The organism is Bacillus cereus group sp. BfR-BA-01379 (assembly GCF_022663605.1).
Taxonomy (GTDB): Bacteria; Bacillota; Bacilli; order Bacillales; family Bacillaceae_G; genus Bacillus_A; species Bacillus_A mobilis.
This window is the reverse complement of the sequence record NZ_JAKUFT010000032.1, coordinates 1-52,800: the sequence shown is the minus strand read 5'-3', so window position 1 is coordinate 52,800 and position 52,800 is coordinate 1. Positions and strand designations below refer to the sequence as shown.

Genomic DNA, 52,800 nt, shown 5'->3' with positions numbered 1-52,800 from the left:
TCTCTCCTGGGACGCTAAGAAAACCTTGTTATCTTTTGATAACAAGGTTTTTTGTTTGTCTACAAATTGATGTATGTACAAGAGGTATAAAATATAACGTAATATATGATAATTATTATGTATTGCAGATTAAAGTTCATTAAGAAAAGAGCGCTATTTATGCGCCCTATTCCTCTTATTTAATTTAAAGAATCAATAGGTTTATGATGGAACTCGAATCCATATCCAGATTCCCCTAATTAATCACTTAGAATGTTATAAAACTTTTTGCAATTCTAGTACGATGGAGCAGCTGTGATCGAAACTTATCCCCGACAGTGTGTTACAATTAATAGAAGTGGAAAGCGAGAATCTCCAATTGACTGGACGTGTGATGGGTTGGACAGTTTAAGAAGGTTGTATAAAAAAGGGAGATGGCGCAAAGATGGCGAGATCAAATGAGAATGATTTAACGGAGAAATTGGCAGAAGGTCACCGAAAATATGGTGATGGCAACTTTACAGTACAGAACATCGGTGATGAAACTAACCCGGATTGGACTGTCGTAAAAAATGTGAGGAAGGGATCGGCAGGCATTCGCGAAGGCGAAGATATATTAAGACTGCGATCAAAATATATAAAATAGTACGGAAATGGGCGGAGTGGGAGTTCAAATCTCTCCTAGGACGCTAAGAAACCCTTGTTATCAATAGATAATAAGGGTTTCTTGTTTAGTTATTAATAAACTTCTCAAAGACAAAACCATAATCTTTCACGTTATATTGTTTCTTCGTATCAACGAGCCAATTAAAGGCGATTTCGTTCATTTCTTTAAACTGTTCTGCTAAATTTACTTGTGCGTTTGAAATGCGGCTAAAAGCGTTAGATGCCATATCTAGACTTTTGTGTGCATACTGCAATGTAATATCGTTGTCGTATGCGATTTCTTCTATTTTAAGTAAAGCTTTATATAAATCTTTTAATTCTTCAATATGTTTTTTATGAACATCAATTGAATAATGCTCATCTCCCATTTGGAACTTAATTTCTATATCTAAATCAATTGTTCCGGCAGTTTCAAGTGCTACGTTTTTAATTTGATATTTACTATAGCTAAAGCGGCGTAGTGTCCGTTTTTTACTCGTTGCGCTTGTACCATCTAAGTGGAGTAATCCTTTGTTTGTAAAACAATATTCATCTGATTTTGATTTAATTAGAAAATAAATTTTTTCCCCGTCTTCATGCATCACATAATCATCAGCATCAACTTTATCGTAATCTTTCGGTGTGATGACAGATCCTACATCGCTTAGTCCTAATACATCTGCAGCCATTTTTTTAAACATACATAATCCCCCTTTAAAATTAAATTCTTAATTATATAAAAATATATTAACACGATTTCAATAAAGTGTTTTCTTATAAATGAAAACATTTGAAGGTAAGTGAAGGAAAGTAACGAATAATTATTTCAATCCTAAGTTATTTAGTAAATCTATTAGTGTAAGGGTGGATTCTCTGAAAAATAACTACGAGAAAAACAAGTGATTACAGAGAAATTCCGTGATGCCATCTGAAGTAATAGGGGGTGTTGTTCTCTCCCTTTTGAAATCTTACAATTCTGTAAGGTAACTGTAAGGAAGTTCGATGGTAACAAATTGCTAATCCTCTATAATAAAGGTAACAACGATAAAACGAGGAGGAAGAAATGATGAAGGGATTAATCGTAACGGGTTTAACAGTTGCTTTTGGATTTGTAGCGTATGAGAAATTAACGTATGTAGTTGATGTTGTAAAACATTTAATCGCTTAGTCAAAAAACTGCCATGAGAGGGAAAGGGAATGAGTGAATGAATGGAATGGTTATTTGGAATTATAGGTACTTGTAGTGTAGTGTTATTGTTCTTTGTCCCGAGTGGTATACTTAGTTCGACAACGAGTTTGTTCTTCTTAAGTTTGTTTGCTTGTACGATGCTTATTATTATGTTTTTAATGAAGCGAAGTAAACCGATCTTCTATTGTAGCATGATTGTTATGGCAATTATTGTTCTCCAAATTATTACCCTTGTTATATACCCCACTATTATAAAAGCTTTCCATTAAGGATGAATCCTCTGCTTGAATTGCTGAGGATTTTTATTTGCGCATTTTTAATTTTTGGTAAGGATTTGTTTATATTGAAATATAAAAATTAAATATTTCCATATTTCAAACAAATAGTTTTGGGATGTTGTGTTCTCATTACTCATTTGATATATTTACTTTAAAGATAATTAAAATCTAGAAAAAGAGGCGGACGTATGGATAAAAAAGAAAATACGGTCGTATTGTTTCCGCAGCTATCTGAGCGATATATTGATGAAGGTTTTTTAGCACTGAAAGAGCGGAAATTCGAAGATGCATTGCGCTGCTTTGAAATATTACGTCAGTATAATGCAGAAACGGAACAAACGGAACTCGCTTCTGTTATTTGTTTGTTAGAATTAAAGCATATGGAAGAAGCGAAAGACAAATGTGAACAGTTACTTGAAACGGGAGCTGTATTATTTGGTGATATTCTTGAAACATATGTGACGATTTTAGTTCAAACAAATGATTATGAAGGTGTTATTGAAACCGTCGAAAAAGTTTTGCAAACGAAAGATATAATGCCTGAGCAAAAGGAAAAATTAGCGCAGCTCGCTTTATTTGCAGAAGGTATGCTAAATGAAGTGGATACATCACTAGTCGATTCAAATTTTGATTTAGATGAGTTTACTAATGAAATGTTTGGAGAAAACTTTGGACAAAAGCTAAGAGCGATTCAGCAACTTTCGTTAAAAGACTTGGATCTAGCATTACCTATTTTAAAGAAATTTTTAATAGACGAAAAACAGCACCCTTATTTGAAAACTTCTATTTTATATAAAATGATAGAAAATCAAATAGAAGAAGAGATAGAGGTAGAAAAGTTTGGGAATACGATTAAGGTGATTCCGGCATTTACAGGTCATAATGAGGAGCAATCCGATAACATTATACATACATTATCAAACCGATTAGAGCAAAATTATCCCGATATATTTGATGCGATGGTTACATATTGGAAAGAATTGCGAATTAGCGTTTTCCCATTCGCTCTATTAATGGATAAAGTGGAGATTTGGGCTGCTGTTTTAGAGAGAATTGGAAGAAAGCGTTTCGGATTGACTATTGATGAAGAAGAGCTTATGACGGCGTATAATATTGAATTGGAAGAGTTTCATATTGCCTATCAATGGTTATTACGTGTTGAAAGAGAAGGATATTTGCCCGTATAATTATGAAAAAGAATCGTTCGGTTCTTGAAACGAGCATATTCTATGTTATAATGTAAGGGTTGCAAAAGGCAGAAATCTGCCTGTTTGTAAGAGAAGAGAAGTGTAATTCTCTTACTTAATATGTTTCATATTATTCTCGAACAAAATATACCGTAGTTGTCTTTTAGGCAATTAGTAGATTGGAACATTATATCTAAAAGCTTTTGCTAGAGGATTATTTGTACTTTTGTTATTTCAAAAAAGAGATAATGAAGATTTTAATCTATAGAGGTATGTGCATACATTATTATAGTTGGAGGGAAAGAATAAATGGCTACAAAATGGGAAAAATTAGAAGGTAACGTAGGCGTTTTAACAATCGAAGTTGATGCTAAAGAAGTAAACAACTCTATCGACGCTGCGTTCAAAAAAGTAGTACAAACAATCAACGTACCAGGTTTCCGTAAAGGAAAAATGCCTCGTCCGTTATTCGAACAACGCTTTGGTATCGAATCTTTATATCAAGATGCTATAGATATCATCTTACCAAAAGCATACGGTGAAGCGATTGATGAAGCTGGTATCTTCCCAGTTGATCATCCTGAAATCAACATCGAGAAGTTCGAAAAAAATGCTAACCTTATCTTCACTGCAAAAGTTACAGTGAAACCTGAAGTTAAATTAGGTGAGTACAAAGGTTTAGCAGTAGAAAAAGTTGAAACAACTGTAACTGACGAAGATGTAGAGAACGAATTAAAATCTTTACAAGAGCGTCAAGCTGAACTAGTTGTTAAAGAAGAAGGAACTGTTGAAAACGGTGATACAGCTGTAATCGACTTCGAAGGTTTCGTTGATGGCGAAGCATTTGAAGGCGGAAAAGGCGAAAACTACTCTCTTGCAATCGGTTCTGGTACTTTCATCCCTGGTTTCGAAGAGCAAGTAATTGGTCTTAAATCTGGTGATTCTAAAGAAGTTGAAGTTTCATTCCCAGAAGAGTACCACGCTGCTGAATTAGCTGGTAAACCAGCTACATTCAAAGTGACAATTCACGAAATCAAAACAAAAGAACTTCCTGAGTTAAACGACGAGTTCGCTAAAGAAGCAGACGAAGCGGTTGCAACTCTTGATGAATTAAAAACAAAACTTCGTACAAACTTAGAAGAAGGCAAAAAGCACGAAGCTGAGCACAAAGTACGTGACGAAGTAGTAGAATTAGCTGCTGCTAACGCTGAAATCGAAATTCCAGAAGCTATGATCGACACTGAGTTAGATCGTATGGTTCGTGAATTCGAGCAACGTTTAAGCCAACAAGGTATGAACCTTGAGCTTTACTACCAATTCACAGGTACTGACGCTGACAAGTTAAAAGAGCAAATGAAAGAAGACGCTCAAAAACGCGTAAGAATCAACCTTGTTCTTGAAGCTATCATTGAAGCTGAAAACATCGAAGTTACTGAAGAAGAAGTAACTACAGAAGTTGAAAAAATGGCTGAAATGTACGGTATGCCAGTAGACGCTATCAAGCAAGCTCTTGGAAGCGTAGACGCTTTAGCTGAAGATCTTAAAGTGCGTAAAGCTGTAGATTTCTTAGTAGAAAACGCTGCATAATAAAATAACAAGGCACGATTTTAATCGTGCCTTGTTTTATAAATATAGAAATATATTTATAAAACTTTTCGATGAAGAAGGAAAACTTCCTTTACAAGTCGAATATACATATTTCAAAAGTTTTAAAATTTTTTTATTTGTACATAACTAGTCATATTATTTGTATTTCTCGCCACGTAGTGACATAATATGTATTTACATACGATACATTTATCGTGTACATACGAAGGCAAGAGGTTAGCACTTTGTAAGGGGTGTGAAAATATGTTTAAATTTAATGATGAAAAAGGTCAATTAAAATGTTCTTTCTGTGGTAAAACACAAACGCAAGTTCGAAAGTTAGTTGCAGGTCCAGGTGTTTACATTTGTGACGAGTGTATCGAACTTTGTACTGAAATTGTACAAGAGGAGCTTGCGAAGGACGAAGAAGTAGAATTCAAAGATGTACCGAAACCGGTAGAAATTCGTGAAATCTTAGATGAGTATGTCATCGGACAAGATAACGCGAAAAAAGCACTAGCGGTAGCGGTATATAACCATTACAAACGCATTAATTCTAACAGCAAAATTGATGATGTAGAATTAGCGAAGAGTAATATTTCACTTATTGGGCCAACGGGTAGTGGTAAAACATTACTGGCACAAACATTAGCGCGTATTTTAAATGTTCCATTTGCAATCGCGGACGCAACATCTTTAACTGAAGCTGGATACGTTGGGGAAGATGTAGAAAACATCTTACTAAAATTAATCCAAGCAGCTGATTATGATGTAGAGAAAGCGGAAAAAGGAATCATTTATATTGATGAGATTGATAAAGTGGCACGTAAGTCCGAAAATCCATCAATTACACGTGATGTATCTGGTGAAGGTGTGCAGCAGGCACTTCTGAAAATTTTAGAAGGTACTGTAGCAAGCGTTCCACCTCAAGGTGGTCGTAAGCATCCGCACCAAGAGTTTATTCAAATTGATACAACGAATATCTTATTCATCTGTGGTGGAGCGTTTGATGGCATCGAGCCAATTATTAAACGTCGTCTTGGTGAAAAAGTAATTGGATTTGGTGCGGAGAAGAAAAATGCTGATGTAAATGAGAAGCATGTTTTATCTCACGTATTACCAGAGGACCTTTTAAGATTTGGTTTAATTCCAGAGTTTATTGGTCGTCTTCCAGTTATTGCGAACCTAGAGCCGCTTGATGAAGATGCTCTTGTTGATATTTTAACGAAACCGAAAAATGCACTTGTTAAGCAATTCCAAAAATTATTGGAGCTTGACGATGTTGAGTTAGAGTTTGAAGAAGGTGCACTAATTGAAATTGCGAAAAAAGCAATTGAACGTAAAACAGGTGCTCGTGGACTTCGTTCTATTATTGAAGGCTTGATGCTGGATGTAATGTTCGAACTGCCATCTCGCAAAGATATTGAGAAGTGTATTCTTACGAAAGAAACAGTAGCTGATAATGAACCGCCGAAATTGGTTTTACAAGACGGTACTGTACTTGATACAAAAACATCTGCATAGTGAGAAGGAGAAACAGCAATTTTTATAATTGCTGTTTTTCTTTATGTTTAGCTATGTTCCTCCGCGGAAATACTAAGAGATAAAACATTGCGGGAGGAAATAAATGATGAGCTGGACAAATATATTTTTACTTGTTCAACTTGTTTTTGGTGTAATTGTCGGATTGTACTTTTGGCATTTACTTCGAAATCAGCGAACACAAAAAGTTTCAATTGATCGAGAATCGAAAAAAGAATTAGAACAACTTCGTAAAATGCGCGAGATTTCTTTAACAGAGCCGCTTGCGGAAAAGGTGCGTCCTACATCCTTTATAGATATTGTAGGGCAAGAGGACGGGATTAAGTCGTTAAAAGCGGCTCTTTGTGGCCCGAACCCGCAACATGTGATTATATATGGTCCGCCAGGTGTTGGAAAGACAGCGGCAGCACGTCTTGTTTTAGAGGAAGCGAAACGAAATCCAAAATCTCCATTTCGCACGAATGCAACATTTATTGAATTGGATGCGACGACAGCTAGGTTTGATGAACGTGGTATTGCAGACCCTTTAATCGGTTCGGTACATGATCCGATTTATCAAGGTGCTGGTGCAATGGGGCAAGCGGGTATTCCGCAACCGAAAAAAGGTGCGGTAACAGATGCACATGGTGGTATTTTGTTTATTGATGAGATTGGTGAACTACATCCGATTCAAATGAACAAAATGTTAAAGGTGCTAGAAGACCGGAAAGTATTTTTGGAAAGTGCATACTATAGTGAAGAGAATACGATGATTCCAACATATATACATGACATTTTTCAAAAAGGTTTACCAGCCGATTTTCGCTTAGTTGGGGCGACGACACGTTCGCCGGAGGAGATTCCTCCTGCTATTCGGTCACGCTGCTTAGAAGTATTTTTCCGTGAGTTAGATACAGAAGAGATTCAAAAAGTAGCGAAGAATGCAGCTGACAAAGTGGAAATGCAAATAGGTGAAAATGGTATTGAAATGATTGGGATGTATGCAAGAAATGGACGAGAAGCGATTAATCTTGTACAAATTTCTGCTGGTATGGCGATAAATGAAGAACGTTCTTTCATTAAAGATGAAGATATAGAGTGGGTTGTTCACTCTAGTCAACTTACACCAAAATATGAAAAACGTATTTATCCTATTCCAAGAATCGGCCTTGTAAATGGACTGGCTGTATACGGACCAAATACAGGCGCGTTATTAGAAATTGAAGTAACAGCAATCAAAGCGAAAGATAAAGGATCGGTAAATGTTACCGGAATTGTTGAAGAGGAAAGTATTGGTAGTCAAACGAAGTCCATTCGCCGTAAAAGTATGGCGAAAGGTTCTGTAGATAATGTATTAACGGTACTTCGTTCTCTAGATGTGTTGCCAGAAGGATACGATATACATATTAATTTTCCAGGTGGTATCCCAATTGATGGGCCTTCGGCAGGTATTGCTATGGCAACGGGTGTATATTCAGCGGTGCATCGTACGTATGTGAATAATGAAGTAGCGATGACTGGTGAAATAAGTATACACGGTGAAGTGAAACCTATTGGTGGTGTGTACGCAAAAATAAAAGCTGCGAAAAAAGCAGGTGCGAAGAAAGTTATTATTCCTGCTGAAAACATGCAACCGTTTTTGTACACAATAAAAGGAATTGAAATCATTCCTGTTCGTAAGTTAAAAGAAGTATTTGAGTTAACATTTATGCAGGAAAATATGCATCGAGACATTGATATACATACTACTGTAGATGAAACAGATGCACAATCAATGTGAGAATGAACGATAATAAAATTTGCCAGACTTCGTTTAAGTTTGTATGCTTAAGCGGAGTCTTTTTTCCTTTTTAACAGGGAGAAAAACGAGGGATTTACAATTGCGGAAAATCTCTGCAATTGCATCTAGATGTATTGTAATATAAAATAGTTGAACAGGAGTTTAATTTATTATGGAGGTGCTATGTCTAGTATGAATACGAATGAAAGAATCGTACCCCTCCTACCATTAAGAGGCGTTCTCGTATATCCAACGATGGTTCTGCATCTTGATGTAGGACGTGATAAATCGATACAAGCACTAGAGCAGGCGGCAATGGATGAAAATATCATCTTTTTAGCGATGCAAAAAGAAATGAATATCGATGATCCGAAAGAAGATGACATATATAGTGTAGGTACAGTGGCGAAAGTGAAGCAAATGTTAAAATTGCCGAACGGTACGCTTCGTGTCCTTGTAGAAGGTTTACATAGAGCTGAAGTAGTAGAGTTTATCGAAGAAGAAAATATAGTGCAAGTTTCCATCAAAACGGTAACGGAAGAAGTGGAAGATGATCTAGAAGAGAAAGCTCTTATGCGCACATTACTGGAGCATTTCGAACAATATATTAAAGTTTCGAAAAAAGTTTCAAATGAAACATTTGCAACGGTAGCTGATGTAGAAGAGCCAGGAAGATTAGCTGATTTAATTGCTTCTCACTTGCCAATTAAAACGAAACAGAAACAAGAAATCTTAGAGATTGTATCTGTGAAGGAACGATTACATACACTTATTTCAATTATTCAAGATGAACAAGAGTTACTTAGTTTAGAAAAGAAAATTGGACAAAAAGTGAAACGTTCAATGGAGCGCACGCAAAAAGAATATTTCTTACGTGAGCAAATGAAGGCGATTCAAACTGAACTTGGCGATAAAGAAGGCAAGGGCGGGGAAGTTGAAGAACTTCGTGAGAAAATTGAACAGTCGGGAATGCCGGAAGAAACAATGAAGGCTGCACTGAAAGAATTAGACCGTTATGAAAAGTTACCAGCAAGTTCTGCGGAGAGCGGTGTTATTCGCAATTATATGGATTGGTTATTAGCTCTTCCGTGGACAGAAGCGACAGAAGATATGATTGATCTTGCTCATTCGGAAGAGATTTTGAACAAAGATCATTATGGTCTTGAGAAAGTGAAAGAGCGCGTACTTGAATATTTAGCTGTACAGAAGTTAACGAATTCATTAAAAGGACCTATCCTTTGCTTAGTAGGACCTCCTGGAGTCGGGAAAACTTCGTTAGCGCGTTCGATCGCAACATCATTAAATCGTAATTTTGTCCGTGTATCCCTTGGTGGTGTACGAGATGAATCTGAAATTCGTGGTCACCGTCGTACGTACGTTGGAGCGATGCCAGGACGCATTATTCAAGGTATGAAAAAGGCGAAAACAGTTAATCCAGTCTTTTTATTAGATGAGATTGATAAAATGTCTAACGATTTCCGTGGAGATCCATCAGCAGCATTACTTGAAGTGTTAGACCCAGAACAAAACCATAACTTCAGTGATCATTACATTGAAGAACCGTATGATCTATCGAAAGTTATGTTTGTAGCAACTGCAAATACACTTTCAAGTATTCCAGGTCCGTTGCTTGACCGTATGGAAATTATTTCGATTGCCGGTTATACTGAACTTGAAAAAGTGCACATTGCCCGTGAACATTTATTGCCGAAACAATTAAAAGAGCATGGCTTACGAAAAGGTAATTTACAAGTACGTGATGAAGCGCTTCTTGAAATTATTCGTTATTATACACGTGAGGCTGGTGTTCGTACACTAGAGCGCCAAATTGCAAAAGTTTGTCGTAAAGCAGCAAAAATTATCGTTACAGCAGAACGTAAGCGTATTGTAGTAACAGAGAAAAACATTGTTGATTTACTTGGTAAGCACATATTCCGTTATGGGCAAGCCGAAAAAACAGACCAAGTTGGTATGGCGACGGGGTTAGCGTATACAGCAGCAGGCGGCGATACACTAGCGATTGAAGTGTCTGTAGCGCCAGGTAAAGGGAAATTAATTTTAACTGGGAAACTTGGGGATGTTATGAAAGAATCCGCACAAGCAGCGTTTAGCTATATTCGTTCTCGTGCAGAAGAGCTTCAGATTGATCCGAATTTCCATGAGAAAAATGATATTCATATTCATGTTCCAGAAGGAGCAGTTCCAAAAGATGGACCGTCGGCAGGTATTACGATGGCAACGGCACTTATTTCTGCACTAACAGGTATTCCTGTAAGTAAAGAAGTGGGGATGACAGGTGAAATTACACTTCGTGGTCGTGTATTACCAATTGGTGGTTTAAAAGAAAAAACATTAAGTGCTCACCGCGCAGGCTTAACAAAAATTATTTTGCCAGCAGAAAACGAGAAAGATTTAGATGATATTCCAGAAAGCGTAAAAGAAAACCTTACGTTTGTGCTTGCATCTCATTTAGATGAAGTATTGGAGCACGCATTAGTAGGAGTGAAACAATGAAAGTAACAAAAGCAGATATTGTAATTAGTGCTGTTAAACCAGAACAATATCCAGACAGTGATTTACCAGAAATTGCATTAGCAGGTCGTTCAAATGTCGGGAAGTCTTCCTTTATTAATAAAATTTTAAATCGTAAAAAGTTAGTACGTATTTCTTCTAAACCAGGAAAAACGCAAACGTTGAACTTTTTCTTAATCAATGAGATGATGCATTTTGTTGACGTTCCAGGTTATGGATATGCGAAAGTATCTAAATCAGAGCGCGCAGCATGGGGCAAGATGATTGAAACATACTTTACAACGCGTGAGCAATTAGACGCAGCTGTATTAGTAGTTGATTTACGTCACCAACCAACAAACGATGATGTGATGATGTATGATTTCTTAAAGCATTATGAAATCCCAACAATTATTATTGCGACGAAAGCCGATAAAATTCCGAAAGGGAAATGGCAAAAGCATTTAAAAGTTGTAAAAGAAACGCTTGCTGTTGAAATTGGCGATGAAATTGTTCTATTCTCTTCTGAAACAGGACTTGGAAAAGAAGAAGCGTGGAAGGCAATTCATAAAATGACAAAAACAAAAAACGCGTGACGAATGTCGCGCGTTTTTTTATTTACTACATTTTTTTATTTTACGTTTAATGTAACCTCAATATTTCCTCTTGTTGCTTTCGAATAAGGACATACACCGTGAGCAGCTTCTACAAGTTCTTGTGCTTCGGCATGAGAAACGCCAGCAACGTGTACATCAAGTACAGCAGATAGGCCAAAACCACCATCTGTATCTTTTCCGATAGAAACGTGAGCAGTTACTTCTGTACTTTCTACTTTCACACGTTTTGTACGAATGACAAGTTGTAATGCACTATCAAAACAAGCGGCATAACCAGCAGCAAATAGCTGTTCAGGATTTGTTGCCTCTCCGCCTGCACCACCTAGTGCTTTCGGCATTTTTACATCAAGATTTAATATGCCATCATCTGAAACTACTTTTCCGTTTCGTCCACCTGTAGCAGTTACTGAAGCAGTATATAATTTTTCCATGTTTATTCCCCTTTTCTATCATTAATTGTTTTCATTGTTTCAATTAGTTTATTTAATTGAATTAATAAAGAACGATATTCTTGTTCTGTAATTCCTAAATTTGTTGCCATCGTTGTCGGCAATGAACAAGCCTTTTCTTTTAAATCTTTACCTTGTTCTGTTAATTCAATACAAACTTTGCGCTCATCTTCTTTAGAACGAACGCGTTTTACAAGATTTAATGATTCCATTCGTTTTAACATAGGTGTTAACGTACCAGAATCTAAAAATAGACGTTCTCCAATTTCTTTTACTGTTAGTCCATCTTGCTCCCATAGTACGAGTAAAGTAATGTACTGGGGATACGTAATACCCATCCCTTCTAAATATGGTCGATAAAAGCGGGTCACTTCTTTAGAACAGGCGTAAATGGAAAAACAAAGCTGGTTATCTAGATGTAAAGAATTCTCTGTCATACATAACTCCTTTCTAATTAAGTTGTGCACAATTTAATTTTGTAAAATCAATATAACGAAAAAGAAATACAATGTCAAATACATTGTATTGAGAAAGTTTGTGCTACAATTTGGAACAATCATACATATTTTCCTTCATGATGAAAGAAGATAGGAAAGATGATGTTATAATTCATATGGAATAGTTTCCATCACTTGATTATGAGTGCTTTTTTTGGTAACGTACAAATAGAGTTATTAATTTATAATCATTATAAAGTAGAAAGTGTTTATTAATTTTACTGAATCTCCTTTATTACATACGGAGAATAAATAAAAAATAATCGGTTGTTCACACGATTGTCAGATTCATAAGAGGAAAGTTGTATTATGATAGTAGATAAAGTGATAAAACGGGTGAAGGGGGACATGCTGCGTGCATATTCTTGTTGTTAGTGTAAATTATCGAACAGCCCCTGTAGAATTTCGTGAGAAACTCACATTTCAGGCAGCAGAGCTAGAGCAAGCAATGACTACATTACAAAATCAAAAGAGCGTGTTAGAGAATGTCATTGTATCCACTTGTAATCGCACTGAGATTTACGCTGTTGTCGATCAATTACACACGGGACGGTATTATATTAAGAAGTTTTTAGCTGATTGGTTTCAGCTTGAAATAGAAGAAGTCGCACCATACTTAACTATTTTTGAACAAGATGGTGCAATAGATCATTTATTCCGCGTAACGTGCGGTTTAGATTCTATGGTAGTTGGAGAAACGCAGATTTTAGGTCAAATAAAAGATAGCTTTTTAGAAGCGCAACAAGTAAAAGCAACAGGTACAATTTTTAATGAATTGTTTAAGCAAGTGGTGACGTTAGCGAAACGTGCGCACTCAGAAACGACAATTGGTGAAAGTGCGATGTCGGTTAGTTATGCTGCTGTCGAGCTTGGGAAGAAAATATTCGGCGAGCTAACAGATTGTCACGTACTTATTCTTGGTGCTGGAAAAATGGGTGAACTGGCACTGCAAAACTTATATGGAAGCGGTGCTCGAAAAGTAACAGTCATGAATAGGACGTTTACGAAAGCGGAAGTAATGGCTGAGAAATATATGGGACATGCAAAGCCTTTAAGTGAATTGCAATGTGCATTATTAGAAGCAGATATTTTAATTAGTTCAACTGGTGCATCTGAGTATGTCATTACGAAAGAGATGATGGCAAAGGTAGAGAAAATGCGCTCTGGCCGTCCGTTATTTATGGTGGATATTGCAGTGCCGCGTGATATTGATCCAGCGATTGATGAACTAGAAGGTTCTTTCTTATATGACATTGATGATTTGCAAGGAGTAGTGGAAGCAAATCGTGCTGAGCGTTTGAAAGAAGCAGAGAAAATTCAATTTATGATTGAAGAGGAAATTGTTTTATTTAAAACGTGGTTAAGTACACTTGGTGTTGTTCCGTTAATAGCAGCTCTTCGTGATAAGGCACTTGCTATCCAAAGTGAAACGATGGAAAGTTTGGAACGCAAAATACCGAATCTTAGTGATCGTGAGAGAAAAGTAATTAGTAAGCATACGAAAAGTATTATTAATCAATTATTAAAAGACCCAATTTTAGTAGCGAAAGAAATAGCTGCTGAAGAGGGAGCAGACGAAAAATTAGCGTTATTTGCAAAGATTTTCGATCTAGAAATGGAAGACGTAGAGAGTAGTGCGGAAGAAGTAGAACATAAAAGAGCGTGGACACCATCCGTTCCATCTTTATAATTTGGAAGGATGATCGGATGAGTTTTTTAAATAACAGTATTATTTATCATATTGCAATTATTTTATATGCTTGTAGCATTAGTTTATATTTTATAGATTATTTCCAAAGTAACCGAAAGGCGAACCGATTTGCTTTTTGGTTACTTTCGATTGTATGGGTTCTGCAGTCTATCTTCATGTTACTTCGGGCTACAGATTCAGAAACGAACCCTATATTAACTTTACTATCAGGGATTTATTTTTATGTTTGGCTATTGATTACGATGTCGTTAGTCATTAATCGATTTATGAGAATCGACTTTCTAGTCTTTTTTACAAATGTTGTCGCATTTGGCGTAAGTGCTTTTTCTATTTTTACACCGCTCGGAAAGATGTCGCCGGTACTTGCGGAGCAATTAGTTTCGGAACTTGTATATGTACACGTTGGTATGGCTATTATTTCTTATGCAACTTTCACTGTATCGTTCATTTTTTCTATCATGTATTTATTACAATATCGCCTATTAAAAAAGAAAAAATGGAATGCGAGATTAAGAAGGTTAGGGAATTTACCGAAGCTAGAATCGATGTCTTACGGATTAAATTTATTTTCTGTTCCATTTTTCTTACTAGCTATTTTATTAGGATGCATATGGGGATATACGAAATTGGACAATTTCCATTGGTATGATACGAAAGTGATCGGATCTTTTGTCGTTCTATTTGTATATTGTGCTGGCCTATATTTACGAGTGGCAGATGTATTGCAAGGAAAGAAGATCGTACAGTGGAACATCGGGGCATTTCTCGTAATGCTAATCAATATTTTTCTATTAAGCAGTTTATCCAACTTCCACTTTTGGTATTTATAATGAGGAGAGAGAATTATGCGCAAAATTATTGTAGGGTCACGAAAGAGTAAATTAGCATTAACGCAAACAAACTGGTTTATTGATCGGTTAAAGGCGCTAGGTTTACCATATGAATTTGAAGTGAAAGAAATCGTCACAAAAGGTGATGTTATTTTAGATGTTACTCTTTCAAAAGTAGGCGGAAAAGGCTTGTTTGTGAAAGAGATTGAACATGCGTTACTTACGAAAGAAATTGATATGGCTGTACATAGTATGAAAGATATGCCGGCCGTACTTCCAGAAGGATTAATGATTGGTTGTACACCGAAGCGTGTTGATCCTCGCGATGCTTTTATCTCAAAAAGCGGAGCATCGTTTAAAGAGTTAGCAGAAGGCGCTATTTTAGGTACAAGTAGTTTAAGACGCAGTGCACAATTATTAGCTGCAAGACCAGATTTACAAGTGAAGTGGATTCGTGGAAATATCGATACACGTTTACGTAAATTACAAGAAGAAGATTACGATGCAATCATTTTAGCGACAGCTGGATTACAAAGAATGGGCTGGGATAATGAAGTTATTACAGAACATTTAGATGAGACGTTATGTGTACCTGCTGTAGGACAAGGTGCATTAGCGATTGAGTGCCGTGAGGATGATAAGGATTTACTACAGCTGTTAGCGCATATGAATGATGCAGTAACAGAAAAAACAGTGGCAGCAGAGCGAGTATTTCTTCATAAACTTGAAGGTGGATGCCAAGTTCCAATCGCTGGATATGCAACCCTTACAGAAAACGATGCAATCGAATTAACAGCTCTTGTCGGTTCTATGGACGGTTCTGTTTTATTGAAAGAGACAGTAGTAGGAACTAATCCAGCGGAAGTAGGATTAGAGGCTGCGGACCGTTTAATTAAACAAGGCGCAAAAGAACTCATTCTTGCTGCAAATAAGGGGCAACAATAAATATGAACGCTCTCGCTGGCAAAACGGTATTGATTACACGTGCCCAGCATCAAGCAAAACAAATGAGTGTAGTGGTGAAAGAAAAGAGCGGAATTCCATTGGAAATTCCGCTTTTGCGTATGGAAGGTATGTCTCATAGACAGATTCAACATATAGCAGGGCAACTACATTCGTATGACTGGGTTATTTTTACGAGTAAAAATGGGGTAACTTTTTTTCTAGATCGTTTGAGAAAGAGGCTCCCTGTAACGACTAAAATTGCTGCAGTAGGCGTGAAGACAAGGTTAGAATTAGAAAAACGGGGCTATAAAGTGGACTTTGTTCCAACTTCATTTGTTGCAGAAGTATTTGCAGAAGAGTTTGTAAAAAGACTAAGTGGAAACGAATGCATTTTATTTCCGAAAGGGAATTTAGCAAGAGATGTAATTCCAGTTGCACTTCGCCAAATTGGTGTTTCTCTAGATGAGCTAATCGTATATGGTACGAAAGAGAATGTAGAGAAAAAGCGAGAACTGATAGAAACGCTAGAAGTAGGGAAAGTAGACATTATTACATTTACGAGCCCTTCAACTGTTACTAGTTTTGTTCGTTTACTTGAGGGTACAAACTGGAGAGAATGGACAAAAAAATGTACAATTGCTTGTATAGGGCCTATTACGGAAAAAGAGGCGAGCCTTTATTTTCCGCATATTATTATGCCGAAAGAGTACACTGTAGAAGCATTACTACAATGTATTTGTGAATCTATAAAGTGAAACATTAATTAGTAGGGTCTTACTGCCCGCAAATAGCGGGATAAAATAAAAGAATGGGGATAGAAATCTATGAACTCTTTACAATTTAATCGTCATCGTCGCTTAAGACAAAGTGGTAATATGCGTGCGCTTGTGCGTGAAACGTTTTTACATACGGAAGATTTTATTTACCCTATTTTTGTATTAGAAGGAGAAAACGTTCGTAATGAAGTCCCTTCTATGCCAGGCGTATATCAAATGTCTTTAGATTTATTGCAAGCTGAAATGCAAGAGGTTGTTGATTTAGGTATCCGTTCTGTTATTGTATTTGGTTTACCTGCTGAAAAAGATGAAGTTGGATCATCAGCATATTGTGATCATGGAATTGTGCAACGTGCAATTCAGCAAATTAAAGGTGAATTCCCTGAGCTAGTAGTAGTTGCAGATACATGTTTATGTCAATTCACAAGCCATGGTCATTGCGGTGTAATTGAAGATGGTATTATTTTAAATGACGAGTCTCTTGCAGTTCTTGCGAAAACAGCTGTCAGCCAAGCGAAAGCGGGAGCAGACATTATTGCGCCATCAAACATGATGGACGGATTTGTAACAGCGATTCGCCACGCATTAGATGAAAATGGTTTTGGGCATGTGCCAGTAATGTCGTACGCTGTGAAATATTCATCAGCGTTTTACGGGCCGTTCCGTGATGCGGCGCACGGTGCACCACAATTTGGTGACCGTAAAACATATCAAATGGACCCAGCGAACCGTATGGAAGCATTCCGTGAAGCAGAATCAGATGTAATGGAAGGGGCAGATTTCTTAATTGTAAAGCCAGCTCTATCTTACTTAGATATTGTTCGTGATGTGAAAAATAACTTTAATTTACCAGTCGTTGCTTATAACGTAAGTGGTGAATATTCGATGATTAAAGCGGCAGCGCAAAATGGTTGGATTAATGAAAAAGAAGTTGTACTTGAAAAATTAATTAGTATGAAACGTGCAGGAGCAGATTTAATTATTACGTATCATGCGAAAGATGCAGCAAGATGGTTACAAGAAGGAGGCGCTAAATAATGAAAAAGTTTGATAAGTCGATTGCGGCGTTTGAAGAGGCGCAAGATTTAATGCCTGGAGGCGTAAATAGCCCAGTTCGTGCCTTTAAGTCTGTCGGTATGAATCCGTTGTTTATGGAGCGTGGAAAAGGCTCTAAAGTATACGATATCGATGGGAATGAATACATCGATTACGTATTATCATGGGGTCCTTTAATTCATGGTCATGCAAACGACCGTGTTGTGGAAGCTTTAAAATCTGTTGCTGAAAGAGGGACAAGCTTCGGTGCTCCAACGGAAATTGAGAATGAATTAGCGAAACTTGTTATTGAGCGCGTACCATCAATTGAGATTGTACGTATGGTTAACTCAGGAACAGAAGCGACAATGAGTGCGCTACGTTTAGCTCGTGGTTATACAGGCCGTAACAAAATTTTGAAATTCATCGGTTGTTACCATGGTCATGGTGATTCGTTATTAATTAAAGCGGGTTCTGGTGTGGCGACGTTAGGTTTACCAGATAGCCCTGGTGTACCAGAAGGTGTAGCGAAAAATACAATTACAGTAGCGTATAACGATTTAGACAGTGTGAAGTACGCTTTCGAACAATTCGGTGACGATATTGCTTGTGTTATCGTAGAACCAGTAGCAGGGAATATGGGTGTTGTTCCTCCGCAGCCAGGATTTTTAGAAGGTCTTCGTGAAGTAACAGAGCAAAACGGTGCATTACTTATTTTTGATGAAGTCATGACAGGATTCCGAGTTGCTTATAATTGTGGACAAGGTTATTACGGTGTAACACCTGATTTAACTTGTTTAGGTAAAGTAATCGGTGGTGGCTTACCAGTAGGAGCATACGGTGGTAAAGCAGAAATTATGCGACAAGTTGCACCGAGCGGACCGATTTACCAAGCAGGTACTTTATCAGGTAACCCACTTGCGATGGCAGCAGGTTATGAAACGTTAGTACAGTTAACGCCAGAATCATATGTAGAATTCGAGCGTAAAGCTGAAATGTTAGAAGCTGGCTTACGTAAAGCGGCTGAAAAACATGGCATTCCGCATCATATTAACCGTGCGGGTTCTATGATTGGTATCTTCTTTACAGATGAACAAGTTATTAATTACGATGCAGCAAAATCTTCAAACTTAGAATTCTTTGCAGCTTACTATCGTGAAATGGTAGAGCAAGGTGTATTCTTGCCGCCATCTCAATTCGAAGGCTTATTCCTATCGACAGCACATAGTGATGCAGATATTGAAGCGACAATTGCAGCGGCTGAGATTGCCATGTCAAAATTAAAAGCTTAATCGAATAAAGAAAATCGCTCTCTATAAGGGGGGCGATTTTTTTTATTCATAAAGTCAGCTTTCCGTACATAAATCTGTAATGACATATAGTTTGGGAGGGGGAAAAGAAGTGGCAACAGATCATTCATTACGTTTTTCATTAAAAGAATCTGTTTGGTTCCAAAAAGGACAGGAAGTCGAAGAACTTTTGTCAATTTCGTTAGATCCAGACGTTGAGATAGAAGAGCTTGATCATGAAGTTATCGTGAGAGGGCAATTAGATTTAACGGGAGAGTATGTTGCAAGGCAAGATGATTCGGCTTATTCATTGAGAGATCTATCACCAGCGAAGTCAATTGATTATGTAGAAACAAGAGAAGATGGGGTTAATGAACTTGTTCATTCCTTTCCGCTTGAAATATCAATTCCGAGAAACCGTGTGAAAGTAATTGAAGAACTATATGTATCTATCGAGGAATTTGATTATGAATTAAAGGAAAATGGTTGCTTACAATTATTAGCGGATATATCTATTACAGGTTTATGTGATGAAGAAAGAATTGAGGATGAAGAGGAAGAAACGGCGTATGCTGAGTTAGAGGATGATTCAGCACAAGAGTATGAAACTAGACCAACGCCGCACGTAGAAGAACCAGCTTATAAGGAATCAGATGAGTGGGAAGATTACGCATTTGAACCGTTCCAACTAGAAGAAAGAAAAGAGCAGGAAGTAGAGGAAGCGGAAATAGAAGAACATGAATTTGTAGAGCGTGAAGAAGAGAAAGAAACAACGCCGCAATTTGAATTGTTCGGACGAAAAGATTTTAAGAAAGAGAAAGAGAAAAAGAAAAAGCAAGAAGAGCAAGAAGAAGAAGCTTACTCACAGCGAGATGAAAATGCGCTGTATTTAACGAAAATATTTACGAAAGAACCAGAAGAAGAATTTACAAAGTTAAGAATGTATTTCGTGCAAGAAGGAGATACGATCGAATCTGTTGCAGATCGTTATGAAACGTCTGTACAAAACTTATATCGTGTCAATCAAACAGAAGATATATATTTAACGGCAGGACAAATTATTTATATTCCTGTTTCAAGAGCAAAAGCGAAATAAGTGAGTGTTTTTCACTCACTTATTTTTCTAAAGGCTATGTTTTGAATAGAAAGGGTTATTCGTATGGATATGGAATTACGAAATCGCTATGAACCCATTGTAAGGCAATATAGATTGGATACGCAGCATATGGAAGAGCACGGAAGTGTAACGAAAATTTACACGAATCAAGGTCCATATGCGCTCAAGAAAATAGAAGGCAGAAAGTTAGAGCGGAATAACTTTCTGCATCATATTCAATATTTGAAGGAGAAAGGTTTTTCAAATTATGTACCTATATACCATGCGACGGATGGTAATTATATTTTAAGTGACGGAACGTATAATTATTATTTAATGCCTTGGTTAGAACGTGCGGAAGGGAACGGCGAGGATAATGATCAATACCATAAAATGTTCCAGACTCTCGGAGCGTTGCATCAAAAAACGGTAAAAGAAGAAACGTATACAGAAGAAGATTTAGAGAAACATTATACGAATATATCCGATCGTTGGGAAAATGATGGTGAGATGTTAGAAGAGTTTCTTGTAGAATCTGAAGCGAAGTGGTATATGTCTCCGTTTGAATTGCAATATTGTACGTACTATCATCATGTAATGAGGGCACGTGAGTTTGCAACGAAGCAATTAAATGAGTGGAACGATGCGATGAAAGAAAAAGAAAAAACACGTATTACTTTTGTGCATGGTAACGTATCACTTAATCATTTTTTATTTGATTATGAACGGAACGGCTATTTTATTAGTTTAGAAAAATCGAAGTTTGCAACACCGGTGCAAGATATAGTAGGGTTTTATTCTAGGTCGTTAAACACATATCCAATTGCGCGAAGTGATCGGTTTGAATGGTATCAAATGTACCAAAAAAATTTTCCTTTTACGAAAGAAGAGCAACTACTCATGTTTGCGTATATGACGTATCCATCACAATTTATTCGGCAAATCCAGTCTTATAAGAAAAGAAGAGAGAGTCGTAATGAGGAAAATGAACTTCTTGGAGTAAAGAGCTTGCAACAATCGCATTGGCTCGTTAGCAATATAGAATATTTTCTTTCGCAATTACAAGCTGCCCAGCAAGGGAACGGATAAAAAGATAAGTAGCATCCTCTACTTATCTTTTTTGTACGTCACAAAATTCGTAGTCTTAAATTTATCTTGACGAATAGGGTTTCGTTTTTTACACTATTGTATATAATAATTAACAATCATATAAATGCCTTGAAGGGGAAGAGTATAACAAGAAACGTCTTCAGAGAGGAGAATCATTAGCTGGGAGATTCTCTAGATAGTTATGTTAGAAGGTAGCCCTGGAGCATCTTTTCTGAACAGAATAGTTCTCATTAGGAAAAGACGGATTTGTCCGTTATCAAATTAAGAGTATAAGCAAATTCTGAATTTGTTTGTAAATAAAGGTGGTACCGCGATGTCCCTCGTCCTTTTTTGGATGAGGGGCATTTTTTATTTTAAGGAGGGAAAATAATGTCAAACACGGAAAAGAATTTACCAACTAAATATGATCATATGTCCGTTGAAGAAGGCCTTTATCAGTGGTGGTTAGAAGGCAAATATTTTGAAGCAACAGGAGACGAGAAGAAACAGCCGTATACAATTGTAATTCCACCTCCGAACGTAACTGGTAAGTTACACCTAGGTCATGCTTGGGATACAACTCTTCAAGATATTTTAACTCGTACGAAGCGTATGCAAGGATACGATGTATTATGGCTTCCAGGAATGGACCATGCGGGTATCGCAACACAAGCGAAAGTAGAAGGAAAACTTCGTGAAGAAGGTATTTCACGTTACGATCTTGGCCGTGAGAAGTTCCTAGAAAAAGCTTGGGAATGGAAAGAAGAATACGCGTCTCACATTCGTCAACAATGGGGGAAAGTTGGTTTAGGACTAGACTATTCTCGCGAGCGTTTCACATTAGACGAAGGTTTATCTGATGCAGTTAATAAAGTATTCGTTCAATTATATGAAAAAGGCTTAATTTACCGTGGTGAATATATTATCAACTGGGACCCAGCAACACGCACAGCCCTTTCTGATATTGAAGTAATTCATAAAGAAGTTCAAGGTGCATTCTACCATATGAACTATCCGTTAACAGATGGTTCTGGTCATATTCGTCTTGCAACAACTCGTCCAGAAACGATGCTTGGTGATACAGCAGTAGCAGTTCATCCAGAAGACGATCGTTACAAGCATTTAATCGGAAAAACAGTTACACTTCCAATCGTAGGCCGTGAGATTCCGATTATTGCTGATGAGTACGTAGAAAAAGATTTCGGAACAGGCGTTGTAAAAATTACACCAGCTCATGACCCGAATGACTTTGAAGTAGGTAACCGTCATGACTTACCACGTATCTTAGTAATGAACGAAGATGGATCGATGAATGAAAAGGCTGGTAAGTATAACGGCATGGATCGTTTCGAATGTCGTAAAGCGTTAGTAAAAGACTTACAAGAAGCGGGCGTATTAGTAGAAATCGAGCCTCATATGCATTCAGTAGGTCACAGTGAGCGTAGTGGTGCAGTTGTTGAGCCTTACTTATCAACACAATGGTTCGTAAAAATGGCTCCACTTGCTGAGAAGGCAGTAGCGCTTCAACAAAAAGAAGAAGAGAAAGTAACGTTCGTACCAGAGCGTTTCGAAAACACATATTTACGCTGGATGGAAAACATTCACGACTGGTGTATTTCTCGTCAATTATGGTGGGGACACCGCATTCCAGCTTGGTATCATAAAGAAACTGGTGAAGTATACGTAGGTACAGAAGCACCAGCAGACATTGAAAACTGGAATCAAGATAACGACGTACTTGATACATGGTTCAGTTCGGCACTATGGCCATTCTCAACACTTGGTTGGCCAAATGAAGATGCAGCAGACTTCAAACGTTACTATTCAACAGATGCACTAGTAACGGGTTATGACATCATCTTCTTCTGGGTATCTCGTATGATCTTCCAAGGTTTAGAGTTTACAGGAGAGCGTCCATTTAAAGATGTATTAATTCACGGGTTAGTTCGTGATGAGCAAGGACGTAAAATGAGTAAATCTCTTGGTAACGGTATTGATCCAATGGATGTTATCGAGAAGTACGGTGCAGATGCAATGCGCTATTTCTTATCAACAGGAAGTGCACCAGGTCAAGATTTACGTTTCAGCATGGAGAAAGTAGAATCTACTTGGAACTTCATTAATAAAATTTGGAATGCATCACGTTTCGTATTAATGAACATGGATGATATGAAGTATGAAGAAATCGATTTAACTGGCGAAAAATCAGTTGCGGATAAGTGGATTTTAACTCGCTTAAACGAAACAATCGAAAGCGTAACACGTAACATGGATAAATATGAGTTCGGTGAAGCTGGTCGTTCATTATACAACTTCATTTGGGACGATTTCTGTGACTGGTACATTGAGATGGCGAAACTTCCTCTATACGGTGAAGATGAATCAGCTAAGAAAACAACTCGTTCTATTTTAGCTTATGTATTAGACCAAACAATGCGTCTATTACACCCATTCATGCCATTCGTAACAGAGAAAATTTGGCAACATTTACCGCATGAAGGCGAGTCTATTACAGTAGCAGCGTGGCCAACAGTTCGCGAAGATTTACAAGATAAAGAAGCGGCAGCAGAAATGCACCTTCTAGTTGATATCATTCGCTCTGTTCGTAACATCCGTGCAGAAGTTAATACGCCAATGAGCAAAAAAGTTCAAATGCAAATTAAAGCAAAAGATGAGGCTGTACTTGCTCAACTTACGAAAAACAGCTCTTACATTGAGCGTTTCTGTAACCCAAGCGAATTAACAATTCAAACGGATTTACAAGCGCCAGAAAAAGCAATGACTGCAATCGTATCAGGTGCAGAGTTATTCTTACCATTAGCTGATCTTATCAATCTTGATGAAGAAAAAGCGCGTCTTGAGAAAGAACTTGAGAAGTTTGACAAAGAAGTAGAACGTGTACAGAAGAAACTTTCAAACCAAGGTTTCGTAGCGAAAGCTCCTGCAGCAGTTATCGATGGAGAGCGTGCGAAAGAGCAAGACTACCTAGAAAAACGTGAAGCAGTTCGCCAACGTCTAGCAGATCTTGAGAAATAAAATGTTTTTTAGAGACTCACTATATTGGTGAGTCTCTTTTCTTTGCGTATAATAGGAGGATAAAGGTTGTCTTTTGAAAGGGGAAAGCATACGTGATACATACATACGAAGAAGCGATAGGGTGGATTCATAGCCGATTGAAGTTTGGTATTAAACCAGGATTAGAAAGAATGAGATGGATGCTAGAAGAGCTCGGAAATCCAGAACGTCACATAAAATGTGTTCATCTTGCTGGTACAAATGGAAAAGGTTCAACGTTAACATATATGCGCTACATGTTAGAAGATGCAAAATATAAGGTGGGAACATTTACCTCTCCTTATATTGAAACATTTAACGAACGTATTAGTGTGAACGGAGCACCAATTGCAGATGAAGAGATTACTGAACTTGTAAAGATGGTAAAGCCAGTCGTTGAAAAACTAGATGAGACGGATTTAGGGGAAGCAACTGAGTTTGAAATTATTACTGTTATGGCAATTTGTTATTTCGGTAAAGTTAATTTCTGTGATGTTGTTTTATTTGAAACAGGGCTTGGAGGACGCTTTGATTCTACGAATGTTATTCATCCTGTTCTCACGATGATTACAAATATCGGCCACGATCATATGCATATTTTAGGGAATACACTAGGAGAAATTGCATATGAGAAGGCGGGAATTATTAAGTCTGGTGTTCCAGTTATTACTGGTGTACAAAATGAGGAAGCATTGCAAGTCATTCAAAAGGTTGCAAAGGAAAATCATGCAAACTTATACGAGATGGGTAACCATTTTACAGCGTTACATAAACAGTCTAGCAAAGATGGAGAACAGTTCGATTTCACTTGTCCTTTCGCTAATTTTGAAGATGTGCGAATCTCAATGAAAGGTAGTCACCAAGTAGGAAACGCAGCACTTGCACTTATGGCAGTCATGTATGTCAAAACATACTTATCATTTTTAATTGAGGAAGAAGAAATGAGAACTGGATTACAGGAAGCGTATTGGATTGGACGATTTGAAAAACTGCAAAGTAATCCAGATATTATTATAGATGGTGCCCATAATCCAGAAGGTATCGAAAGTCTTGTGAAAACAGTAGACTCACATTACAAAGATAAAAATGTAATAGTTTTATTTACTGCCCTTGGTGATAAACAGTTGCATAATATGGTAGGTCAATTAGAAACAATTGCCGATGAAATTATTTTTACAACATTCGCCTTTGATCGAGCTATTTCTGCTGATAAGCTTGCATCTTATGCAAAGAAAGAGTCAAAACTAGTTTTTGAAAATTGGAAAGAGGCAATTGATACAAAGGTTGAAATGATTGGAGAAAATGATGTTTTTATCATAACAGGTTCTCTTTATTTCATTTCGGAAGTTCGAAAATATATTCGCGAGAAAAACTAGATAGTCTTTGCTATCTAGTTTTTTTGTTCTACAAATGAAGTCAAATGCATACATATAAGATAAATATATAGGGTTATTTGGCGAATTCCTCTGACAAATATCTCGTTTTTTTGTGAAAGGAATATGATATGATGCGGACAACGATAAGAGGTGAGGTGTGAGTGTATGGACAAGCAATCACGAACGATCTCAGTGAAAGTGAATGGAACAGAAGCGAAGTATGAGGAGAAGAAGAAAGATGAATTTGAATGGATGGTAGTAGAAAGTGAAAGACCGAAAAACGTTGTTCCGTTCCAAAAAGCGAAATTAGTGTCTACGGAAAAAAAACGAAAGAAGTGGAGCAATACGTTAATTGCAATCGTTGCAACTGCGATTGTTATTGGTACGGCGTTTGGGATGGGAATGCTACAGTTACTTAAAGGGCAAGGGGCGACGGGGGAAAGTGAAGTAACAGCTTCGAAGCAGATGCAAAATGAAGAATCAAAGATGGGTGGAACGTCAGAACAAACACCAGCACCAAAAGAGGAAAAACAAAAAGCGCAGGCAGGAACGTCATTAGATACAATGAAATTATTTTTTGTTCAAGGAGGGATTTATTCTTCCGAAGAAAAGGGACAGGCCGCTCTTGAAGAGTGGAAAGGTAATGGAGGCGTAGCAGCTTTAAAACCGAGCGGTGATAAGTATGCATTAGTTGTTGGCATTGCTAGTGATGAACAAGATATAAACCAATTAATGACGCAGTATAAAAATGATAATGTCTCTGTATTGAAAAAGAACTGGGATATAACAGATAAAGCATTACTTAAAGATGATAAAGAAGTTGGTGCGTTTTTAACAAAAGTACAGCCATTATATACTCATTTAGCAAAATATGCTTCTAGCGTACAAGCTAGTGGAAAAAGTAATGCAAAAGATGTAGGTGCGATTGAAAAAGAGTGGAAAGCAATTGAAAAAGAAGGGAAAAGTATGAAGCAGGAAGAAGCGAAGAAATTGTATATGTATACGTCAGTAGCTGTGCAAACAGTGAAGGATGGAAAAGGTGATAAGGAATCTTTGACGAAATTAAATCAAGTTATTATTGATGGTATACTTTCATATGAAAAAATTGTTTCACAAAAGGTGAAATAATAGGATAATGAAATGACGAAGGAAGAAGGATAGGTACTTCTTTCTTTTCTTTTGAATTTAGAGCAAAGTGCTTTCTCTACGGCAGGAATATAATCGTATTTTAGTGAAAAAGTATTATTTTGTTTAGAAAAAATAATATTTCTTTCATTTGTGGACAAACTATTCCTTTGATACGATTGATATAAATGATTCTGCTTCATGTGAGAAAGGAAGGAGAAAATATGAGAAAAATTATTTTAGCATCAGGGTCACCTCGCAGGAAGGAACTGCTTGAGTTAGCGGATGTACCATTTGAAATCATTGTAAGTGAAGTAGAAGAAACGATTGGTGCGTACTCATCACCTTCTGATATTGTAATGTCCCTTGCCCTGCAAAAAGCATCTGCGGTAGCGGAAAATAACAGTGATCATATTGTGTTAGGTGCAGACACAATTGTTACATATGAATCGCGTATTCTTGGAAAGCCTTCTAATGAAGCTGAGGCGAAAGAAATGTTGCAATTATTATCAGGGAAAACACATGAAGTGTATACTGGTGTTGCAATTATAACAAAAGACAAAACAGTCACTTTTTACGAGCGTACAGAAGTTACGTTTTGGGAATTAACAGAAGAGGAAATTGACGCATACGTTGCATCAAAAGAGCCTCTTGATAAAGCGGGAAGTTATGGAATTCAAGGTAAAGGATCTATTTTTGTTCAACATATTCAAGGGGACTATTATAGTGTAGTCGGTTTACCAATTTCACGTCTTGTTCGGGAATTAAAACAATTCAATATTGATGTAACCCATGCGTAAAAATGCATGGGATTTTCTTTGAGATAACAAATAAAAGGGGTGGAGAAATGAACGGTATTCGTGATGTTGTCAAAGAAGAACAGCCACGGGAGCGTTTATTGTTAGAAGGAGCAGGAAGTTTATCGAATCGGGAGCTTCTTGCGGTGTTACTCAGAACAGGTTCTAAAGAAGAAACAGTTTTAAAGTTATCAGATAAAATTTTACATCACTTTGATGGTTTACGTATGTTGAAAGATGCAACGTTAGAAGAGCTTGTCAGTATACATGGTGTTGGGATTGCAAAGGCAGCCCAGCTTATAGCTGCTTTTGAACTTGGTAGAAGAATGGTACGTTTAGAATATCAAAATAGATACAGCATTCGAAGCCCAGAAGATTGTGCGAGATATATGATGGAAGAAATGCGCTTCCTGCAGCAGGAGCATTTTGTATGTTTATATTTGAACACAAAGAATCAAGTTATACATAGGCAAACGATTTTCATTGGAAGTTTAAACACATCAATTGTACATCCAAGGGAAGTTTTTAAAGAAGCGTTCCGCCGTGCAGCAGCCTCTATCATATGTCTTCATAACCACCCTTCAGGAGACCCCACGCCGAGCCGAGAGGATATTGAAGTAACAAAACGCTTAGTAGAATGTGGCCAGATTATCGGAATTGAAGTGCTTGACCATATTATAATAGGTGACCATAAATTCGTGAGTTTAAAGGAAAAAGGTCATATTTAAGACTATGCTTTTTACTTATTTTGTTTTATAATGTGATTTATGAGTTTTTTGTAGAAATTTATCTACAAGAAGGATAAAGATATAAAAAACGTACTGTTTTTATAATATAAAGTAAGAAAAATGAGTCCGTGAAAACAAGAAAGGAAGATAAATAATATGTTTGGATTTGGTGGCTTTACTCGCGATCTTGGAATAGATTTAGGAACTGCGAACACGCTTGTATATGTAAAAGGAAAAGGTGTAGTTTTACGTGAACCTTCAGTAGTAGCGTTACAAACTGATACGAAACAAATCGTTGCTGTAGGTAGCGATGCAAAACAAATGATTGGTCGTACACCAGGAAACGTTGTGGCACTTCGCCCGATGAAAGACGGTGTAATTGCTGATTACGAAACGACAGCAACAATGATGAAATATTACATTCAACAAGCTCAAAAATCAAATGGATTCTTCTCACGTAAACCATACGTAATGGTATGTGTACCGTCTGGTATTACAGCTGTAGAAAGACGTGCAGTAATCGATGCGACTCGTCAAGCGGGTGCTCGTGATGCTTATCCAATTGAAGAACCATTTGCAGCAGCAATTGGTGCAAACTTACCTGTTTGGGAACCAACTGGTAGTATGGTTGTTGATATCGGTGGTGGTACAACAGAAGTTGCAATCATTTCTTTAGGTGGTATTGTAACAAGTCAATCAGTTCGTGTTGCTGGTGATGATATGGATGATTCAATCATTCAGTACATTAAGAAAAGCTACAACTTAATGATTGGTGAAAGAACAGCTGAAGCATTAAAATTAGAAATCGGTTCTGCAGGCGAGCCAGAAGGTATCGAGCCTATGGAAATTCGCGGTCGTGATTTAGTAAGTGGTTTACCAAAAACAGTACTAATTCAGCCAGAAGAAATCGCAGATGCATTAAAAGATACAGTAGATGCAATTGTAGAATCTGTTAAAAATACGTTAGAGAAAACTCCACCTGAATTAGCGGCAGACATTATGGACCGTGGTATCGTATTAACAGGTGGCGGAGCATTACTACGTAACTTAGATAAAGTGATTAGTGAAGAGACAAATATGCCAGTTCTTGTTGCAGAAGACCCATTAGATTGCGTAGCAATTGGAACGGGTAAAGCATTAGACAATATCGATCTTTTCAAAACTGCTGCTCGATAATATCGCAAAATAAAAATCAATGAAATTAAGAGGGTGTGAACGTGCCACAGTTTTTCTTAAACAAAAGATTAATTGTTTTGTTAGTTAGTATTATTCTTCTCGTGGCATTGATTGGAATCTCATTGAAAGAACGGAACAGTTTAACATGGCCAGAGCAGTTTGTTAAAGACACTGTCGGTGTTGTAGAACGTGTATTCCAAAAGCCAGCGAAATACGTAGCTGGATTCTTCGAAAATGTAGAGGATGTAAAGCGCACGTATGAAGAGAATAAAGAATTAAAAGCAAAATTAGATAATTATGCAGGTTTATCAGGGAAAGTAAAACAATTAGAAGATGATAACAAGAAGTTACAAGAGTTAACGGGTAAAAAAGAGTTAAATAGCCAATATACTGAAATTCCAGCTACTGTTGTTTCTCGTAATCCAGATAAATGGTACGATTTAATCGGAATTGATAAAGGAGCACAGCAAGGAATTAAAAAAGATATGGCTGTAGTAACTTCACAAGGTCTAGTTGGACGAGTGAAAAGTGTATCTCAGTTTACATCATCAGTAGAATTGCTAAGCTCTATGAGCCGAACAAATCGTGTTTCTGCTATCGTACAAGGTGATGAGAAAATCTTCGGATTGATTGAAGGTTACGACAAAGAAAAGCACTTACTTCTTTTCACAAAGATCGGCTCTGATGCTCAGGTAGCGAAAGATCAATTAGTCGTAACATCTGGACTTGGTGATATTTTCCCGAAAGGTCTTGTAATTGGGACAATTGTTGATGTGCAGCCAGATCCATACGGCTTAACAAAAACAGCTTATGTAAAACCGGCCGCTGACTTGAATGACGTAGAGCATATTATGGTTGCTAAACGTGCAACGCCTTCAGCGCCATTAGAATAGGAGGGGGAGAAGAGATGATGAAGATTTTAAAAAGAGCAGCTCTTCCTCTTTTGCTCCTTTTTGTTTTTCTATTTGAAAATATGTTTGCTACTATTGTTCCAACAGAGGTTTTTTGGAAAGACAGTATAGCAGCACCTCATTTCTTTATAATTGTGTTATGTTTTATTACTGTGTACTATAGTCCGGTCCAAGGGATTTATTACGGGCTCTTATTTGGTTTCTTATTTGATACCGTATACACAGAACTTGTCGGTATATATATTTTTGCGTATCCGATTTTAGCTTATTTAGTTTATAGTGTGATGAAGATATTACAATTGAATTTATTTATTGTTGCTTCTATTGTACTAGCAGGTATTGTAGCACTAGAGTATTATGTGTATGGATTTTTAACTTTGTTAGGACGTACTCATATGTCAGCGTATGTCTTTTTCACAGATCGTCTCCTGTCTACTGTATTGCTAAATGCAATTTTCTTATTGATAGTTTGTTTCCCACTGAGACGATATTTAGTGCGTCTTTCAAAAGCGATGGAAGAAAAAGAAAAAAGGATTTTCTAATTTTATGTCGAATTGAATCGGTGGGGTGAACTTTAGTGGAAGAAAAAAAGCAACAAAATGTAACAATAAAAGGGACAAAAGACGGAATAACGCTTCATTTAGATGATTGTTGTTCATTCTCTGAATTACTAGAGGAATTGGATGAAAAGCTTTCTACACATTACTATGATGGTGATGGGCGCTCTTTAATTGAAGTGCATGTGAAAGTGGGAAATCGTTATTTAACAGAAGTCCAACAAGAAGAGATTCGTACGTTAATTCGTAATAAAAAGAATCTTGTTGTGGATTCAATTGAAAGTGATGTTATAACTAAAGCAGAAGCAATAGCTTGGAAAGAAGAAACAGAAATTGTCCCTATTTCCAAAATTGTTCGCTCTGGACAAGTTTTACATGTAAAAGGAAATTTATTGTTAATTGGAGATGTTAATCCAGGCGGAACGGTTATCGCTGGGGGGAATATTTTTGTCGTAGGATCATTAAGAGGAATTGCACATGCTGGGTATTATGGGGATTCGGATGCTGTAATCGCTGCATCTGATATGAACCCGATGCAACTTCGAATTAGTGATGTGGCAATGCGGGCTCCGGAAGAGAAAGAAGACGGAGCGGAGGCGGCAGAATGTGCGTATATTAATGAGAACAATCACATTGTTGTCGATCGACTGCAACTTCTCACTCATCTTAGACCTAATTTAACAAAGTTAGAAAGGGGAATTGTATAGCTGTGGGAGAGGCAATAGTAATTACATCTGGAAAAGGCGGAGTAGGTAAAACTACAACGTCTGCGAACATTGGTACAGCCCTAGCGTTATCTGGAAAGAAAGTGTGCTTAATTGACACAGATATCGGTCTTCGAAACTTAGACGTAGTAATGGGGCTGGAAAATCGTATTGTATTTGATCTTGTTGATGTCGTTGAAGGGCGTTGTCGTTTACCTCAGGCGCTTATTAAAGATAAGCGTTTTGATGATCTTTATTTATTACCTGCAGCACAAACGAGTGATAAATCAGCGGTAACACCTGAACAAATGGATGAATTAATACAAGTATTACGTCAAGATTATGATTACATATTAATTGATTGTCCTGCGGGGATTGAGCAGGGATTTAAAAACGCGGTAGCTGGTGCGGATAAAGCAATCGTTGTTACGACGCCAGAGGTATCCTCAATGCGCGATGCAGATCGTATTATCGGGCTTTTAGAAAAAGAGGATATTGAACCACCAAAACTTGTTATTAATCGTGTGCGTAGTCATATGCTTCATGAGCAGGATATGTTAGATGTTGATGAAATCGTACGTACATTGTCAATCGAGCTTCTTGGTGTTGTCGAGGATGATGATGAAGTTATTCGTGCTACAAATACAGGTGAACCTGTAGCGTTGCAACCGAGCGGAAAAGCAGCGTTAGCTTATCGTAATATTGCAAGACGCTTGCTGGGTGAGAATGTACCATTGCAAGCATTTGAACAAGAAAAGGTATCGGTATTTACAAAGATGAAAAACTTCTTTGGAATCCGTTAAAAGCACTTCGCGCATATGCGAAGTGCTTTCTTTTTTCTTCACACGAATATCTTTCTTTTTTAGCTCATACATATGTACAAACTGTATACAACTGTTTCTATTTTAATTAGCTTAACGAAAGAAAGGAGACAGTATGAAGAATAAACGTGTAGAAGAAATTAAAAAACGGATTGCGAAAAGGAAGGCAGAGCAAGAAAGGATGGAGGAAGAGCAGTATTTTGCTGGAGGGAATTTTGATAGTGAAACAGTATTTATTGAAGATGGAGAAAAGGAAATTCATCCTTTATTTCGAAAAGAAGTATTTTTTTTCAAAGTTTTGTTATCAGCAATATTAGTTCTTTCTGTCGCTATTTTATATAAGAATGCACCCTCTTCTTTCGAAGGTGCGAAAGCTGTTACAGAGAAAGTGATGAAAGAAGAATTTCAGTTTGCTACTGTAGCGAAATGGTACGAAAAGCAGTTTGGAAAACCGCTCGTATTTTATTCACCTACTGAGAAAAAAGAAGGAACCATTCAGCAAAAAGATTATGCAATTCCTGCGTCTGGAAAGGTAATGCAAGGGTTTCAAAAAAATGGCCAAGGTGTATTTGTTCAAACAGCTACAAATGCAACTGTTGAGTCAGTGAATGAAGGATTAGTTGTTTTTGCAGGGAAGAAAGAGGAACTTGGTAATACAGTTCAAATTCAGCATGCAGATGGAACGGAATCGTGGTATGCGAATTTAAATGACATGTCAGTGAAATTATATGATTACGTTTCAAAGAAACAAAAAATTGGAACGGTGAATAATGATGCAAATAATAAAAATGGTAAGTTTTATTTCGCGATAAAAAAGAATGAAAAATTTATTGACCCGATTCAGGTGATTTCATTTGATTAAATATAGAGAAGTTTTAACGAAGATTTCAGTGCATCCGTTGTTTTGGGTTATTATTGTCATTGGTATTTTTACGGCACGTTTTAAAGAGTTACTCCTGTTATTTTGTATCGTTCTTATCCATGAACTTGGGCACGCCTTTGCGGCGGCACACTACAATTGGCGTATTAAAAAGATTCAACTTTTACCGTTTGGTGGCGTGGCTGAGCTTGAGGAACATGGGAATAAGTCATTGAAAGAGGAACTAGTTGTCGTAATTGCAGGACCTATACAACATATTTGGATGATGGCGGTAGGTTATATAGTGTTTGAAGCTGGTTGGCTTGGTGCGGATTTATATTATTTCTTTATGTGGAATAATATAATTATTTTAGCATTTAATTTACTGCCTATTTGGCCGCTTGATGGCGGGAAAGTATTGTTTAACGTATTATCATATCGTTTTCCTTATTTACAAGCACATGAAAAGATGATGAAATTATCATGTGTTTTTTTTAGTGTAATACTAGTGTGGCAGTTACTTTGGAATAGTAACAATATTATGATGTGGGTACTACTCATATTTTTAGCGGTGTCGTTATATCAAGAGTGGAAACAAAAACAGTATGCCTTTATGCGTTTTTTATTAGAACGTTATTATGGGAACAAAAGAGGAATTGAAAAGATTGCATCTATTGAAGTGCAATCAGAAGATCGTTTATATACGATCTTCACAAAATTTCGTAGAGGGTATAAGCACTCTATTATCGTCCATGGAAAATATAAAGAACATTACACATTGGATGAAAATGAATTACTCTATGCGTATTTTACTGAAAAACGAACAACTTCGTCTGTTGAAGAATTAATCGGTTAGTGTTGACGATAGCACTAACCTTTTATTATTGTAAAAGCAAAGAAGATTATAAAGTGAGGAAAGCATTTTGAAAACGTTATATATAAACTATGCAGGATCGGAAAAACGCGTTGCAATTGAAGAGAAGAAAAAAATTGTTGAGTTTTTATGGAAACGAAATGAAGAACAAGAGATTGTTGGGCATATTTATGCCGGACGTATCGTAAGAACAATCGCTGGAATGAACGCAGCATTTGTAAACATCGGTTTAGAAAAACATGCGTACCTTTCATATGATGATGTACCATCTTCCTATCGTATACATGAAGGGCAAGCGGTACTCGTACAAGTTGTGAAAGAGGCAATTGATACGAAAGGGCCGAAATTGACAGCAAACATAGAATTTACCGGGAAATATGTCGTTTATATGCCATACGATGAAATGCGTGCAGTTTCTCGAAAGATAAAAAATAATAAAAGAAGACAACAGCTACTCCAAATTGAGGTAGAAGGGACAGGAGGGTACATTTTCCGATCTGCTTCTGAGAAAGGAGAAATTGAAGAAATACAAGCTGAAATGCAAAGGTTACAGCAGTTATATGAAGAGTTAAAAAGAAAAGAGGGCCAGGGAAAGGCACCGTTGCTACTTCATCGACCGGCCACCTTTTTAGATCGTGTATTTCAAGAAAATCCAATTGAAACGATTGAAAGAGTAGTTGTAGATACAAGAAGTATAGTGAAAGAATTAGAAGAAAAAGTAGGGAAAGAAAAAGTATCTTTTTATAATGAAAAATCTTCAATGTTTAACCATTTTGGAATAGAGCGTGAGGTTGAGAAAGCACTTCAAAAAATTGTGTGGCTCCCGAATGGTGCTTATTTAATTGTGGAACAAATGGAGACGATGACTGTAATTGATGTGAATACGGGCAAGTTTACTGGAAAACAGAATTTACAAGATACAGTCCTTCGTACAAATGAGGCGGCAGCTGAAGAGATTGCACGTCAATTAAGACTGCGTGATATCGGTGGTATGATATTAATTGATTTTATTAATATGAAAAGAAGAGAAGATAAAGAAAAGGTAAGAGAATGTCTCATGGCTGCTATGCAAAATGATCGCACATATACGAGAGTGCTCGGTTTTACAGAGTTAGGGATTTTGGAGATGACACGTAAACGTAAGAAACATTCTTTACGCGACGTATTGCTAGAAGAGTGTATACCGTGCAAAGCGACAGGGTATGTAATGTCATATGAAAAAATTGCGTATGAGTTAGAGAGAGAGCTAATTACATATGGCGATATAGAGGATGAGGCAGTATTAATCGCTGCACCTAAAGAATTACAAAAACAATTTTTGCAAAAAGAATTACAAAAAAATATTCCATTTGAAATTTATTTCAAAGATGATATGATCGAAAAGTACGCTATTATCCGTTTTGGAAGTAAAAAAGAAATTGCAGAACGGAAAAAATAGTTAGTAGAACTTTCATTGACAATAGTCAATGAATTATGGTAACATCTTTATGTTATAGTTTATAGCACCTAAACGGCTATATGCTACAACCGCACAAAACAGGTTCCCTAAAGACATTTATGTCTACCTCGTTTTTGGCGAGTCTTAGTAATTAAGAGGAGGTGCAAGTATGTACGCAATTATCGAAACAGGTGGAAAACAAATTAAAGTTGAAGCTGGTCAAGCAATCTACATTGAAAAATTAGATGTTGAAGCTGGTGAAACTGTTACTTTTGACAAAGTTCTTTTCGTTGGTGGCGAAAACGTTAAAGTTGGTAGCCCAGTTGTAGAAGGTGCAACAGTTACTGCGAAAGTTGAAAAACAAGGTCGCGCTAAGAAAATCATCGTTTTCAAATACAAAGCGAAAAAGAACAATCGTAAGAAACAAGGTCATCGTCAACCTTACACTAAGCTAGTTGTTGAAGCTATCAACGCTTAATCCAGGTTAACATGATTAAAATTACGATAAGTCGCACGAAATTAGGAAGTATCCAATCATTTAAAATGACTGGACATGCCAATTATGCGCCACATGGACAAGACCTTGTCTGTGCTGGAACTACAGCGGTTGTGTTTGGTTCTATAAATGCAGTGGAAGAACTTTGTAATGTGCAGGCAACTATTGAACTCGGAAGTGATGGCGGATTCTTAACGTATGAATTGCCTAATGATTTAGACGTTCATGCAGCAGAAAAAGCACAAACGCTTTTAGAAGGATTGGTTGTTTCGCTTAAGACGATCGAACTTGATTACGGAAAGTATATCCGTTTAATAGAAAAAGTGCAGGAGGTGTAACGTATGTTAAGATTAGATCTTCAGTTTTTCGCATCTAAGAAAGGTGTAGGTAGTACAAAGAACGGTCGTGACTCTCAGTCAAAACGTCTTGGTGCTAAACGCGCAGATGGTCAAACGGTTTCAGGTGGTTCAATTCTTTACCGTCAACGCGGTACAAAAATTTATCCAGGTGTTAACGTTGGTCGTGGTGGCGATGACACTTTATACGCGAAAGTTGACGGCGTAGTACGCTTTGAGCGTCTTGGCCGTGACCGCAAACAAGTGAGCGTATATCCTGTTGCTCAAGAAGCATAAGAACTCACGGAAAACTCTAACCTGAGTGCAGGTTAGAGTTTTTCTATATTAAGGGGTATCTAAATGAATGAAAAATGGACAATTATAGATGCATTGCGTCATTCAAGACATGATTGGCTCAATCGTATGCAGATGGTGAAAGGAAACCTTTCCCTTGGAAAAGTGGAAGAGATTCATAGTCTCATCGATCGTTTTGTCCAAGAAGCGAGACAAGAATCCAATCTGATAGGGCTATCAATGCCTTTATTTTCAGAGTGGATTTTAACATATAATTGGAAACAGCAGCCGTGCTTATTGGAGTACGAAGTATTAGGGAAATTACATAACTTATCTCACTTAGATGAGACTGTATGTACATGGACGAATCAATTTTTCTCAATGCTTCAGCATAGTTTAGACGTATATGTTGAAAATTATGTTTGTATCACAATTGAATGTGACGCGGAGAATGCTCGTTTCTTTTTTGATTTTCGTGGTAAGCTAACGAGTGTAGAAGAACTACAGAATTGGCTTGCGACCCAAAACAATAAATGGTATTCCATTTCTTATACAGTACGAGACGAAGAAGTCTCAGTTATATTACAACCAATTGAAAAAAGTGTGGTGAAATAATGTTTGTAGATCAGGTCAAGATATATGTAAAAGGCGGCGACGGTGGTAACGGAATGGTTGCGTATCGTCGTGAGAAGTATGTACCTAAAGGTGGCCCAGCAGGTGGCGACGGTGGTAAAGGTGCAGATGTTGTTTTCGTTGTTGAGGAAGGCTTACGTACATTAATGGACTTCCGCTACCAACGTCATTTCAAAGCTGATCGTGGTCAGCACGGAATGAGTAAAGGTCAGCACGGTCGTAAATCTGAAGATTTAATCGTAAAGGTTCCACCAGGAACAATAGTAAAAGATGAAAAAACAGGACAAATTCTTGCCGATTTAGTAACGCATGAGCAAACAGCTGTAATCGCAAGAGGTGGTCGTGGTGGCCGTGGTAACTCACGTTTCGCAACAGCAACGAATCCAGCGCCAGAAATCGCTGAGAACGGGGAACCAGGTCAAGAACGTGATGTCATTCTAGAACTTAAAGTGCTAGCAGATGTTGGACTTGTTGGATTCCCAAGTGTAGGTAAATCTACATTATTATCTGTTGTATCATCAGCGCGTCCGAAAATTGCAGAGTATCACTTTACAACAATCGTTCCAAATCTTGGTGTTGTTGAAACGGGTGATAACCGCAGCTTCGTTATGGCTGACCTTCCTGGACTAATAGAAGGCGCACATGCCGGCGTCGGACTTGGACACCAATTCTTACGTCATATTGAGCGTACACGTGTAATCGTACACGTTATTGATATGTCTGGTTTAGAAGGCCGTGAACCATATGAAGATTACGTAACAATCAATAATGAATTAAAAGAATACAATATGCGTTTAACAGAGCGTCCACAAGTTGTTGTTGCAAACAAAATGGATATGCCAGATGCAGAAGAAAACTTACAAGCATTTAAAGAGAAAGTGGGAGACGAAGTAAAAATCTTCCCAATCTCAGCTGTAACGAAACAAGGTGTTCGTGACTTACTATTTGAAGTAGCGAACTTACTAGAAACAACACCAGAATTCCCAATGTACGATGTTGTCGAAGAGTCTGAAGCAAGTGTAATGTACAAATTTGATGCTGAAAGTCTTAAATTTGAAATTACACGTGAAAGTGACGGCACATTTGTTATTTCTGGTTATGATATTGAGAAGACATTCAAAATGACAGACTTCTCACGTGATGAATCTATACGTCGTTTCGCTCGCCAAATGCGCGGAATGGGTATTGATGAAGCGCTTCGTGCGCGTGGTGCAAAAGATGGAGATATTGTAAAAATTCTTGAATATGAATTTGAATTTATCGACTAAGACTGCCGAAATATGGCAGTCTTTTTTTTATGTAAATGTCTGATTCGTATAGGAAAAAATACCCACTAATTAAATTTTCAATTTATAATAGAACAAGGAGTGGTGTTGGAAGAATTTTTTTATGGGGAGAAAACGAACATGTATAAAATATTAATTGTAGAAGACGATGAAAAAATAGCGGGAATATTAGAAGAGCATTTAGAAAGGTATGGCTATCAATCATTTAGAGCAAGTGATTTACGGCATATAAAAGATGAGTTCGTGAAAATAAATCCTCATCTCGTATTACTAGATATTAATTTGCCATATTTTGATGGGTTTTATTGGTGTCGTCAAATTCGTACTGTATCGAATGCACCAATTATTTTTGTTTCTGCAAGAACAGGGGAAATGGATCAAGTAATGGCGATTGAAAATGGTGGAGATGATTACATTACGAAGCCATTCCATTTAGATATCGTGATGGCAAAGGTGAAAAGTGCACTTCGCCGTGGCTATGGTGAGTATGCCTCTGTTGCTGAGAGTGATTGTTTAGGTGTAAATGGACTGTTATTATTTCCATCCCAACACATTGTTGAGTGGCAGGGGCAACAAACGGAGCTGACAAAAAATGAATTTTACCTATTAGAGTGTTTAATGAAACAAGCAAATCAATATGTAACGCGCGAAGAACTGTTAGAAGCCCTGTGGGATGAAGTAGCTTTTGTTGATGATAATACATTAACTGTTAATGTAAAACGCGTAAGGAAGAAACTAGAGGAGTTAGGTATTAAAAATGCAATTGTAACGAAACGTGGATATGGTTATGCGCTTCTTACAGAGTGGGGCGAAGGGCATGAAGGTTAAAAATTACCTCATGGACCGCTTTTCTTTACTTCTTTCTTATATTGTTAGCCTTTGTTTATTTGGGCTTGTACTGCAGTTGCAAAGTCTTTTAGAAAAGCGATCGATTGATTGGAGTACGTGGTTATATGGACTTTTATTAGGGGCAGTTGTATTTGCTGTATACCTCATTTACGATTATCGAAAACGGAGTGTATTTTTAAATAGGATTGAAAAGTATGTTACTGGCGGAAATACATTACACGATTCTTTACTTATTGATACTTCTTATACGTCAGAGCAAGAGATGGTCGTTGAATCGTTTACGCTATTAAGACAGCAATATATGAATGAAATTCATAAACAACATGCGAAAGAACAGCAGCAAATGATATTTATGAACCAGTGGATTCATCAAATGAAAACACCAGTATCGGTTATAGAATTACTATTACAGAAGTTTGGTAAAGAGCATCGTGAAGCAAGAGCAACAGTTGAAAGTATTCGTGAAGAAAATAACCGTATACTAAATGGTTTAGATTTAGCGTTACATATGGCAAGGTTAGAACAGTTTGCAAAAGATTATAAAGTAGAAGTAGTAAATGTAGTAGATATTATTCGAGGCATTATTAATGAAAATAGAAAGTCGTTCATTCAATCGTCTGTATTTCCGAAAGTAATGTTTGATGAAGATACTTGTATGGTTGCATCTGATAGAAAATGGCTGAGTATTGCTATAGGGCAAATTGTTGTAAATGCAATTAAGTATACGAAAATTTCAGAAGTAGAGAAAAAGGAAATTCAATTTCAAATTGAAGAGAAAGATCAAAAGGTGTTATTACATATTAAGGACAATGGAATTGGTATTCCAGAGCAAGATGTAAAGCGAGTATTTGATCCGTTCTTTACAGGAATAAATGGCCGTAAAACGAGAGAAGCGACTGGAATGGGTTTATATATTACGAAGGAAATTTGCGATAATTTACATCACGGTATTTATGTGCAATCGGCTGAAGGAGACGGGACAAGATTCACGTTCCAATTTGCAAAAGATGAAGAATATCATACATTAATGAGAAAAATGACAAAACTGTAAGATAACAAAACGTTTTGTAAGGGAAATCACTCGTTTCTATTTCTTATTTTTCTTATAGTAAATGTAAGAAGAAAACACATAGGGGGATTAGAAATGAGTGTTCTTGAAGTAAAAGGATTAACAAAGGTGTATCAATCAAAAGGTTCAGTAGCGACGACTGCTTTAAATGATATAAATTTTAGAATAGAAGAAGGCGAATTTGTAGGGATTATGGGTCCTTCAGGAAGCGGGAAAACAACGCTTTTAAATTTATTAGCAACAATTGATAAGCAAACTTCAGGGCATGTGCTTGTAAATGGAGAAGAAATTAATCAAATGCGTGCTGCAAAATTAGCGGAGTTTCGCCGTACACATTTAGGATTCATTTTCCAAGATTTTAACTTACTTGATACGTTATCGATTAAAGAAAATATTATTTTACCACTTGTCATGGCGAAGAAATCTGTAAATGAAATCGATGCAAAGGTGCTTGAGATTGCAAAGTTTTTAAATATCGAAGAAATTTTAAATAAAAAAGTATATGAAGTATCAGGCGGACAACAACAACGTGCAGCAGCAGCGAGAGCAATTATTCATGAGCCAACTTTAATTTTAGCGGATGAGCCAACTGGAAATTTAGATTCGAAGTCAGCAAAATCATTAATGAGCGCGTTGCAAGACTTACATGAACAAAAGAAAGTAACAATTGCAATGGTAACGCATGATCCGGTAGCGGCGAGTTATTGCGAACGTATTTTATTCATTCGCGACGGAGAAATTTTCTCAGAAATACATAAAGGAAGAACGAAACAAGCCTTTTTCCAAGAAATTCTGGACGTACTTGCGATGCTAGGAGGAGAATATCATGAACTTTCGCCAGCTCGCGCTTAATAACGTAAAAGGAAATTGGCGTAATTATAAAGCGTTTCTTATAAGTAGTTGTCTATCGATAGTCGTATTTTTCATGTATGCTTCCTTTATTTATCATCCAGATGTCGTAAGCGGTAATATTAGTATGAGGGATATGATTTCAAAAGGGTTAGAATCGATGAATTATATTGTAGTCATTTTCTCAGCACTCTTTATTTTATATGCAAATTCAACATTTTTACGAGCAAGGAAAAAAGAATTTGGTTTATTAACATTAATAGGTGGAACAAAATCTCAACTTGGCCGAATGATTATATTAGAACAGCTTATGTTAGGTAGTATTGCAATTGTAGTAGGTATTGGACTTGGTATGCTTTGTTCAAAGTTATTTTTTCAAGCATTAAGCGTAATATTGAAAATAGATAAAACACTTCCACTCGTATGGAATAGTAAAGCAGTTTTGATTACAGCAGGTGTATACTTTATTCTATTTTTAATCCTATCATTGTTTAGCGTTTGGACAGTAGGACGCTTGCAAATTATTGATTTATTAAGAGAAGCAAGAAAACAAAAAATAGAACCTTTTGCATTTACATGGTTATGTGTAGCGGGTATAGGATGTATTATTGTTGCATATGTACTGAGCTTCCAAGTGACATTTATGAATTTTATCATGCTGTTTTTACCGATTGTAGGGCTGACGATAGGCGGAACTTATTTGCTGTTTACACAAGGTAGTACAGTCGTGTTAAAGGCGTTACAAAAACGAAAAAAATCTTTTTATACATATCCAAATATGTTCGTACTTAGCAATCTTATTTATAAAATGAAAGATAATGCTCGTTTTCTATTTGTAATTTCTATCATTACGGCCGTTGTATCTTCAGCAGTTGGTACACTGTACGTATTTTTTGAGGATATGAGTTATAAGGCAGTGACTAGTACCCCGCATGCTATTTCGTATGAGGAAAAGGGAATAAATACGCATAATGTCATAAAAGATGGGAAAACAAAAGAATTAATAAAAAAACATGGATTTGAAGATGCGCGAGAAGTAATGTATGTAAAACTTCCTGGAACTCAAAAAATCACGATGTTTAACAGTGAACATGAAGTACCGATGGCGATTGTTTCAGAAAAAGAATATAACGCTGAAGTACGTAAACAAAAGAGAGAGCAAGTTAGAGAAGTTCATAATGCACCAGGTAGTGCAACGATGGTCATAATGGATATGGCGAAAGATATGATGAAGGTAGACCTTACGAAACCATATGAATTTAAAATGAATGGGCAAATGCAGTCTGTTCAATTAAATGAACCAACTCCATTTTCTGTTTTTAATGATAGTGAATATCTCATTGTGAATGATCAAGATTTTGAGAAATACGCAAAGCTCGTACCAGATGAAGAAAAGACGAAATATTACGGTTATTATATAGAAGATTGGAAAAGTACCGAAGATCTTGTGTTAGATTTGAAAAAGGAAATTGCACCAGATAAGCAAGCGGAATTAAACAACTCGGTGCTCGCTTATAAAAATATAAGGGAATCAGGAGCAATTACGATGTTCATCGGTTTCTTTGTAGCGGTACTGTTCTTCTTCTTCGCTTGTAGTATGACATACTTTAAGTGGTTTAACGATAAAGAGCAAGATCGTATTCAATTTAAATCGTTAAAGAGAATCGGTATGACAGATAAAGAAATTCGAAAAATTGCAATTCGACAAATGGGTGTTATCTTCTTTATCCCAATTGTAATCGGTGCAATTCATAGTGGATTTGCTCTTCATACGTTAGGAAAAATGCTTTATCTCGATTTATGGAAATCAGGTGCGATTGTAATTGGAGCATACATTGTAGCTTCTGCGATTTACTTTATGATCGCGCAAAGAGGATATTTGAAACACGTAAAAAGCTAGGGAAACCTCTAGCTTTTTACGCATGTAGTAAGTTATAGGAGGACGATAGATGAACATTCGGCAATTAGCTTTGCAAAATATAAAAGGAAATTGGCGTAATTATAAAGTGTTTTTCTTAAGTAGTTGTTTTGCGATATTTGCTTCTTATGCATATATGTCTGTCATTGTGCATCCGTATATGCAGGAGACGCTGTGGTATCAAAACGTACGCTGGGGACTTATCATATGTAATGTTATAATCATTTCTTTTTTCGTCATATTTATTTTGTATTCTACTTCTATTTTCATAGAGGCACGTAAGAAAGAATTAGGATTATATATGTTAATGGGAGCAACGAAATCTAACGTAATAGGAATGATTATGACTGAGCAAATGTTGATCGGGGTATTTGCTAATATTTTCGGTATTGGGCTTGGTATGATCTTTTTAAAGCTCTTCTTCATGGTGTTTAGTATGTTGCTGGGGCTTCCGAAAGAACTCCCTGTCACATTTGACGTGGGAGCAATTGGGGTAACGTTCATTACATATATGGTTGTTTTTATTTTGTTATCTTTTATAAGTGCTTTACGTATATGGAATATAAAAATCATTCGGTTATTGAAAGAATTTCGAACTGATAAAAAAGAGAAGAAAACATCAATGTGGCTTTGTATATGTGGCTTTATTTGTTTAGGGACAGGATACGCGTTAGCGCTACAAGTGACGATGGAAACGATAGGATTATATTTTTTCCCTGTGTCTATACTTGTCTTTTTCGGAACGTACTTTTCTTTTACACACGGTACAATCCAATTGTTAGAAATGATAAAACGAAATAAAAAGATTATGTATACATACCCGTATTTATTTATAGTGAATCAATTGTCACATCGAATGAAGGAAAATGGTCGCTTTTTCTTTATGCTTTCTATGGCAACGACATTTGTAGTTACGGCAACAGGTACGGTGTTCTTATATTTTTCTAGCATGCAAGATATGTGGCGTGATGGGGGGGCACACTCATTTTCATACATAGAAAAAGGTATTTCTACCCATGAAGTCTTTGAGGAAGGTGCGGTTGAAAAGTTACTACATCAGTATGGGTATGATGATTTTCAATCTATGAGTTTTGTTGGAGTGTATGCATCTTTTCAGTCCAACAAGGGGGAAACAGAAGTAGCGCCGCTCATTAAAGAAAGTGAATACAATCAGGAGGCAAGAAAACAAAAAAAGAAAACGTATCATCCTAAAAAAGGAACTGTTACACTTGTTTATTATAATAAATACAATAATTCGAATGTATATAATCAAAAAGAGATTCAATTGCAAGTAATGAACCAACCATATCAATTCGTATTTAACGGTCAGAAAGAAGGGGTTCAATTTAACTATCACCTTTCGTACATTAATGGTCTGTTCTTCGTCATGAATGATGAAGATTTTGACAGTATAGCAAATAAGGTTCCGGATTCTGAAAAAATGATATATAGAGGATACACATTACCAAATATCGAAAATACGAAAAAATTAAATGAAGATTTACGGAAACATATGAAACAAGATGATAATAACGCATTTCGAAGTAATATGGAGTTATATGTGAATATGAAAGAGTTCGGCAATATTACTCTATTTATAGGCTCATTCATTAGTATATTATTTTTCCTTACATCATGTAGTATCGTATATTTTAAATGGTTTCATAATATTGCATCGGATAGAAAGCAGTACGGGGCACTTTCTAAACTGGGAATGACGAAGGAAGAAGTATGGAAGATTTCTCGCTGGCAATTGTGTATGCTATTTTTTGCGCCAATTATAGTAGGGAGTATGCATAGTGCAGTTGCGTTATATACGTTTCATAATACGCTCTTTATGGATGGTTCATTACGAAAAGTAGGCTTGTTTATTCTATTTTATATCGCTGCATGCATCATGTATTTCTTTTTCGCTCAAAGAGAATATAGGAAACATTTAGACTAGCGAATGCTAGTCTTTTTTTAATATTCGAAATTTACATAGAAGAATATAAAAAAGTATGGTATAACAGTAAGAAAACGAAAAAGAGGGGAAAAGACGATGATTCGAGTAGGATATTTAGGACCGGAAGCAACATTTACAAATATGGCGGTGAGTCGTTTTTTTCCAGAAGCAGAGCATGTACCGTATCGAACGATTCCAGATTGTATGGATGCAGCTGCAAATGGAAATGTAGATTATGCAGTGGTACCACTAGAAAACGCCATAGAAGGTTCAGTGAATATAACAGTTGATTACCTTGTACATGAGCAACCACTTTCTATTGTAGGAGAAATTACAGTACCTATTCAGCAACATTTACTTGTACATCCGCAGTATGCAGAAGTGTGGGAAGAAGTATATGCAGTGCATTCTCATCCGCACGCTATTGCGCAATGTCATAAGTTTTTAAATGAAGAATTAAAAGGGGTCACTGTCCGAGATATGACATCAACAAGTGCTGCTGCGCAATATGTGAAAGAACATCCTGAAGAAAAAATCGCCGCTATTGCAAATGAAGCAGCTGCAGAAAAATACGGATTAACGATTGTAAGACGTAGCATTCATACACATAAAAATAATCATACACGCTTCCTCGTGCTCCATAAGAGAAAGAAAGCAATACTCCCAAATAACGGAGAAAACCGCGGAGAGAAAACGACGCTTATGATAACGTTACCTGCTGATTATGCAGGGGCACTATACCAAGTGTTATCAGCTTTCGCATGGAGAAAATTAAATCTATCAAAAATCGAATCGCGCCCGATGAAAACAGGTCTTGGAAATTACTTTTTCTTAATCGATGTCGATAAAGCATACGATGATGTATTATTGCCAGGTGTAACGATGGAACTTGAAGCACTCGGTTTTTCTGTTACTGTGCTGGGGAGTTATTCTTCTTATTGGTTGTAAGGAGAGTGTTTGTAGTTAAGTCGGTAGTATACCGTCTGATAGATAAATAAAATCCCACCTATAAATGGTGGGATTCTTTATTTTAACTTCACAAGGCGATCTTCTAACTGATCACGCCAAATATCAGCTAGTTCTGGAACAGCAAGAATCTTTTCAATACCGTCTTTATCTTTTCTATTATGAAAATAAATTTCGTTAGAGAATAAAACAGATACATTGTTTGATGGACGCTTTAGTAATGTGATTTTTGAATCTTTACGTACAGTACCTTCTTGAAGAACACGGCATAAGTAGCCAGTAAATCCAGTTGCTACAATGCGCGGCAAAATGCCAGGGATGCCAAGACGTTTTGAAATTGTGCTACAAGGTACGCGGGCTTGCGTCACTTGAATGATTGCTTCACCTAGTTGATATGTATCTCCGATGCATACATCACGCTCTAACATATTTGTTACGGTAATGTTTTCACCAAATGTGGAAGCTGGAAGCGTTGTTTGAAATTCCTCTTCCCATAGTGCGTAATGCTCATGTGGGTATACACAAACAGCGCGATCAGGCCCACCGTGATGTTTTAAATCTGCCACGTCATCACCAAGGAAGCCATCTTTTGAGAGAAAAGCTTCTTCTGTAGAATCTTTACATATACCTGTTATCATTTCTTTATCTTCGCCATATTTCATTTGTTTCGGTTTGCCAATGCTAAAGTGAACGAGTTCAATTCCCATATTTGATCTCCTTTACGATTGATTACAATATTATAGCACTAAAAAAGCACAGAGAATGATAAAAACTCTGTGCTTTACATGAATTAATAAACGAGAAATCCTGCCTTATCTAAAGCCTCACAAGCAGCGTCTAACTTTTCTTTAGAATCTGCCTCAATTGTATGTAAGTGAATACCATCTGTTAGTTGCGAGAGGTAGGAAGCGTTTGTGTTTTCGATTTTTTGTAAATATTGCTCTACATCAAAGCGATTACTTACCATGATGGATGCTGTTAAGTCACCGTATACAGGATGCTCAACTTTTACATCTTTAATCGTAACGCCGTGGTCAACAAGCATTGTAAGTTCCTGACGTACTTCCGCTGGTTTATGTTGGCAGACAATTACGCGTTCGAAAGCTTGTTGTTTCTCTTGTGGTTTTAAATATAAATATCCTTGAGCAGTTGCAATAATCGGTTCATTTCGTGCTTTAAGTAAGGAAATATCTTGCACGATCACTTGTCGACTTACGTTTGTCTTTTTCGATAGTTCATTCCCAGATAACGGTTCATTTGCAGCAAGAAGCCACTGAAGGATAAGCTGTCGTCTTTCTTCGCCTAAAATCTTTTTTTGTTCATTTTGTTTCATTATGATTTAACACCTCTATAAAATTGATTTCCAATTGTGTGTAGTGCATGAATAGTAGTATCAATTTGATCTTTCGTTGTTTGTTGCCCGAAAGAGAAGCGGACATATTGTTTCGCCTCTTCATACGTTTTTCCAATTGCAAGCATTGTTTTCGAAGGTTCTTGTTTACCGACTTGGCAAGCACTTCCGGTGGAAATGGCAATACCATGGCGATTACATTCTAGCATTGTATATTGACCTTCTATTTCTTTTATTGTAACCCCAATAATATGTGGTAAACAAGAAGTAGAATGACCTTCTACTTGAATTTCTAGAGGAAGTGTTTGTAATTGCTCTAAAAAGTAGGATCGTAACTCTTTAAAACGTAAGCTTTCTTCCAGTTGATTTTTTAATATATTCTCAGCGGCTGTTAAAAAAGATGCGATGCCAGGAACGTTTACTGTACCTGGGCGAAACCCTTTTTCATGAGAAGTTCCCGGAAATATTTGTGCCCAGCGAACTTGCGGATTTATATAGCAAGCACCAACACCCTTTGGTCCGTATATTTTATGTGCTGAAACAGAAAGACTATCAATTCCCATCTCAAAAACATTGATAGGAAGTTTACCAAATGTTTGCACACAATCTGAATGAAATAAAACGTTATATTTTTTTAAAAGTGCCCCGATTTCTGCGATGTTTTGAACGGTTCCAATTTCAGAGTTTCCGTGCTGTATGCTTGCTAGAACGGTATTTTCTGTAATAGCTGTTTCTAAATCATCTAAATGAATGAGCCCGCCTTCATCAACAGGAATTTCAGTAATTGTATAGCCTTCTGATTGTAAGAATTGAAAATAACTTCGAATGGATGCATGCTCCATAGGTGTTGTAATAATATGTTTCTCGCTTCTAGCCTTTAAAAGGGATTGAATCGCAAGGTAGTTGGATTCCGAACCACCGCTCGTGAAGAATACCCCTTGTTCCTTTCCACCAATCATGTCAGCAAATGTTTTTCTGCAAACTTGTAGTAAAGAAGAAGCTGTTCCTCCAATATCATGTAAACTTTGTTCATTTCCGAAGTATTGCGATGCTGCTTTCATATATGTTTGTAACGCCTTTTCACTCATAGGTGTAGTAGCTGCATAGTCAAGATATATCATCATGTAAGTTCCTCTCCTTAGTAAGAGTTACATTTCTTGTATTTTTTAAATGGTAGTGAAAATAAGAATTATAAAAAAACTCTTGTCATTATTTTAAAACTATGTAAATATAGGTGTCAAGACAGTTGAAAAGTGTAAAGTAGGAGGCAACAATTATGCCAAGTGCAGATGTCTTAATTATTGGAAGTGGCGTTGCGGCACTTCGTGTTGCGAAAGAGATTTGTCACGAAAAGAATGTGATTATTATCACAAAGGAAACGAATCGTAATAATAATACATATTTAGCGCAAGGTGGAATTGCAGCAGCGGTTGCTACATATGACAATCCAAATGATCATTTTGAAGATACGTTAGTAGCAGGATGTCATTATAACAATGAAGATGTGGTCCGTTATCTAGTCGAGGAAGGGCCGAAAGAAATGAATCATCTCATTGAAAGTGGAATGGAATTTGATGGAGATGAAACCGGTCCTCATCTTGGAAAAGAAGGCGCACATCGAAAGCGCCGTATTTTACATGCAGGTGGCGATGCAACAGGAAAGAATTTATTAGAGCATTTCATTCAAGAAGTAGCTCCGCACGTTACGGTAGTGGAACAGGAAATGGTGCTCGATTTTATTATAGAAAATGATAAATGTGTTGGAGTTTTAACAAGAACTAGTGAAGGGAAGTTGAAGCGTTACGTTGCAGATTATACGGTGTTAGCAACAGGTGGGATTGGCGGTTTATACGCCTTTACTTCTAACGATAAGACAATTACGGGTGATGGACTTGCGATGGTATACCGCGCAGGCGGGGAGCTCGTAGATTTAGAGTTTGTACAATTTCACCCAACAATGTTATATGCAAACGGTAGCTGCTGCGGCCTCGTCTCTGAAGCTGTCCGTGGTGAAGGAGCTGTCCTTATAAATGGAAAAGGTCAGCGTTTTATGATGGATATACACCCTGATCACGATCTCGCGCCGCGCGATGTAGTAGCAAGAGCGATTCATGAGCAGCTTTTGGCGGGTGAAAAAGTGTATGTAAATATCGAGTCTATCCAAAATTTCGAAGAACGTTTTCCGACTGTAGCATCATTGTGTAAAAAGAATGGTGTCGATATAAATGAAAAACGCATTCCGGTCGTACCCGGTGCTCATTTTCATATGGGTGGCGTGAAAACGAACTGTGATGGAGAGACGTCCATTCCAAATTTATATGCGGTCGGTGAAGTAGCTTGTAATGGCGTTCACGGTGCAAATAGGTTAGCAAGTAATTCATTATTAGAAGGTCTTGTGTTTGGAAAAAGAATAGGACAACATATTTTAACGAAAGCGGCAAAAGACAGATTGAACATCCTAGCTGAGAAGGAAAAGAAGTTTATCGTTTTGAATCATTTGCCGGCGAAGGAAGAAATACAAGAATGCATGATGAAATATGTTGGGATTGTGCGAACAGAGCAAAGTTTATCTTCTGCAAAGAGATGGCTTAGTAAGTACGGTGTTCGAAATATGATCTTACAACATGAGGCTCTTACAAATGAAGAGATAACGCTCATTAATATGTTAACAGTCTGTGAGCTTATAGTCGTATCAGCTTTGCAAAGAGAAGAAAGCATTGGTGGTCATTATCGAAGTGATTATCCGGATAGAAATAGAGTAAAAAAAGAGATTGTTCGAGTGAAAAGAAAACTACAACTTGTGTGATGAAGGGAAGAGGGGCTTTATGAACACGATAAAAGTGAAAGAAGCATTAAATCGATTTTTTCTAGAAGATATAGGAGAACGAGATGTAACATCTCAGCTTATTTTTCCAGACAATTTACTTTCAAAAGGAACGTTTCTTGCGAAGGATACAGGGGTCTTTGCGGGGCGTTTAGTAATTGAAGAAGGATTTAAATTAATTGATGAAAGAATTGAAGTGGAGCTTCATAAAAAAGATGGGGATCTTGTAGAAAAGGGCGAAATAATAGCAACTGCGCAAGGACCAATTGCTTCGTTATTAACGGCAGAGCGCGTTATATTAAACGTTATCCAGCGTATGAGCGGGATAGCTACGATGACACATAAAGCTGTGCTTGCTTTAGATAGCGGCCATACACGTATTTGTGATACGCGAAAAACGATGCCAGGGCTACGTATGTTTGATAAGTATGCAGTCGTGTGCGGAGGCGGATTTAATCACCGTTTCGGTTTATATGACGGTATCATGATTAAAGACAATCATATTGCTTTTGCTGGTTCTATTACGAAAGCTGTTACATCGGTGAAAGAAAAATTAGGACATATGGTGAAAGTAGAAGTGGAAACAGAGACAGAGGAACAAGTGAGAGAAGCTGTAGCTGCTGGTGCGGATATCATTATGTTTGATAATCGTACGCCAGATGAGATTCGGGAGTTTTCAAAGATTGTACCAAGTGCCATCGTTACGGAAGCATCAGGAGGCATTATAATTGAAGATTTATCGGAATATGGAAAAACAGGTGTCGATTATATTTCACTTGGAGCGTTAACACATTCAGTGAAAGCACTTGATATTAGTTTCAATATTGAGGCGTAAGGAAAGTGGTTTAGAGGGGGAGAAAGGGATATGAGTATTTTAGAAAAAGTACAACCGATTGAAACGATGTTACCAGAGCGTTATTACACGATGTCAACAGAAGATATGGAAAAGCGTGTTCGTGAAATTAAAGAAAAAATGGGGAAAACACTATTTATTCCAGGACATCATTACCAAAAAGATGAAGTGGTACAATTTTCTGATGCAGCAGGAGATTCACTTCAGCTTGCGCAAGTTGCAGCGAGCAATAAAGAAGCAAAATATATTGTATTTTGCGGCGTACACTTTATGGCAGAAACAGCAGATATGTTAACGACAGACGATCAAATCGTTATTTTGCCAGATATGCGTGCAGGCTGTTCGATGGCAGATATGGCAGACATCGAACAAACAGAAAGAGCGTGGAAAGGGCTCACGAAGTTATTTGGAGATACGATGATTCCGTTAACGTATGTTAACTCTACAGCTGCAATTAAAGCATTTTGCGGTCGTAATGGCGGAGCGACAGTAACTTCTTCTAATGCAAAACAAATGGTATCTTGGGCGTTTACACAAAAAGAGCGTCTTGTCTTTTTACCAGATCAACATTTAGGAAGAAATACAGCGTACGATTTAGGTATCCCGTTAGATAAAATGGCAGTATGGGACCCGCATACAGATTCATTAGAGTACGATGGAGATATAGAAGAAATTCAAGTGATTTTATGGAAAGGGCATTGTTCGGTTCATCAAAACTTTACGGTGAAAAACATTGAGAATGTACGGAAGAATCATCCGGATATGAATATTATTGTACATCCAGAATGCTGTTATGAGGTTGTTGATGCTTCGGATTACGCAGGATCAACGAAATATATTATTGATATGATTGAAGCAGCGCCACCTGGAAGTAAATGGGCAATTGGTACAGAGATGAATTTAGTGAACCGAATTATTCAGCAACATCCAGATAAAGAAATTGTTTCACTTAATCCATTTATGTGTCCGTGTTTAACGATGAACCGAATTGATCTGCCGCACTTATTATGGGTGCTTGAAACGGTAGAAAGAGGAGAAGAAATTAACGTTATTAGCGTAGATAAACAAGTGACCGAAGAAGCGGTTCTTGCATTAAATCGTATGTTAGAGCGTGTATAAAGCAGCGGGATTTCCGTTGCTTTTTTTCGTACATATAATCATAACGAGAATGAAATGGGCATACATTGTTGTGAAGAAATCATTGCGATTTTCTTATGCTTATTCCACTTCTAATGATATTGAAAATCGAAGAAGTGATACAAGTGAAAAGAAGTTAACGTTATTTAGAAAGGGTTACTTCATGAGATTTGTTACTTATAGATAAGTTATACAGGAGGGGGAAAATTTGAAAATTCATATCGTGCAAAAAGGGGATACCCTTTGGAAAATTGCGAAAAAGTACGGAGTGGATTTTGATACGTTGAAAAATACAAATACACAACTTAGTAATCCAGATTTAATCATGCCAGGTATGAAAATTAAAGTACCATCAAACAGCGTTCATGTAAAACAACATGCTGGGGCAGGTTCAGCGCCTCCGAAGCAATACGTAAAAGAAGTGCAACAAAAAGAGTTTGCATCAACGCCAACTCCGCTTGGAATAGAAGATGAGGAAGAAGTTACGTATCAATCAGCGCCAATTACACAGCAACCTGCTATGCAACAAACACAAAAAGAAATGCAAGTAAAACCGCAAAAAGA

At 37.0% G+C, this 52,800-nt stretch carries 50 protein-coding genes and 2 other annotated features; of the genes, 44 read left to right on the top strand and 6 right to left on the bottom strand.

The features are described from left to right. Positions 1-424: 424 nt before the first annotated feature. On the top strand, positions 425-625 hold the full coding sequence (locus MR113_RS14190; protein WP_000124458.1) for a hypothetical protein: 201 nt from the start codon (positions 425-427) through the stop codon (positions 623-625). Between the two features lie 85 nt (positions 626-710). On the opposite strand, the gene MR113_RS14185 is transcribed toward MR113_RS14190, so the two are convergent. Beyond that, on the bottom strand, positions 711-1,325 hold the full coding sequence (locus MR113_RS14185; protein WP_163096185.1) for a PH domain-containing protein: 615 nt from the start codon (positions 1,323-1,325) through the stop codon (positions 711-713). A 508-nt stretch (positions 1,326-1,833) separates the two neighbouring features. Here MR113_RS14185 and MR113_RS14180 point away from each other — a divergent pair. From MR113_RS14180 to ysxC, 7 genes are all read left to right on the top strand, one after another. Then, a complete protein-coding gene (locus MR113_RS14180) occupies positions 1,834-2,082 on the top strand; it encodes a hypothetical protein (RefSeq protein ID WP_001973787.1) in 249 nt (82 codons plus the stop codon). A 197-nt stretch (positions 2,083-2,279) separates the two neighbouring features. Then, entirely contained in the window at positions 2,280-3,278 is a 999-nt protein-coding gene (locus tag MR113_RS14175; protein WP_242254972.1) for a hypothetical protein, read from the top strand. A gap of 309 nt (positions 3,279-3,587) precedes the next feature. Continuing rightward, positions 3,588-4,865, top strand: coding sequence for a trigger factor (gene tig / locus MR113_RS14170; protein ID WP_242254970.1), 1,278 nt, complete (start codon positions 3,588-3,590; stop codon positions 4,863-4,865). A 264-nt stretch (positions 4,866-5,129) separates the two neighbouring features. Next, positions 5,130-6,389, top strand: coding sequence for an ATP-dependent protease ATP-binding subunit ClpX (gene clpX, locus MR113_RS14165; RefSeq protein ID WP_000472283.1), 1,260 nt, complete (start codon positions 5,130-5,132; stop codon positions 6,387-6,389). Positions 6,390-6,495: 106 nt separating this feature from the next. Next, positions 6,496-8,166, top strand: coding sequence for an ATP-dependent protease LonB (gene lonB / locus MR113_RS14160; RefSeq protein WP_242254969.1), 1,671 nt, complete (start codon positions 6,496-6,498; stop codon positions 8,164-8,166). Between the two features lie 183 nt (positions 8,167-8,349). Next, positions 8,350-10,680 (top strand): endopeptidase La, encoded by a 2,331-nt coding sequence (lon, locus tag MR113_RS14155; protein WP_061677126.1) that lies wholly within the window; start codon positions 8,350-8,352, stop codon positions 10,678-10,680. Beyond that, positions 10,677-11,273 carry a ribosome biogenesis GTP-binding protein YsxC gene (gene ysxC, locus MR113_RS14150; RefSeq protein ID WP_000869114.1) on the top strand — a complete coding sequence of 199 codons (597 nt, stop codon included), beginning with the start codon at positions 10,677-10,679 and terminating at the stop codon, positions 11,271-11,273. Before lon ends, ysxC begins: the two co-directional genes overlap by 4 nt. A 35-nt stretch (positions 11,274-11,308) precedes the next feature. Here the strand turns inward: ysxC and MR113_RS14145 are convergent, their stop codons facing one another. Both MR113_RS14145 and MR113_RS14140 read right to left on the bottom strand, forming a co-directional pair. Beyond that, a complete protein-coding gene (locus tag MR113_RS14145) occupies positions 11,309-11,725 on the bottom strand; it encodes an organic hydroperoxide resistance protein (protein WP_242254967.1) in 417 nt (138 codons plus the stop codon). A 2-nt stretch (positions 11,726-11,727) separates the two neighbouring features. Further along, positions 11,728-12,180, bottom strand: coding sequence for a MarR family winged helix-turn-helix transcriptional regulator (locus tag MR113_RS14140; RefSeq protein WP_242254966.1), 453 nt, complete (start codon positions 12,178-12,180; stop codon positions 11,728-11,730). 415 nt (positions 12,181-12,595) lie between these two features. Here MR113_RS14140 and hemA point away from each other — a divergent pair, with 415 nt between their 5' ends. The 32 genes from hemA (at position 12,596) to pheA (ending at position 46,053) form a co-directional block, all read left to right on the top strand. After that, positions 12,596-13,930, top strand: a complete 1,335-nt coding sequence (gene hemA, locus MR113_RS14135) for a glutamyl-tRNA reductase (RefSeq protein WP_242254964.1) — start codon at positions 12,596-12,598, stop codon at positions 13,928-13,930. 17 nt (positions 13,931-13,947) lie between these two features. Beyond that, entirely contained in the window at positions 13,948-14,781 is an 834-nt protein-coding gene (locus tag MR113_RS14130; RefSeq protein WP_000008998.1) for a cytochrome c biogenesis protein, read from the top strand. A gap of 15 nt (positions 14,782-14,796) precedes the next feature. Beyond that, a complete protein-coding gene (hemC, locus tag MR113_RS14125) occupies positions 14,797-15,726 on the top strand; it encodes a hydroxymethylbilane synthase (RefSeq protein WP_242254962.1) in 930 nt (309 codons plus the stop codon). 2 nt (positions 15,727-15,728) lie between these two features. Beyond that, entirely contained in the window at positions 15,729-16,481 is a 753-nt protein-coding gene (gene hemD / locus MR113_RS14120) for a uroporphyrinogen-III synthase (protein ID WP_242254960.1), read from the top strand. Between the two features lie 69 nt (positions 16,482-16,550). Next, the gene (gene hemB / locus MR113_RS14115; RefSeq protein WP_001087079.1) at positions 16,551-17,540 is read left to right on the top strand and encodes a porphobilinogen synthase; all 990 of its coding nucleotides are present in this window, start codon (positions 16,551-16,553) and stop codon (positions 17,538-17,540) included. After that, positions 17,540-18,829, top strand: coding sequence for a glutamate-1-semialdehyde 2,1-aminomutase (hemL, locus tag MR113_RS14110; RefSeq protein ID WP_097864812.1), 1,290 nt, complete (start codon positions 17,540-17,542; stop codon positions 18,827-18,829). Before hemB ends, hemL begins: the two co-directional genes overlap by 1 nt. 109 nt (positions 18,830-18,938) lie before the next feature. Next, a complete protein-coding gene (gene spoVID, locus MR113_RS14105; RefSeq protein WP_242254957.1) occupies positions 18,939-19,922 on the top strand; it encodes a stage VI sporulation protein D in 984 nt (327 codons plus the stop codon). 63 nt (positions 19,923-19,985) lie between these two features. Then, entirely contained in the window at positions 19,986-21,011 is a 1,026-nt protein-coding gene (gene ysxE, locus MR113_RS14100; protein ID WP_000366996.1) for a spore coat protein YsxE, read from the top strand. 120 nt (positions 21,012-21,131) lie between these two features. Further along, positions 21,132-21,363 (top strand) — a binding site (T-box leader). 38 nt (positions 21,364-21,401) lie between these two features. Continuing rightward, positions 21,402-24,047 (top strand): valine--tRNA ligase, encoded by a 2,646-nt coding sequence (locus tag MR113_RS14095; RefSeq protein WP_242254954.1) that lies wholly within the window; start codon positions 21,402-21,404, stop codon positions 24,045-24,047. 92 nt (positions 24,048-24,139) lie between these two features. Further along, on the top strand, positions 24,140-25,441 hold the full coding sequence (locus tag MR113_RS14090) for a bifunctional folylpolyglutamate synthase/dihydrofolate synthase (RefSeq protein ID WP_242254951.1): 1,302 nt from the start codon (positions 24,140-24,142) through the stop codon (positions 25,439-25,441). A 165-nt stretch (positions 25,442-25,606) separates the two neighbouring features. Next, complete coding sequence (locus MR113_RS14085) at positions 25,607-26,569, top strand: stage II sporulation protein B (RefSeq protein ID WP_242254949.1); 963 nt, start codon at positions 25,607-25,609, stop codon at positions 26,567-26,569. A 221-nt stretch (positions 26,570-26,790) separates the two neighbouring features. Beyond that, positions 26,791-27,366 carry a Maf family protein gene (locus MR113_RS14080; protein WP_242254947.1) on the top strand — a complete coding sequence of 192 codons (576 nt, stop codon included), beginning with the start codon at positions 26,791-26,793 and terminating at the stop codon, positions 27,364-27,366. 47 nt (positions 27,367-27,413) lie between these two features. Continuing rightward, complete coding sequence (gene radC / locus MR113_RS14075; protein ID WP_001013378.1) at positions 27,414-28,091, top strand: DNA repair protein RadC; 678 nt, start codon at positions 27,414-27,416, stop codon at positions 28,089-28,091. A 156-nt stretch (positions 28,092-28,247) separates the two neighbouring features. Then, positions 28,248-29,267, top strand: a complete 1,020-nt coding sequence (gene mreB, locus MR113_RS14070) for a cell shape-determining protein MreB (protein WP_000466737.1) — start codon at positions 28,248-28,250, stop codon at positions 29,265-29,267. Positions 29,268-29,308: 41 nt separating this feature from the next. Next, positions 29,309-30,160 (top strand): rod shape-determining protein MreC, encoded by an 852-nt coding sequence (gene mreC / locus MR113_RS14065; RefSeq protein ID WP_242240561.1) that lies wholly within the window; start codon positions 29,309-29,311, stop codon positions 30,158-30,160. Between the two features lie 14 nt (positions 30,161-30,174). Beyond that, on the top strand, positions 30,175-30,720 hold the full coding sequence (mreD, locus tag MR113_RS14060) for a rod shape-determining protein MreD (protein WP_073516616.1): 546 nt from the start codon (positions 30,175-30,177) through the stop codon (positions 30,718-30,720). Between the two features lie 35 nt (positions 30,721-30,755). Then, on the top strand, positions 30,756-31,442 hold the full coding sequence (gene minC / locus MR113_RS14055; protein WP_000391511.1) for a septum site-determining protein MinC: 687 nt from the start codon (positions 30,756-30,758) through the stop codon (positions 31,440-31,442). A 2-nt stretch (positions 31,443-31,444) separates the two neighbouring features. Beyond that, entirely contained in the window at positions 31,445-32,242 is a 798-nt protein-coding gene (gene minD, locus MR113_RS14050; protein WP_000503310.1) for a septum site-determining protein MinD, read from the top strand. 133 nt (positions 32,243-32,375) lie between these two features. Further along, positions 32,376-33,122 (top strand): stage IV sporulation protein SpoIVFA, encoded by a 747-nt coding sequence (spoIVFA, locus tag MR113_RS14045; RefSeq protein WP_242254945.1) that lies wholly within the window; start codon positions 32,376-32,378, stop codon positions 33,120-33,122. Then, the gene (gene spoIVFB / locus MR113_RS14040; RefSeq protein ID WP_242254943.1) at positions 33,115-33,975 is read left to right on the top strand and encodes a stage IV sporulation intramembrane metalloprotease SpoIVFB; all 861 of its coding nucleotides are present in this window, start codon (positions 33,115-33,117) and stop codon (positions 33,973-33,975) included. The genes spoIVFA and spoIVFB overlap by 8 nt, the downstream gene beginning before the upstream one ends. Before the next feature lie 67 nt (positions 33,976-34,042). Continuing rightward, the gene (locus tag MR113_RS14035) at positions 34,043-35,431 is read left to right on the top strand and encodes an Rne/Rng family ribonuclease (protein WP_242254940.1); all 1,389 of its coding nucleotides are present in this window, start codon (positions 34,043-34,045) and stop codon (positions 35,429-35,431) included. Positions 35,432-35,508: 77 nt separating this feature from the next. After that, positions 35,509-35,586: a sequence feature (ribosomal protein L21 leader region), on the top strand. A 14-nt stretch (positions 35,587-35,600) separates the two neighbouring features. Beyond that, the gene (gene rplU, locus MR113_RS14030; protein WP_000270907.1) at positions 35,601-35,909 is read left to right on the top strand and encodes a 50S ribosomal protein L21; all 309 of its coding nucleotides are present in this window, start codon (positions 35,601-35,603) and stop codon (positions 35,907-35,909) included. Positions 35,910-35,920: 11 nt separating this feature from the next. Continuing rightward, positions 35,921-36,265: a ribosomal-processing cysteine protease Prp gene (locus MR113_RS14025; protein ID WP_061677162.1), complete on the top strand. Its 345-nt coding sequence runs from the start codon at positions 35,921-35,923 to the stop codon at positions 36,263-36,265. Positions 36,266-36,268: 3 nt separating this feature from the next. Beyond that, the gene (gene rpmA / locus MR113_RS14020; RefSeq protein ID WP_000944957.1) at positions 36,269-36,559 is read left to right on the top strand and encodes a 50S ribosomal protein L27; all 291 of its coding nucleotides are present in this window, start codon (positions 36,269-36,271) and stop codon (positions 36,557-36,559) included. Positions 36,560-36,622: 63 nt separating this feature from the next. Beyond that, complete coding sequence (locus MR113_RS14015) at positions 36,623-37,171, top strand: sporulation initiation phosphotransferase B (RefSeq protein WP_061677164.1); 549 nt, start codon at positions 36,623-36,625, stop codon at positions 37,169-37,171. Then, entirely contained in the window at positions 37,171-38,457 is a 1,287-nt protein-coding gene (gene obgE / locus MR113_RS14010; protein ID WP_000497121.1) for a GTPase ObgE, read from the top strand. The genes MR113_RS14015 and obgE overlap by 1 nt, the downstream gene beginning before the upstream one ends. A gap of 138 nt (positions 38,458-38,595) precedes the next feature. Further along, positions 38,596-39,303, top strand: a complete 708-nt coding sequence (locus tag MR113_RS14005; RefSeq protein ID WP_063261314.1) for a response regulator transcription factor — start codon at positions 38,596-38,598, stop codon at positions 39,301-39,303. Beyond that, positions 39,293-40,375 carry a HAMP domain-containing histidine kinase gene (locus MR113_RS14000; protein WP_242254938.1) on the top strand — a complete coding sequence of 361 codons (1,083 nt, stop codon included), beginning with the start codon at positions 39,293-39,295 and terminating at the stop codon, positions 40,373-40,375. Before MR113_RS14005 ends, MR113_RS14000 begins: the two co-directional genes overlap by 11 nt. Before the next feature lie 93 nt (positions 40,376-40,468). Continuing rightward, positions 40,469-41,245, top strand: a complete 777-nt coding sequence (locus tag MR113_RS13995) for an ABC transporter ATP-binding protein (RefSeq protein WP_242254934.1) — start codon at positions 40,469-40,471, stop codon at positions 41,243-41,245. Continuing rightward, positions 41,220-43,142 (top strand): ABC transporter permease, encoded by a 1,923-nt coding sequence (locus MR113_RS13990; protein WP_242254931.1) that lies wholly within the window; start codon positions 41,220-41,222, stop codon positions 43,140-43,142. Before MR113_RS13995 ends, MR113_RS13990 begins: the two co-directional genes overlap by 26 nt. 49 nt (positions 43,143-43,191) lie before the next feature. Continuing rightward, positions 43,192-45,105 (top strand): ABC transporter permease, encoded by a 1,914-nt coding sequence (locus MR113_RS13985; RefSeq protein ID WP_242254924.1) that lies wholly within the window; start codon positions 43,192-43,194, stop codon positions 45,103-45,105. Between the two features lie 96 nt (positions 45,106-45,201). After that, entirely contained in the window at positions 45,202-46,053 is an 852-nt protein-coding gene (gene pheA, locus MR113_RS13980) for a prephenate dehydratase (RefSeq protein WP_097951044.1), read from the top strand. A gap of 77 nt (positions 46,054-46,130) precedes the next feature. On the opposite strand, the gene MR113_RS13975 is transcribed toward pheA, so the two are convergent. The 3 genes from MR113_RS13975 to MR113_RS13965 all read right to left on the bottom strand — a co-directional run bounded on the left by MR113_RS13975 (position 46,131) and on the right by MR113_RS13965 (position 48,546). After that, on the bottom strand, positions 46,131-46,778 hold the full coding sequence (locus MR113_RS13975; RefSeq protein ID WP_242254923.1) for an MOSC domain-containing protein: 648 nt from the start codon (positions 46,776-46,778) through the stop codon (positions 46,131-46,133). 83 nt (positions 46,779-46,861) lie between these two features. Continuing rightward, the gene (locus MR113_RS13970; protein WP_000812272.1) at positions 46,862-47,404 is read right to left on the bottom strand and encodes a transcription repressor NadR; all 543 of its coding nucleotides are present in this window, start codon (positions 47,402-47,404) and stop codon (positions 46,862-46,864) included. Then, positions 47,404-48,546, bottom strand: a complete 1,143-nt coding sequence (locus MR113_RS13965) for an IscS subfamily cysteine desulfurase (RefSeq protein WP_242254921.1) — start codon at positions 48,544-48,546, stop codon at positions 47,404-47,406. Before MR113_RS13965 ends, MR113_RS13970 begins: the two co-directional genes overlap by 1 nt. A gap of 152 nt (positions 48,547-48,698) precedes the next feature. Here MR113_RS13965 and nadB point away from each other — a divergent pair, with 152 nt between their 5' ends. The 4 genes from nadB to safA form a co-directional block, all read left to right on the top strand. Beyond that, positions 48,699-50,228: an L-aspartate oxidase gene (gene nadB / locus MR113_RS13960; RefSeq protein ID WP_242254919.1), complete on the top strand. Its 1,530-nt coding sequence runs from the start codon at positions 48,699-48,701 to the stop codon at positions 50,226-50,228. Positions 50,229-50,247: 19 nt separating this feature from the next. After that, on the top strand, positions 50,248-51,081 hold the full coding sequence (gene nadC / locus MR113_RS13955) for a carboxylating nicotinate-nucleotide diphosphorylase (protein WP_242254917.1): 834 nt from the start codon (positions 50,248-50,250) through the stop codon (positions 51,079-51,081). 30 nt (positions 51,082-51,111) lie between these two features. Continuing rightward, the gene (nadA, locus tag MR113_RS13950; protein WP_098374098.1) at positions 51,112-52,218 is read left to right on the top strand and encodes a quinolinate synthase NadA; all 1,107 of its coding nucleotides are present in this window, start codon (positions 51,112-51,114) and stop codon (positions 52,216-52,218) included. Positions 52,219-52,444: 226 nt separating this feature from the next. After that, on the top strand, positions 52,445-52,800 hold a 356-nt coding region (gene safA, locus MR113_RS13945), incomplete at its 3' end, for a SafA/ExsA family spore coat assembly protein (protein ID WP_242254915.1).

Bases quoted from the DNA above. Each gene is read 5' to 3' on its own strand.
- MR113_RS13990 (WP_242254931.1), top strand. From the start codon at position 41,220: ATGAACTTTCGCCAGCTCGCGCTTAATAACGTAAAAGGAAATTGGCGT.
- lon (WP_061677126.1), top strand. From the start codon at position 8,350: ATGTCTAGTATGAATACGAATGAAAGAATCGTACCCCTCCTACCATTA.
- nadB (WP_242254919.1), top strand. From the start codon at position 48,699: ATGCCAAGTGCAGATGTCTTAATTATTGGAAGTGGCGTTGCGGCACTT.
- MR113_RS14080 (WP_242254947.1), top strand. From the start codon at position 26,791: ATGAGAAAAATTATTTTAGCATCAGGGTCACCTCGCAGGAAGGAACTG.
- nadC (WP_242254917.1), top strand. From the start codon at position 50,248: ATGAACACGATAAAAGTGAAAGAAGCATTAAATCGATTTTTTCTAGAA.
- MR113_RS13970 (WP_000812272.1), bottom strand. From the start codon at position 47,404: ATGAAACAAAATGAACAAAAAAAGATTTTAGGCGAAGAAAGACGACAG.
- mreD (WP_073516616.1), top strand. From the start codon at position 30,175: ATGATGAAGATTTTAAAAAGAGCAGCTCTTCCTCTTTTGCTCCTTTTT.
- MR113_RS14085 (WP_242254949.1), top strand. From the start codon at position 25,607: ATGGACAAGCAATCACGAACGATCTCAGTGAAAGTGAATGGAACAGAA.
- clpX (WP_000472283.1), top strand. From the start codon at position 5,130: ATGTTTAAATTTAATGATGAAAAAGGTCAATTAAAATGTTCTTTCTGT.
- MR113_RS14000 (WP_242254938.1), top strand. From the start codon at position 39,293: ATGAAGGTTAAAAATTACCTCATGGACCGCTTTTCTTTACTTCTTTCT.
- MR113_RS14005 (WP_063261314.1), top strand. From the start codon at position 38,596: ATGTATAAAATATTAATTGTAGAAGACGATGAAAAAATAGCGGGAATA.
- MR113_RS14095 (WP_242254954.1), top strand. From the start codon at position 21,402: ATGTCAAACACGGAAAAGAATTTACCAACTAAATATGATCATATGTCC.
- rplU (WP_000270907.1), top strand. From the start codon at position 35,601: ATGTACGCAATTATCGAAACAGGTGGAAAACAAATTAAAGTTGAAGCT.
- pheA (WP_097951044.1), top strand. From the start codon at position 45,202: ATGATTCGAGTAGGATATTTAGGACCGGAAGCAACATTTACAAATATG.
- MR113_RS14180 (WP_001973787.1), top strand. From the start codon at position 1,834: ATGGAATGGTTATTTGGAATTATAGGTACTTGTAGTGTAGTGTTATTG.
- tig (WP_242254970.1), top strand. From the start codon at position 3,588: ATGGCTACAAAATGGGAAAAATTAGAAGGTAACGTAGGCGTTTTAACA.
- MR113_RS13975 (WP_242254923.1), bottom strand. From the start codon at position 46,778: ATGGGAATTGAACTCGTTCACTTTAGCATTGGCAAACCGAAACAAATG.
- MR113_RS14140 (WP_242254966.1), bottom strand. From the start codon at position 12,180: ATGACAGAGAATTCTTTACATCTAGATAACCAGCTTTGTTTTTCCATT.
- nadA (WP_098374098.1), top strand. From the start codon at position 51,112: ATGAGTATTTTAGAAAAAGTACAACCGATTGAAACGATGTTACCAGAG.
- MR113_RS13985 (WP_242254924.1), top strand. From the start codon at position 43,192: ATGAACATTCGGCAATTAGCTTTGCAAAATATAAAAGGAAATTGGCGT.
- MR113_RS14190 (WP_000124458.1), top strand. From the start codon at position 425: ATGGCGAGATCAAATGAGAATGATTTAACGGAGAAATTGGCAGAAGGT.
- hemL (WP_097864812.1), top strand. From the start codon at position 17,540: ATGAAAAAGTTTGATAAGTCGATTGCGGCGTTTGAAGAGGCGCAAGAT.
- MR113_RS14130 (WP_000008998.1), top strand. From the start codon at position 13,948: ATGAGTTTTTTAAATAACAGTATTATTTATCATATTGCAATTATTTTA.
- ysxC (WP_000869114.1), top strand. From the start codon at position 10,677: ATGAAAGTAACAAAAGCAGATATTGTAATTAGTGCTGTTAAACCAGAA.
- MR113_RS14185 (WP_163096185.1), bottom strand. From the start codon at position 1,325: ATGTTTAAAAAAATGGCTGCAGATGTATTAGGACTAAGCGATGTAGGA.
- hemB (WP_001087079.1), top strand. From the start codon at position 16,551: ATGAACTCTTTACAATTTAATCGTCATCGTCGCTTAAGACAAAGTGGT.
- MR113_RS14145 (WP_242254967.1), bottom strand. From the start codon at position 11,725: ATGGAAAAATTATATACTGCTTCAGTAACTGCTACAGGTGGACGAAAC.
- MR113_RS14175 (WP_242254972.1), top strand. From the start codon at position 2,280: ATGGATAAAAAAGAAAATACGGTCGTATTGTTTCCGCAGCTATCTGAG.
- lonB (WP_242254969.1), top strand. From the start codon at position 6,496: ATGAGCTGGACAAATATATTTTTACTTGTTCAACTTGTTTTTGGTGTA.
- hemC (WP_242254962.1), top strand. From the start codon at position 14,797: ATGCGCAAAATTATTGTAGGGTCACGAAAGAGTAAATTAGCATTAACG.
- mreB (WP_000466737.1), top strand. From the start codon at position 28,248: ATGTTTGGATTTGGTGGCTTTACTCGCGATCTTGGAATAGATTTAGGA.
- radC (WP_001013378.1), top strand. From the start codon at position 27,414: ATGAACGGTATTCGTGATGTTGTCAAAGAAGAACAGCCACGGGAGCGT.
- MR113_RS13995 (WP_242254934.1), top strand. From the start codon at position 40,469: ATGAGTGTTCTTGAAGTAAAAGGATTAACAAAGGTGTATCAATCAAAA.
- rpmA (WP_000944957.1), top strand. From the start codon at position 36,269: ATGTTAAGATTAGATCTTCAGTTTTTCGCATCTAAGAAAGGTGTAGGT.
- hemD (WP_242254960.1), top strand. From the start codon at position 15,729: ATGAACGCTCTCGCTGGCAAAACGGTATTGATTACACGTGCCCAGCAT.
- ysxE (WP_000366996.1), top strand. From the start codon at position 19,986: ATGGATATGGAATTACGAAATCGCTATGAACCCATTGTAAGGCAATAT.
- MR113_RS14025 (WP_061677162.1), top strand. From the start codon at position 35,921: ATGATTAAAATTACGATAAGTCGCACGAAATTAGGAAGTATCCAATCA.
- MR113_RS13965 (WP_242254921.1), bottom strand. From the start codon at position 48,546: ATGATGATATATCTTGACTATGCAGCTACTACACCTATGAGTGAAAAG.
- MR113_RS14015 (WP_061677164.1), top strand. From the start codon at position 36,623: ATGAATGAAAAATGGACAATTATAGATGCATTGCGTCATTCAAGACAT.
- spoIVFA (WP_242254945.1), top strand. From the start codon at position 32,376: ATGAAGAATAAACGTGTAGAAGAAATTAAAAAACGGATTGCGAAAAGG.
- obgE (WP_000497121.1), top strand. From the start codon at position 37,171: ATGTTTGTAGATCAGGTCAAGATATATGTAAAAGGCGGCGACGGTGGT.